40 protein-coding genes (2 of these 40 cut by a window edge) are annotated in these 57,671 nt (G+C 70.7%); 29 read left to right on the plus strand and 11 right to left on the minus strand.

Features of this window, described 5'->3' with window-relative positions; genetic code table 11:
- Nucleotides 1-1,472, plus strand: partial view of a chaperonin GroEL gene (gene groL / locus G4D86_RS43570; protein WP_164000778.1) — the 3' portion only. The gene continues 178 nt to the left of window position 1, outside the view; the window shows 1,472 of its 1,650 coding nt (coding positions 179-1,650); the start codon falls outside the window, past its left edge; the stop codon is at nucleotides 1,470-1,472.
- 147 nt (nucleotides 1,473-1,619) lie between these two features.
- Here groL and sinM read toward each other — a convergent pair whose 3' ends face one another.
- On the minus strand, nucleotides 1,620-2,843 hold the full coding sequence (sinM, locus tag G4D86_RS43575; protein WP_164000779.1) for a signal integration modulator SinM: 1,224 nt from the start codon (nucleotides 2,841-2,843) through the stop codon (nucleotides 1,620-1,622).
- Complete coding sequence (sinK, locus tag G4D86_RS43580; protein WP_164000782.1) at nucleotides 2,840-4,357, minus strand: hybrid histidine protein kinase/response regulator SinK; 1,518 nt, start codon at nucleotides 4,355-4,357, stop codon at nucleotides 2,840-2,842. Before sinK ends, sinM begins: the two co-directional genes overlap by 4 nt.
- Before the next feature lie 122 nt (nucleotides 4,358-4,479).
- On the opposite strand from sinK, the gene G4D86_RS43585 reads away from it, so the two are divergent.
- Complete coding sequence (locus tag G4D86_RS43585) at nucleotides 4,480-4,875, plus strand: demethoxyubiquinone hydroxylase family protein (protein WP_164000784.1); 396 nt, start codon at nucleotides 4,480-4,482, stop codon at nucleotides 4,873-4,875.
- Here the strand turns inward: G4D86_RS43585 and G4D86_RS43590 are convergent.
- Nucleotides 4,872-6,245 carry a GGDEF domain-containing protein gene (locus G4D86_RS43590; protein ID WP_164000786.1) on the minus strand — a complete coding sequence of 458 codons (1,374 nt, stop codon included), beginning with the start codon at nucleotides 6,243-6,245 and terminating at the stop codon, nucleotides 4,872-4,874. The genes G4D86_RS43585 and G4D86_RS43590 overlap by 4 nt on opposite strands.
- 50 nt (nucleotides 6,246-6,295) lie before the next feature.
- Here G4D86_RS43590 and G4D86_RS43595 point away from each other — a divergent pair, with 50 nt between their 5' ends.
- From G4D86_RS43595 to G4D86_RS43615, 5 genes are all read left to right on the plus strand, one after another.
- The gene (locus G4D86_RS43595) at nucleotides 6,296-7,111 is read left to right on the plus strand and encodes a chemotaxis protein CheW (RefSeq protein ID WP_164000788.1); all 816 of its coding nucleotides are present in this window, start codon (nucleotides 6,296-6,298) and stop codon (nucleotides 7,109-7,111) included.
- A 118-nt stretch (nucleotides 7,112-7,229) separates the two neighbouring features.
- Nucleotides 7,230-8,540 carry a response regulator gene (locus tag G4D86_RS43600; protein WP_164000790.1) on the plus strand — a complete coding sequence of 437 codons (1,311 nt, stop codon included), beginning with the start codon at nucleotides 7,230-7,232 and terminating at the stop codon, nucleotides 8,538-8,540.
- A 64-nt stretch (nucleotides 8,541-8,604) separates the two neighbouring features.
- Nucleotides 8,605-12,276 carry a valine--tRNA ligase gene (locus tag G4D86_RS43605; protein WP_164000792.1) on the plus strand — a complete coding sequence of 1,224 codons (3,672 nt, stop codon included), beginning with the start codon at nucleotides 8,605-8,607 and terminating at the stop codon, nucleotides 12,274-12,276.
- A gap of 11 nt (nucleotides 12,277-12,287) precedes the next feature.
- On the plus strand, nucleotides 12,288-13,160 hold the full coding sequence (gene nadC / locus G4D86_RS43610) for a carboxylating nicotinate-nucleotide diphosphorylase (RefSeq protein ID WP_205520327.1): 873 nt from the start codon (nucleotides 12,288-12,290) through the stop codon (nucleotides 13,158-13,160).
- 198 nt (nucleotides 13,161-13,358) lie between these two features.
- On the plus strand, nucleotides 13,359-13,847 hold the full coding sequence (locus tag G4D86_RS43615) for a hypothetical protein (protein WP_164000794.1): 489 nt from the start codon (nucleotides 13,359-13,361) through the stop codon (nucleotides 13,845-13,847).
- A 91-nt stretch (nucleotides 13,848-13,938) separates the two neighbouring features.
- Here G4D86_RS43615 and G4D86_RS43620 read toward each other — a convergent pair whose 3' ends face one another.
- From G4D86_RS43620 to G4D86_RS43630, 3 genes are all read right to left on the minus strand, one after another.
- Nucleotides 13,939-16,857: an SBBP repeat-containing protein gene (locus tag G4D86_RS43620; protein WP_164000796.1), complete on the minus strand. Its 2,919-nt coding sequence runs from the start codon at nucleotides 16,855-16,857 to the stop codon at nucleotides 13,939-13,941.
- Between the two features lie 376 nt (nucleotides 16,858-17,233).
- Complete coding sequence (locus G4D86_RS43625) at nucleotides 17,234-18,994, minus strand: DUF6311 domain-containing protein (protein WP_164000798.1); 1,761 nt, start codon at nucleotides 18,992-18,994, stop codon at nucleotides 17,234-17,236.
- A 353-nt stretch (nucleotides 18,995-19,347) separates the two neighbouring features.
- A complete protein-coding gene (locus G4D86_RS43630; protein WP_164000800.1) occupies nucleotides 19,348-20,964 on the minus strand; it encodes an alkaline phosphatase family protein in 1,617 nt (538 codons plus the stop codon).
- Nucleotides 20,965-21,061: 97 nt separating this feature from the next.
- On the opposite strand from G4D86_RS43630, the gene G4D86_RS43635 reads away from it, so the two are divergent.
- From G4D86_RS43635 to G4D86_RS52370, 4 genes are all read left to right on the plus strand, one after another.
- Nucleotides 21,062-21,490: an acyl-CoA thioesterase gene (locus G4D86_RS43635; RefSeq protein WP_164000802.1), complete on the plus strand. Its 429-nt coding sequence runs from the start codon at nucleotides 21,062-21,064 to the stop codon at nucleotides 21,488-21,490.
- A 30-nt stretch (nucleotides 21,491-21,520) separates the two neighbouring features.
- Nucleotides 21,521-22,486 (plus strand): class II fructose-bisphosphatase, encoded by a 966-nt coding sequence (gene glpX / locus G4D86_RS43640; RefSeq protein WP_164000804.1) that lies wholly within the window; start codon nucleotides 21,521-21,523, stop codon nucleotides 22,484-22,486.
- A gap of 39 nt (nucleotides 22,487-22,525) precedes the next feature.
- Nucleotides 22,526-22,951, plus strand: a complete 426-nt coding sequence (locus G4D86_RS43645) for a type II toxin-antitoxin system RatA family toxin (RefSeq protein ID WP_164000806.1) — start codon at nucleotides 22,526-22,528, stop codon at nucleotides 22,949-22,951.
- Nucleotides 22,952-23,330: 379 nt separating this feature from the next.
- A complete protein-coding gene (locus G4D86_RS52370; protein WP_205520329.1) occupies nucleotides 23,331-23,507 on the plus strand; it encodes a hypothetical protein in 177 nt (58 codons plus the stop codon).
- A 138-nt stretch (nucleotides 23,508-23,645) separates the two neighbouring features.
- On the opposite strand, the gene G4D86_RS43650 is transcribed toward G4D86_RS52370, so the two are convergent.
- Nucleotides 23,646-24,707: an ADP-ribosylglycohydrolase family protein gene (locus G4D86_RS43650; RefSeq protein WP_164000808.1), complete on the minus strand. Its 1,062-nt coding sequence runs from the start codon at nucleotides 24,705-24,707 to the stop codon at nucleotides 23,646-23,648.
- A gap of 79 nt (nucleotides 24,708-24,786) precedes the next feature.
- Here G4D86_RS43650 and eno point away from each other — a divergent pair, with 79 nt between their 5' ends.
- The 8 genes from eno (at nucleotide 24,787) to G4D86_RS43690 (ending at nucleotide 32,313) form a co-directional block, all read left to right on the plus strand.
- Entirely contained in the window at nucleotides 24,787-26,085 is a 1,299-nt protein-coding gene (eno, locus tag G4D86_RS43655; protein WP_164000810.1) for a phosphopyruvate hydratase, read from the plus strand.
- Nucleotides 26,086-26,089: 4 nt separating this feature from the next.
- Nucleotides 26,090-26,878 carry a 5'/3'-nucleotidase SurE gene (gene surE / locus G4D86_RS43660; RefSeq protein ID WP_164000812.1) on the plus strand — a complete coding sequence of 263 codons (789 nt, stop codon included), beginning with the start codon at nucleotides 26,090-26,092 and terminating at the stop codon, nucleotides 26,876-26,878.
- Nucleotides 26,879-26,880: 2 nt separating this feature from the next.
- Nucleotides 26,881-27,828 (plus strand): M23 family metallopeptidase, encoded by a 948-nt coding sequence (locus G4D86_RS43665; RefSeq protein ID WP_164000814.1) that lies wholly within the window; start codon nucleotides 26,881-26,883, stop codon nucleotides 27,826-27,828.
- A 272-nt stretch (nucleotides 27,829-28,100) separates the two neighbouring features.
- Nucleotides 28,101-28,307 carry a hypothetical protein gene (locus G4D86_RS43670; RefSeq protein WP_164000753.1) on the plus strand — a complete coding sequence of 69 codons (207 nt, stop codon included), beginning with the start codon at nucleotides 28,101-28,103 and terminating at the stop codon, nucleotides 28,305-28,307.
- A gap of 11 nt (nucleotides 28,308-28,318) precedes the next feature.
- Nucleotides 28,319-28,696: a hypothetical protein gene (locus tag G4D86_RS43675; RefSeq protein ID WP_164000816.1), complete on the plus strand. Its 378-nt coding sequence runs from the start codon at nucleotides 28,319-28,321 to the stop codon at nucleotides 28,694-28,696.
- Between the two features lie 122 nt (nucleotides 28,697-28,818).
- The gene (locus tag G4D86_RS43680) at nucleotides 28,819-29,910 is read left to right on the plus strand and encodes a hypothetical protein (protein ID WP_164000818.1); all 1,092 of its coding nucleotides are present in this window, start codon (nucleotides 28,819-28,821) and stop codon (nucleotides 29,908-29,910) included.
- Between the two features lie 14 nt (nucleotides 29,911-29,924).
- Nucleotides 29,925-31,064, plus strand: coding sequence for a tetratricopeptide repeat protein (locus G4D86_RS43685; protein ID WP_164000820.1), 1,140 nt, complete (start codon nucleotides 29,925-29,927; stop codon nucleotides 31,062-31,064).
- Nucleotides 31,065-31,143: 79 nt separating this feature from the next.
- Nucleotides 31,144-32,313, plus strand: a complete 1,170-nt coding sequence (locus tag G4D86_RS43690; protein ID WP_164000822.1) for an MBL fold metallo-hydrolase — start codon at nucleotides 31,144-31,146, stop codon at nucleotides 32,311-32,313.
- A 3-nt stretch (nucleotides 32,314-32,316) separates the two neighbouring features.
- On the opposite strand, the gene lexA is transcribed toward G4D86_RS43690, so the two are convergent.
- Nucleotides 32,317-32,982, minus strand: a complete 666-nt coding sequence (gene lexA, locus G4D86_RS43695) for a transcriptional repressor LexA (RefSeq protein WP_164000824.1) — start codon at nucleotides 32,980-32,982, stop codon at nucleotides 32,317-32,319.
- A gap of 197 nt (nucleotides 32,983-33,179) precedes the next feature.
- Here lexA and G4D86_RS43700 point away from each other — a divergent pair, with 197 nt between their 5' ends.
- The 7 genes from G4D86_RS43700 (at nucleotide 33,180) to G4D86_RS43730 (ending at nucleotide 50,029) form a co-directional block, all read left to right on the plus strand.
- A complete protein-coding gene (locus tag G4D86_RS43700; protein ID WP_164000826.1) occupies nucleotides 33,180-36,509 on the plus strand; it encodes a response regulator in 3,330 nt (1,109 codons plus the stop codon).
- Nucleotides 36,506-38,353 (plus strand): sensor histidine kinase, encoded by a 1,848-nt coding sequence (locus G4D86_RS43705; protein ID WP_164000828.1) that lies wholly within the window; start codon nucleotides 36,506-36,508, stop codon nucleotides 38,351-38,353. The genes G4D86_RS43700 and G4D86_RS43705 overlap by 4 nt, the downstream gene beginning before the upstream one ends.
- A 37-nt stretch (nucleotides 38,354-38,390) precedes the next feature.
- A complete protein-coding gene (locus G4D86_RS43710; RefSeq protein WP_240360815.1) occupies nucleotides 38,391-39,350 on the plus strand; it encodes a FecR domain-containing protein in 960 nt (319 codons plus the stop codon).
- A 239-nt stretch (nucleotides 39,351-39,589) separates the two neighbouring features.
- Nucleotides 39,590-41,299, plus strand: a complete 1,710-nt coding sequence (locus tag G4D86_RS43715) for a TolB family protein (protein WP_205520332.1) — start codon at nucleotides 39,590-39,592, stop codon at nucleotides 41,297-41,299.
- 36 nt (nucleotides 41,300-41,335) lie between these two features.
- Complete coding sequence (locus G4D86_RS43720) at nucleotides 41,336-43,237, plus strand: hypothetical protein (protein WP_164000947.1); 1,902 nt, start codon at nucleotides 41,336-41,338, stop codon at nucleotides 43,235-43,237.
- A gap of 68 nt (nucleotides 43,238-43,305) precedes the next feature.
- Complete coding sequence (locus tag G4D86_RS43725; protein ID WP_164000830.1) at nucleotides 43,306-46,914, plus strand: flagellar motor protein; 3,609 nt, start codon at nucleotides 43,306-43,308, stop codon at nucleotides 46,912-46,914.
- Nucleotides 46,915-46,924: 10 nt separating this feature from the next.
- Complete coding sequence (locus tag G4D86_RS43730) at nucleotides 46,925-50,029, plus strand: MYXO-CTERM sorting domain-containing protein (RefSeq protein ID WP_164000832.1); 3,105 nt, start codon at nucleotides 46,925-46,927, stop codon at nucleotides 50,027-50,029.
- Here G4D86_RS43730 and G4D86_RS43735 read toward each other — a convergent pair.
- A complete protein-coding gene (locus G4D86_RS43735; RefSeq protein WP_164000949.1) occupies nucleotides 50,026-51,420 on the minus strand; it encodes a response regulator in 1,395 nt (464 codons plus the stop codon). The two genes, G4D86_RS43730 and G4D86_RS43735, sit on opposite strands and share 4 nt — an antisense overlap.
- A gap of 12 nt (nucleotides 51,421-51,432) precedes the next feature.
- On the opposite strand from G4D86_RS43735, the gene G4D86_RS43740 reads away from it, so the two are divergent.
- The 3 genes from G4D86_RS43740 (at nucleotide 51,433) to G4D86_RS43750 (ending at nucleotide 55,085) form a co-directional block, all read left to right on the plus strand.
- Nucleotides 51,433-51,819, plus strand: a complete 387-nt coding sequence (locus G4D86_RS43740) for a VOC family protein (protein WP_164000834.1) — start codon at nucleotides 51,433-51,435, stop codon at nucleotides 51,817-51,819.
- Nucleotides 51,820-51,886: 67 nt separating this feature from the next.
- Entirely contained in the window at nucleotides 51,887-53,227 is a 1,341-nt protein-coding gene (locus tag G4D86_RS43745; RefSeq protein ID WP_164000836.1) for a cyclic di-GMP-binding domain-containing protein, MshE-related, read from the plus strand.
- A gap of 49 nt (nucleotides 53,228-53,276) precedes the next feature.
- Entirely contained in the window at nucleotides 53,277-55,085 is a 1,809-nt protein-coding gene (locus G4D86_RS43750; RefSeq protein WP_164000838.1) for an ATP-binding protein, read from the plus strand.
- A 42-nt stretch (nucleotides 55,086-55,127) separates the two neighbouring features.
- On the opposite strand, the gene G4D86_RS43755 is transcribed toward G4D86_RS43750, so the two are convergent.
- Together G4D86_RS43755 and G4D86_RS43760 are read right to left on the minus strand one after the other, a co-directional pair.
- Nucleotides 55,128-57,245, minus strand: coding sequence for a serine/threonine-protein kinase (locus G4D86_RS43755; protein ID WP_164000840.1), 2,118 nt, complete (start codon nucleotides 57,243-57,245; stop codon nucleotides 55,128-55,130).
- Nucleotides 57,246-57,314: 69 nt separating this feature from the next.
- On the minus strand, nucleotides 57,315-57,671 hold the final stretch of the coding sequence (locus G4D86_RS43760) for a trypsin-like peptidase domain-containing protein (RefSeq protein ID WP_164000842.1). 990 nt of this gene lie beyond the right edge of the window; only the last 357 of its 1,347 coding nucleotides appear in the window; its start codon lies beyond the right edge, outside the window; the stop codon is at nucleotides 57,315-57,317.

Consider the following 57,671-nt stretch of genomic DNA (forward strand, 5'->3'; position numbering starts at 1 on the left):
TCGATCTCGAGAACAAGTTCGAGAACATGGGCGCGCAGATGGTGAAGGAGGTCGCGTCCAAGACCTCCGACAAGGCCGGTGACGGCACCACCACCGCGACGGTGCTGGCGCGTTCCATCTACGAGGAGGGTCTGAAGCTGGTGGCCGCTGGCCACAGCCCCATGGACCTCAAGCGCGGCATCGACAAGGCCGTCGAGGTGGTCGTGGAGGAGCTGAAGAAGCTCTCCAAGCCCACCGCCGACAAGAAGGCCATCACCCAGGTGGGCACCATCTCCGCCAACGGTGATGAGACCATCGGCGGCATCATCGCGGACGCGATGGAGAAGGTCGGCAAGGAAGGCGTCATCACCGTCGAGGAGGCCAAGGGCCTGGAGACCAACCTCGACGTGGTGGAGGGTATGCAGTTCGACCGCGGCTACGTCTCTCCGTACTTCGTGACGAACCGCGAGCGCATGGAGGTCGTCCTCGACGACCCCTACATCCTCATCAGCGAGAAGAAGATCTCGTCGATGCAGGACATGATTCCCATCCTCGAGCAGGTGGCCCGCTCCGGCAAGCCGCTGCTCATCATCGCCGACGACATCGAGGGCGAGGCGCTGGCCACCCTGGTGGTGAACAAGATCCGCGGCGTGCTGAACGTGGCCGCGGTGAAGGCCCCGGGCTTCGGTGACCGCCGCAAGGAGATGCTGAAGGACATCGCCACCCTGACGGGCGGCATGGTCGTCAGCGAGGAGCTCGGCCACAAGTACGAGAACCTGACGCTGAACGACCTGGGCCGCGCCAAGCGCATCACGGTGGACAAGGACAACACCACCATCGTCGACGGCGCCGGCGCCAAGGGTGAGATTGAAGGCCGCATCAAGCTCATCCGCTCGCAGATCGACACCGTCACCAGCGACTACGACCGCGAGAAGCTCCAGGAGCGGCTGGCCAAGCTGGTGGGCGGCGTGGCCGTCATCAACGTGGGCGCCGCCACGGAGACGGAGATGAAGGAGAAGAAGGCCCGCGTGGAGGACGCGCTGCACGCGACTCGCGCGGCCGTCGAGGAGGGCATCGTCCCTGGCGGCGGCGTGGCCTACCTGCGCACGCTGCCCGCGCTGGAGAAGCTGAAGCTGGGCGGTGAGCAGGACTTCGGCGTGGACATCATCCGCCGCGCGCTCCAGGAGCCGCTGCGCAAGATTGCCAGCAACGCCGGCGTCGAGGGCGCCGTGGTCATCAACAAGGTCCGCGAGGGCAAGGGCGCGTTCGGCTACAACGCCCGCACCGAGGTGTACGAGGACCTGGAGAAGGCCGGCGTCATCGACCCGACGAAGGTCGAGCGCACCGCGCTGCAGAACGCCGCGTCCGTGGCCTCGCTGCTGCTGACCACCGAGGCGATGATCGCCGACCGCCCCGCGAAGAAGAAGGGCAAGAACGGCGGCGGTGGCGGCGGCGGGATGCCGGACTACGGCGGCGACGACATGGAGTACTGAGCCGCCTCCAGCGGCCCGGGGCCAGGCGCCTCGGGCCCGCCGGAACGGTGAAGGATTCTTGATGTGAAGACTCGGCCCCGGATGCCTCCTCGCGAGGCGCCGGGGCCGTGGCTTTTTTGCGCAGGCAGGGGAGGGGAGCGGCGTGCTTCAGGGCACCCGGCCCACCGCGCCCCCGGTGCCGCTCTCCTGCGACGTGTAGAGGAGCGTCTCGCCGTCCACCAGCAGGCCGCCCGGGCCCGTGCCCGTGGGCCCCACCGGGTCCGACGTGCCGGGCGCGCAGGGACGCACGCGGCGCAGGAAGTCCGTGCTGCCGGCGCGCGACTCCTTGAAGTAGACCGCGCCGTTCAGCGCCACCGGGAACATGGGGCCCTGGAGTCCTTCGGCGAGGACCTCGGCCGTGCCTCCTCCGCGTGGCAGCTCGAGGACGCGGCCGGTGCCGCCGCTCCCGTCGGTGATGAGGAAGTGCGTGGGCGTGACTTCGAGCGAGCTGCCCTGTGTTGCCGTCGCGTCCCGACGTTCCGCGGCCGCGCTGCCGTCGAGCGGGACGCGGTAGAGGCCCGCAACGGTGTCTCCACCTCCGGCGACGAGGAACCACACGTCCGTGTCCACCACCCGCGCGCCTCGCACCCGGGCGCCGCTCGGGCCGGCGTAGAGCTCCTGGCGGTTGTTCCCGTCCGGGTCCAAGCGAATCAGCCACCGGTTGCCCGTGGCCACCACCAGCACGTCGCGGCCAGAGAGGGTGGCGCGCAGCACCTCGGTGCCACCGACGGTGACGTTGTTGAGCGTCGCGTCGATGGGCAGCTCGCCCCGCTTCCCCGTCGCTTTGTCCACGCGCCAGAGCCCGTCCAGGTCGAGCACGTAGACGCTCGTTGCATCCACCGCGATGGCGTCTGGTGCGCGGAAGCCCGTGGCGAACGGCGTCGCCGCGCCTCCCGAGCGGGGAAGCTTGAGCACCTGGCCCGCGCCCGGACTCGGCTGCTGGGGATTCAGCGAGTGCGACTCGGAGATGTAGAGGTCCGTCGTGTCCAGCGCGAGCCGGCGGGGTGTGTTCAACCGCGTGAGCAGCTCCGTTCCGGTTTGTGCGGCGGGGGCCTCGCAGGCGCCGCCGTCGGCCGTGCCCGCATCCGTGATTCCACCGTCCATGCCGGTGCCGGCGTCGTCTTCCGTGCCCGCGTCGGAAGGCGCCGTGCCTGCATCGTCTTCCGAGCCCGCATCGGAAGGCTCCGTGCCTCCGTCCTCCGTGACGCCCGCGTCGTCGCCGCCCGTCCCGGAGTCCTCTGTCCCGCCCGCGTCCGGCCGTCCCGGCTGCGGTGACGACCCCGACGAGCAGGCCACCGCGAGCAGCAGGACGGACAGGAGCGTGCGTTTCATGGGACTTCTCTCTTGAAGGCACGGCTCAGCTCGCGGCTGAGGGCCGTGGTGTCGGACAGCAGCTTAGGCAGACACGCGGCGGCACCGGCGCGCAGGGACTCCAGCGCCGTCTCCATCGTGAGGTGCTCGGCCAGCACGACGAAGGGCGCGCCCTGCGCCAGGGCCTTGCCCAGCTCCAGCGCCTTGCGCCCGTACGCCGGCGCGAAGTCCCAGCTCACCACCACGCCCGCTGGCTTCTCCATCGCCATCAACTCGGCCGAGGGGAGGATGCGCGCCTCCAGCCCCACCATGGCCAGCGCCTCGGTGATGAGCCGCGCCGTCGTCGGGTTGTCCTCCAGCACGTCCACCCGCCGCACCTCGGTCGCGGTCCTCAACGCGAGCGGGGCCGACTGCGCCGACAGCGCCGTGCGCAGCAGCGTGCGCACCTCCCGGATGTCGTCGAAGGGCTTGAGCATGTAGTCCACCACGCCCAGCTCCAGCGCCTGCTGCGTCGTCACCAGCGACGGGTAGCCCGTCATCAGGATGACGCGCGAGTTGGAGTAGAGCCGCCGCGCCTGCTGCGCCAGCTCCAGCCCGGACAGGCCCGGCAGGTTCTTGTCCGTGACGATGAGGTCCACCGGCGCCTGGCGCAGCAAATCCAACGCTTCCTCGCCGCTGGCCGCCTCGATGACCTCACACTCCTTGCCCATCAAGTCGCGGAAGACCATGCGGATGATGGTCTCGTCGTCCACCACCAGCAGCCGCTGGCGCCGCGCGGCCGGCGCGTCCGACGTCGGGAAGAGCACCCGGAACACGGTGGCCGGCGGCGGCACGTCGCGGATGACGCTCGGGGCCGCCAGTCCCACCTGCGCGTGGTGCTCCTGGGCGATGCGCCGGCACACCGCCAGCCCCAGCCCCGTGCCCCGCTTGTTGGCGGTGACGTAGGGCTCGAAGATGCGCTCTCGCAGCTCCTCGGGAATGCCCGGGCCCCAGTCCGCCACGTACAGCACCGGCGACGAGCCCTCGCGCGCCAGCACCACCTTCACGCGGCCGCGCCCGGCCATGGCGTCGCGCGCGTTGTTCAGCAGGTTGAGCGTGAGCTGCTCGATGAGCCGCGCGTTGCCCTGCACGGTGATGTCCTCGGGCGCCTCCACCTCCAGGGAGATGCGCGCGGAGTCCGGGTTGATGCTGAAGAGCTTCGCCGCCGCCCAGATGGGGGCCGCCAGGGACAGGTTCTGCTGGGGCGCGGGGCGCTCGCTGGCCAGGCGGATGTAGTCGGAGACGATCTGCTCCATCCGCTCGACCTGCGCCAGCAGGAGCCGCAGCGGGCCGGAGGGGCCACCGTCCTCCGCCAGGAGCTGTGCGTAGGCCTTCACTCCCAGCAGCGGCTGCCGCAGCTCGTGCAGCACCTCCGCGGCGAGCTGGGTCGACTGGGCGCCCGCACGTTGCAGTGCCGCCGCCGCCGCGCGCGCGGCTGGCAGGTCCCCCGCCTCCAGGGCCTGGAGCAGTTGGGAGAGCGGCGCGGGTGTTTCCATTCCCTGAGCATGACGGAGGCAGCGGCTTCTACGCAACGCGGCCGAAGGGATTCCGTTGACCCGGGCCCCTGGGGGCGCGGATGCTCGCCCGCGTTCTCGCGCCCGGCCTCGGGAGGGCCTTCATGCCACAGACCAACCCGTTCCACTCGCTCGTGCCCCGGAAGATGACGGACACCGAGCTGGCTCGCTCCATCCGGCTGAACATCGAGGCGGAGCTGGACGCCATCAACCTCTACGCCGCGCACATCGACGCCACCGACAACGAGGATGCCAAGGCCATCCTCCGTCACGTCATGGACGAGGAGCGCGAGCACGCCGCCCTCTTCTGGCAGCTCATCGCCCGGTTGGATCCCGAGCAGGCCCAGCACGACCGCGAGGCGTCCGAGAAGTACACGCTCATCACCACGGGCGCGCCGCACGAGGCGGTGGAGGCCGTGGGCAAGGAGGGCGGGGAAGCGCGCACCGTCGCGGAGACCAGCCCCGTGAAGCACCTCACCGTGGGCAGCCTGCGCCGCTAGCTCCGGTCCGGAACCGCCTGCCGGCGCTCGGCCGGCGGGGCTTCCAGGTCCATGGCCGCCATGTAGACGACATTCCGGGTGCCCCGCTTGCCCCGGTACATGGCCCGGTCGGACAAATCCAACAGCGTGGCCTTGTCCCGGGCGTGCTCGGGGAAGCTGGCCACGCCGATGCAGGTGGTGACGCCCAGCGACAGCCCCTCGCGCGAGAGGAAGCGATGCGTCTCCATGGTGCGGCGGATGCGCTCCGCCACCTTGAGCGCCCCGCCCGAGTCGGTGTTCCGCAGCAGCACGACGTACTCGTCGCCGCCGTAGCGGGCCACCACGTCCGGGTCTCTCACGCAGCCCTTCACCACACGCGCCGTCTCCACCAGCAGCTTGGAGCCCACCAGGTGGCCGTGCGTGTCGTTGATGGACTTGAAGTGGTCCAGGTCCAGGAACAGCAGGCTGAAGGGGCGCTGCATCTGGAGTGAGTCCTGCACCTCGCGGTCCAGCACCATGTGCAGGTAGCGCGTGTTGAAGAGGCGGGTGAGGTCGTCGACGTACGCCAGGTCCTCCACCGCCGCGAAGCGCCCGAGGTTGCGCAGCGCCAGCGCCCAGTTGCGCACGAGGTAGCCGGCCGTCTCGCCCGTCCACTCCGCGCCCGCGCCGCGGAAGAAGAGCACCGCGTGCCCCAGCACCGCGTCGCCCTCCACGGCGGGGATGGAGAGGGCGCGCGGGAAGGACGCGTCCAGCCCCTCGAGCTCGCGAGGCGCGCGCGCGTCCGCCAGCTGGGAGATGAGCGTGGCGACCAGCGACTCTTCCACTTCGGAGGGCAGGCCGCGCGTGCCCTGGAGCCGCAGCCCGGAGGCGTCCCGCTCCAGCAGCACCACCGCGGTGGCGGCGGCCATGGCCTGCAGTGCGCTCGCAGTGGCGGTGGCCAGCTTCTCCCGGTCCAGCGTGGTGGCGATGCGCTGCCCGGCCTCCAGCATGGCGACGTGCCGGCGCAGGGACGCGTTCTCCTGCATCAAATCGCGGGTGGTGAGGGCGCGGCGGACGGCGTGCTGGAGGGCCTCCGGGGCCACGGGCTTGACGAGGTACTCGGCCGCGCCGCTCTTGATGGCGCGCACTGCGGGGGCCACCTTCTCCAGGCCGGTGATGACCACCACCTCCACGCCGGGGTGGCGCTCGCGCACGTAGCGCAGCACCTCCATCCCGTCGCCACCGGGGAGGATGAGGTCCGTCACCACCGCGTCGAAGCGGTCCGCGGCAAGCACCTCACGTGCGTCCTGCAGGGTGCCCACCGCCGTGACGGCGTGGCCCACGGCCGTGAGGTAGTCGCCGTAGAGGGTGCGGGCGATCTTTTCGTCGTCGACGAGGAGGATGCGCGCCATCTCGCGGAAGGGCTTAGCACCAAGGGGCGGAAGGCTGCTAGGGTAGGGCCGTGTCACCCTTCGAAAGCGGACGCCGGCTCTGCCTGCTCGTCGAGGCAGGAGAGACGCGCTACGCGGTGGAGGCCACGTCCGTCATGGAGGTGGCCATTCCCGGCGCCAACGGCGGGAGCCTCCGTGGCGTGCTGGAGGTGAAGGACCTGTCCGCCCTGCTCGGCGGCCCTCCGGAGGAGGGAGCGGGCATGGTGGTGGTGCTCGACGTCAGTCCGACGCTGGCCGTGCGGGTGCGCTCCGTCGTGGAGGTCGCCGACGTCGCCCGCGCGCCCTTCTTCCTCTTGCCGCCCGGACTGGCGGACTCGCTGGCGCCCCTGAGCCGCGGCGCGGTGCTGCACAAGGAGCGGCTCTACCTGGAGCTCATCGCGGAGGCGCTGCCCCACCGGGTGGGCCCCCACCTGTCGCCCGCCCCCCTGCGCCCCGTGCACTGGGCCGAGGCCGCGCCCGAACGCGCGCTCATCTTCGAGTCCCAGGGGCGCCTGTTCGGCGTCCCGCTGGTCCTGGTGTCGCAGGTGGTGGAGCGGGGAGACGCCTTCAGCGTCCTGCCCGTGCAGAGCGGACCGGTGGCCGGTATCTTTCCGCATGCCCAGGTGCTCTGGCCCATCTGCTCCGTCCCCGCGCTGCTGGGCGCGGCCCCGGCCGCCGAGTCCTTCTTCATCCTCACCGAGCTGGCCGGCCGGAACGTGGGGCTGACGGCCACCCGGGTGCTTGGCGTGCTGCACCGCTTCGAGCCGGACGAGACCGCGGGCACCTTTCGCGCACCCGGTCTCCCCGGTCCCGTGTTGTTCCTGGACCTGCAGCGCATGTTTTCTTGATCGTCCTTTGGCGCGAACCGTAAGCTGCCCCGCTTGATAGAGTGCCGTGACCTGGCTTTTAGCGGCATGAATCCCCAACGAATTCAGAGGGGTAGACGCCCTCCCGAGGCCCGAACCGATGCCCAAGAATCTGCTGGTCGCCGATGACTCGCTCACCATCCGCAAGGTGATCGGGATGATCTTCGCGACCGAGGACTTTCAGGTGACCGCGGTGGACAACGGGCTCGACGCCATCTCCCGAGTCCGCGAGCTGCGCCCTGACGTGGTCCTCGCCGACGTGATGATGCCGGGCAAGAGCGGCTACGAGGTCTGCGAGGCGCTGAAGAGCGACCCGGCCACCCAGGGCATCCCGGTGGTGCTGCTGGCGGGCACCTTCGAGGCGTTCGACGAGAATCGCGCCCGCGCCGCCCGCGCGGATGACCACATCGCCAAGCCGTTCGAGAGCCAGGTGCTGCTCGACAAGGTGAAGGCGCTGGTGGGCCAGAAGTCCAACACCATGCCGGCCTCCATGGCCACGCGGGTGCTGCCGCCGACGCCCCAGCCCGCGGCCCCCGCGCCGACGGCTCCCGCTCCCCAGCCCGTGGCCGCCCGTCCGGCGGGGATTCCGCAGGGCACCCAGTCCGGCTTCCCGCGTCCTCCGGGGCCGGGCATGCAGCCGGGTGCTCCGGGCGCGCCGCGTCCTCCGGGCCCTGGCGCTCCGCCTCCGGGCATGGCCCGTCCTCCCGGGCCGGGCATGCCGCCGGGTGCTCCGGGCGCGCCGCGTCCTCCGGGGCCGGGTATGCCGCCGGGCCCCATGGCCCGTCCTCCCGGGCCGGGCATGCCGCCGGGCGCGCCGCGTCCTCCGGGGCCGGGCATGCCGCCTCCGGGCGCCGCCGCGCGTCCGGGCGTGCCGCCTCCGCCGGGGGCTCCCGCCCCGGGCATGCCGCCGCGTCCGGGCGTGCCTCCCGCGCCGGGTGCACAGCCTCCGGGCATGGCCCGTCCGGGCATTCCCCAGGGCACCCAGTCGGGCTTCCCGCGGCCTCCTCCGGGGGGCGCGCCGCTGCCTCCCGCTCCGGCCGCCGCGCCGCAGCCGGCCGCCCGTGCGAGGGACCCGTTCGGACTGGGCGCTCCCGCCGCGCCGCAGGCCGCCGCCCAGCCGTCCATCAGCATCGAGGACTCGCTGCCGGACACCCACGGCGCGGAGGAGATCTCCCTCGACATGGGGACTCCGCCGGCGCCTGCTCCGGTCGCCGCCCGTCCCGCCGCCGCTCCGGCCGCGGCGCGTCCCGCCACCGCCGATGGGGGCGAGGCGCAGCTGCGCGAGGCGCTGTCGAAGGCCTCCCGCGAGGTCATCGAGAAGATTGCCTGGGAGGTCGTACCGCAGCTCGCGGAGACCATCATCCGTGAGGAGCTCGAGCGGCTCATCAAGGACCGAGAGACGCAGCACTGAGGCGTTCTACGCCGTACCCTCCTGACCCTCCCGCCGGCCCCGTCCCCGGGGCCGGCTGTCTGCAATGACCGACACCACTGAACTGTCCAAGGCCTACGAGCCGACCGAGGTCGAGGCCCGCCGTTACGCCTTCTGGCTGGAGAAGAACTACTTCCACGCCGAGGCGACCTCCGACAAGCCGGCCTTCTCCATCGTCCTGCCGCCGCCCAACGTCACGGGCAGCCTGCACATCGGCCACGCGCTCACCGCCACCATCCAGGACATCCTCACCCGCTGGAAGCGGATGAGCGGCTTCAATGCCCTGTGGCTCCCCGGCACGGACCACGCCGGCATCGCCACGCAGATGGTGGTGGAGAAGGAGCTGAAGAAGACCGAGGGCAAGAGCCGCCACGACCTGGGCCGCGCGAAGTTCCTCGAGCGCGTCTGGGAGTGGAAGGGCAAGTACGGCGCCCGCATCGGCGAGCAGCACCGCTACCTGGGCGCGTCGCTGGACTGGAGCCGCGAGCGCTTCACCATGGACGAGCAGTCCTCGGCCGCGGTGCGCGAGGTCTTCGTCCGCCTGTACGAAGAGGGCCTGATGTACCGGGCCCAGAAGCTCATCAACTGGTGCCCCTCGTGCCGCACCGCCCTCAGTGACCTCGAGGTGGAGCACGAGGAGAAGAACGGCTCCATCTGGCACATCCGCTACCCCGTGAAGGACAGCGACCGCACGCTCACCGTGGCCACCACGCGCCCGGAGACGATGCTGGGCGACACCGCGGTGGCCATCCACCCGGATGACGAGCGCTACACGGGCCTGGCCGGTCAGACGGTGAAGCTGCCGCTGACGGACCGCGAGATTCCCATCATCGCGGACGCGGAGCTGGTGGACCCGAAGTTCGGCACCGGCGTGGTGAAGGTCACGCCCGCGCACGACTTCAACGACTACCAGACGGGCCTGCGGCACAAGCTGCCGATGATGACCATCCTGGACGACGCGGCCCGGATGACGAAGGACACCGGGAAGTACGCCGGCATGGATCGCTTCGAGGCTCGCAAGCAGGTGCTCGCGGACCTCACGGAGCAGGGGCTGCTGGAGAAGGAGGAGCCGCACAAGCTCTCCGTCGGCACGTGCCAGCGCTGCGCCACCGTGGTGGAGCCGCGCCTGTCTCCGCAGTGGTTCGTGAAGATTGAGCCGCTGGCGAAGCCGGCGATTGAAGCGGTGGAGCAGGGCCGCACGAAGTTCGTCCCCGAGGCGTGGACGAACACGTACTTCCACTGGATGCGCAACATCCACGACTGGTGTGTCAGCCGCCAGCTGTGGTGGGGCCACCAGATTCCCGCGTACTACTGCACCTCGTGCAGCCCCCGGCAGGGCGATGACACGGACCTGCCGCTGGACGCGCCCACGGTGAAGGTGGGCGGGGTGGACTTCGCGCGCGCGGAGCCCATCGTCGCTCGCGAGCAGCCGAAGTCCTGCCCGAAGTGCGGCGGCGCGTCCTTCATCCAGGACTCGGACGTGCTGGACACGTGGTTCTCGTCCGCGCTGTGGCCGTTCTCCACGCTGGGCTGGCCGCGCGAGACGCCCGAGCTGAAGACCTTCTACCCGACGTCCGTCATGGAGACGGGCAGCGACATCATCTTCTTCTGGGTCGCCCGGATGATGATGATGGGCCTGCACTTCATGGGGGATGTGCCCTTCCGCACCGTCTACCTGCACGCGATGGTGCGCGACGAGAAGGGCGAGAAGATGTCCAAGGTGAAGGGGAACGTCATCGATCCCCTGGACATCGTCCTCGGCGCGACGGCGGACAAGCTCGCCCCGACGCTGAAGAACAAGTTCCCGCAGGGCATGCCGGCGTTCGGCGCGGACGCGCTGCGCTTCACGCTCGCGACGCTCACCCAGCAGGGCCGGGACATCAAGCTGTCCATGGACCGGCTGGCTGGCTACAAGGCCTTCTGCAACAAGCTGTGGAACGCCAGTCGCTTCGCCCTGATGAACATGGGCGACTTCCAGCTCGACTCGCGCCCGCTGTCGGCGCGCAAGCTGACGCTGGCGGACCGGTGGATCCTCTCCCGCCTGCAGCGCGCCACCGCCGAGACGCACAAGGCGCTGGAGGAGTTCGGCTTCGCCGAGGCCGCGTCCACGCTGTACCAGTTCCTCTGGGCCGAGTTCTGCGACTGGTACATCGAGCTGGCCAAGGGCTCGCTGTACGGCGAGGACGCGGAGGCCAAGGACTCCACCCGCGCGGTGCTGGTGTACAGCCTGGACCGCATCCTGCGGCTCCTGCACCCGTTCATGCCGTTCATCACCGAGGAGATATGGCAGAAGCTGCCGATGTCCCGGCCGACGGACAGCATCATGATTGCCCCGTTCCCGGAGCCCGACACGGCGATGGTGGACGAGGCAGCGGAAGGGGAGATGGCGCCGGTCATCGCCGCCATCGAGGGCCTGCGCACCATCCGCGGCGAGAGCAACCTGCCGCCCGCCACGAAGGTGAAGGCGGTGGTGCAGAGCCCGGACAAGCGCACGCGCGAGCTGCTGGAGCGGTGGCGTGCGTACCTCATGCCGCTGGCCGGCCTCTCCGAGGTGCAGGTGGGTGCGCCGGGCGCGAAGCCGCCGCAGGCCGCCGCCTTCGTGGGCCAGAATCTGGAGATCTACGTCCCGCTGGCGGGCCTCGTCGACCTGGACGCGGAGCGCGAGCGGTTGAAGAAGGAGATTGCCCGCGCCGAGCAGGAAGTGGCCGGCGTGCTGCGCAAGCTGGAGAACCCCAACTTCGTGGCCAAGGCGCCGCCGGACGTGGTGGTGAAGGACCGCGCCCGCGTCGAGGAGCTGAACGAGCGCAAGGCCAAGCTTCAGGACCACCTGCAGCGGATTGCCCCGGAGCCCGCCATGCCCGAGAACACGCCGTCCGAGAGCACCACGTCGTCGTCCCAGGAGGCCGTCTCCCCCTCCGCCCCGGCCCAGGTGAAGGCCGCCCCGACTCAGGAAGAGAAGGGCGGTGTGGACCTGGGCCAGGAGTTGAAGGGTGAGATGGGTGACACGGGCGGCGCGCCCGAGGCCGCGGATTCGCAGGTCGAGGATGCGCTCGCGAAGCTGCGCGAGCGCACCAAGGAGGGCCTGTCCGCGGCAGACCACCAGGACCTCGGCGTCGCGTACATGAGCATGGGGCTCGTGGACGACGCGATGCGCGAGTTCAACCGGGCCAAGGAGGGCAACGGCGCTGCCCCGGCCACCGGCACGGACGAGGAGTCCGCTCCGGCGAAGGCGCAGGGTGACAAGCTGGCGAAGCAGGTGCCGGCGGCGAAGCCCGAGCGCCCGGTCCCCGCGAAGAAGATGCCGTCCGCTCCGGCGAAGACGCAGGGCGACAAGCTGGCGAAGCAGGCCGCGCCCCCGGCGGCTCCGGTGAAGACCGCGACGGCGCCCGCGAAGAGGGCGGCGGCTCCGGCGAAGAAGGCCGCGGCTCCGGTGAAGAAGGCCGCGGCGCCCGCGAAGAAGGCGGCTCCGGCGAAGAAGGCCACGGCGTCCGCGAAGAAGGCGGCGGCGAAGAAGGCCCCCGCGAAGAAGGCGGCCAAGAAGGCCGCGGGCAAGGCTCCGGCGAAGAAGGCCGTGGCGAAGAAGGCCCCCGCGAAGAAGGCGGCGGCAAAGAAGGCGGCGGGCCGGAAGGCTCCCGCGAAGAAGGCCTCCGCGAAGAAGGCGGCGGCGAAGAAGGCCACCCGGGCGAAGCCCACGGCACGGGCGAAGGCCCGGCGGTAACTGGAGGCGACGTGCAGCAGGATTACCTCGACCGTCTCATCGCGCTCGCCCTCGATGAGGACCTGGGGGCGGCGGGAGACGTCACCTCGCAGGCCCTCATTCCTCCCGACGCGGAGGGCAGCGCGGAGCTGGTCGCCAAGGAGCAGCTGGTGCTCGCGGGGATGGAGGCCTTCATCCGCGTGTTCCACAAGGTGGACCCCGAAGTCGAAGTGGAGCTGATCCGCCGCGACGGCGAGGAGATCAAACCCAAGGTGGTCGCCGCGCGCTGCCACGGGCGGATGCGCTCGCTGCTGGTGGCGGAGCGCACCGCGCTCAACCTCGTCCAGCGCGCCGCGGGCATCGCCACCCTGGCGCAGCAGGCGATGACGTCCGTGCGGGGGTCCAAGCTGAAGGTGCTGGACACCCGCAAGACGCCGCCGGGCATGCGCACGCTGGCCAAGGACGCCGTCCGCATGGGCGGCGCCTCCAACCACCGCTTCGGCCTCTTCGATGGCGTCCTCATCAAGGACAACCACATCGCGGCGGTGGGCGGCTCCATCTCCGAGGCCCTCCGCCTCGCGAAGCTGCACGGGCCCCGGCTGGCGAAGATTGAAATCGAGGTCACCAACCTCAAGCAGCTCGCCGAGGCGATTGAACACGGCGCCGACGTGGTGATGCTCGACAACATGGACGACGCGCAGATTCGCGAGGCGGTGAAGCTCACGAATGGCCGCGTCCCGCTCGAGGTCTCCGGCGGCGTCACCCTGGACCGGCTGCCCCGCCTGGCGAAGATGGGCGTGGACTTCGTGTCCATGGGCGCGCTGACGCACTCCGCGCGGGCCATGGACCTGTCGCTGGAAATCACCGGCGCCGCCGTGAAGCGGGTTCGCGCCAAGGCGAAGTAGCCGGACAGGCCGCGAAGTGCGCCCCGAGAGATGCCGCGTCCTGGCGGCATCCGACCGGGCCCGCCTGATACGGTGAGTTGACGCGGCCCGCCAGGGCTTTCCCTGATTTCTCACTATCAGGGAAAGACCGGGGCTGCGTATCTTGATGGGGTGGCCTCGACAGACCTTGGGCCACGTGTCCCCCTCAGGAGAGACAACATGTCGAAGGCGATGGCCGTGCCGTTCCGCGCACTCATGCTCGCGTCCGGTGTGGTGTTGAGCGCATGTGGTGGACCCATGCCGGGCGAGACTCCGGCACCCGAGCAGCCCGCGGCGCCCACGGAGACGGTGACGGCCGAGCAGGATGCGCGGCCCGTCAACGCGATGGACATCACTCCGCCCACGTCCTCGCTGTCGTGCAGCCGCAACCGGTTCTCCGGCGCGGTGAGCTGCACGGGCTCGGGCGCGAATGGCGTCCCGCCGTACCGCTACCAGTGGCGTCATGCCTACGACTACGAGACGGACGGGTACAGCGACCCGGGCACCTGGTTCGACGGCGGGACGACGGAGACGGAGTACTGCCCCTTCGGCTTCCACTCGCCGGGGTACTACTGGAACATCACGCTCTCCTTCCGCGTCATCGACGCGAACGGCTACGTGTCCACCAACACGCCATCGCAGTGGTACAACTGCTCGACCCCGCTCTGACGCGGGCGCAGCCTCGTCATCGGAGTCCACCGACATGAGGCCCGGGGCCGTGACTCCACACCGGAGTCACGGCCCTTCGTGCTTCAGAGGCTCACGGCGAGTAGCGGCCCAGGAAGAGGTCCTTGCCGCCCGCGCTCGTCTGGCCGGGCAGGGTGCCCATGGTGCCGCCCACGAGGTACACGCCGTTGCCAGTCGTCGTCGCCGCGCCCAGCGCGACCTCGTCCGTGGCGGAGCCCAGGTGCTGCGTCCAGCCCCGGGTGCCGTCGCTGGCATACCGGGTGAGGTACGCGTCGAAGCCGCCCGCGTAACCCGGCGCCAGCGTGCCGGTGCTGGAGCCGGCCAGGTACACGGTGCCGCTGGAGTCGGTGGCAATGCCATAGCCGAACTCATCCGCGGCGGTGCCGAGCTGACGGGCCCACTGGCGGTCCCCCGCGCTCGTCCAGCGCGAGACGAAGGCATCCGAGCCACCCTGGTTGTCGAAGGCCAGCGCGCCCGTGGTGGAGCCGCCCACGACAATGGCGCCCGTGCCGTCCACCTCCACGTCCTGCGCGACGTCATTGCCAGCGCTGCCCCACTGGCGCACCCACGCCAGCGTGCCCGCCGCGCTGTACTTCGCGAGGAACACGTCCTGACCGCCGCTGCTCGCGGCCCCCTGCATGGAGCCGCTGGTGACGCCCGTCACGTAGACGTTGCCGCCGGAGTCCGCCGCCACGCCGTAGGCGAGGTCGTCCGAGGACGTGCCCAGCATGCGCACCCAGAGGAGGGCGCCCGCCGCGCTGTACTTCGCCACGAAGGCGTCCTTCAGCCCGGCGTTGGTGGCCTGGAGTGAGCCCGAGGTGTAGCCCGCGACGAAGAAGCTCGTGCCGTCGGTGGCCACCGCCCGCACCGAGTCCTCGGCGGACGTGCCCAGCATGCGCACCCACTCGCGCGTCCCCAGCGTGTTGTACTTCGCGACGAAGCCGTCGGAGGTGCCTCCGAGATACGCCTCATCCGCGAGGCCACTGCCCGCGTTGCCGCCCATGACGACGGCCGCGGAGGTGGCTGCAGCGCCGTAGGCGTGGTCATCACCCGCGGCGCCCAGTTGCCGGCCCCAGTCCCGGCTGCCCGAGGCGCTGTAGTGCCGCAGCACCGCGTCGCGGCCACCCTGGTTGTCGTAGTCGAACGCGCCCAGTGAGTAGCCCACCACGTAGGCGCCGCCGTTCGGGTCCGCCGTCACCGCATAGCCGTACTCGTCAGAGGACGTGCCGGTCTGCTGCTGCCACAGCAGGTCGCCGCCCGTGGGAGGCGGAGTCGTCGTCGTGCAGCGCTCCAGCGCGCCCTTGTCCGGCCCGCTGCCGCAGAAGGTGGCGCCCGTGTTGTTCAGCGCGCTGTCCACCGCGGGAGACGTCGACTGGAGCGTCAGATCTCCAGCGGACTCCTGCGTGAAGGCCGCCGCCGCCGCCGAGCTGGTCGGGTCTCTCAGCGTCAGTCCGCCGATGCCGCACGCACTGCTACGCCAGCCACTCAGGTCCTTTTCTCCCTGGGAGAAGTCGCAGGTGAGGTGCGCAGCGGAGCCGTCCGTATGGGAGTAGAGGTTCCCGTCGGACTCGAAGTCCAGCAGGTAGTGGCCGTCCGTCACCAACCAGCGCGAGCCGGCCGCGGACAGCGAGATGACGTTGTTCCAGAAGTCCATGTTGCGCACCGTCCACCCCGCGCCGGAGACGACGACGCCCATGCGGCCCGCCTGGGAGATGGTGTTGTGGAAGAAGTCGCCGCCATCGAGCTTCTGGACGTACATCGCGGTGCCGGAGGTGCTGTTGTTGCCGCAGCCCTTTTCGCCCCAGTACAGGTGGTGGAAGCGGGTGCGGGCGACGACGATGTTGGCCACCGGGTCCGTGGCGCTGTTGCCCACGCCCAGGCCCATGCAGGCGTCGGAGATTTCGGAGTCCTCCACACGGATGCCCTGGGCGCTGAAGTGGAAGATGGCGGTGCCTCCGCCACGGAGCGTGCCGCTGCTGTCCTTCGCGGCGCGGAAGCCGTGGTAGCGCTCGCGGCGCAGCGTGATGAAGTCGCAATCCTTGATGTCCGCGGCCTCCTCCACGACGCCCTGGTTGGCCGGGCTGGTGAACATGTCGTTGTCCTCTAGCGTGATGTCCGCGGGCCGCGCTCCGGGCGTGTAGCCATAGAGCGGGCCGGCGCACTGGAGCCCATCGCCGGTGTTGTCGTGGATGGTGTTGCCCTTCACCAGCACCGAGTGCGAGTCGGACAGGACGACGATGGCGTGGCCGTCATCGCGCTCGCGGCAGTAGCGGCGCAGGACGTTGGATGCGTCGTACTCCGGCTTGCAGAAGCTGCCGGCGGAGCAGTCCGCGTGCGTGGTGCAGGCAACGCCCCGGGCGCTGCCCGCGGTGTGCTCGAAGGTGTTGCGAAGCTCGTTGTCCTGGATGAGGACGTACTGGGCCTGCACGTTGAGCGCATCCAGCGAGGCGTCACGCACCAGGCTGTTGCGCAGCGTCAGGTGGTCCGAGCGGAAGAGCACCGCGTGCGTCCGCGCATAGCGGCCATCCAGTTCCAGCCCGTCGATAATCCAGTACCGCCTGTTGAGACGGAAGATGGGCACGCTGCCGTTGCTCTTGAGCACCGGCTTCGCCTCGCCGGGCGCGCCGCGCACGGTGATGGGCGCGGCGGCCGTGCCGTCGAGGGCCGAAGCGGAGGCCAGGTCCACCTGCACCGCGTCGTAGATGCCCGCGTGGACGTACACGGTGGAGCCGGCAGGCAGGCCGCGCACCGCTCGCACCACCGAGCGCCAGGGCCTGGCCGCACTGCCGTCACCCGTGGAGTCGCTGCCTGCAAGGCTGACGTGGACCACCTTGTCGGCGGGCGACACGTAGCTGGCATAGGCGTTCTGTGACTGCACGGTGGCCGCACTGCGACGGTCCCCGGCCACGATGTCCTTGCTCACGGCAGCGGAGGCCTGGGTGGCAAGCGTCAGCACCGCGAGCGCGAAACTCCGCGCCACATTCCCACGCATTCGGAACTCCCGTTCGTTTTGTTAACTGGAGGATGAAGCGCGGCCAGGGTGGCACTGACCCACCTGGAAATTCCATGTAGGGACCGGCGAGGCAGGGAAGCGTTCGATTGCCCGGGCGAGGGATGAGCGACCAGCATGAACGCGGAGATGATTCGCGAGCCCGAGGCGGTCGCCGCCGTCACGTGGATGCAGCGCGTGCTTCGTCCTTGTGCGCCTACCGCAGGAGCCCTCCGCGAGTTCGCGCGGGCGCGGCACGGGCCTCTACAGCACCTGCGAGGACCACCGCGCCGACCTGCGCCACCGCAGCCGCGGCTGCTGGGAGGGGCGAGCCGCCCTGCTGAGCGACGCGGTGCTCATCTCCGTTCAGGGCACGGGATCAGGGAGGATTGTCCGCCGTCGGGGCGCGTGGCATGCGGACGGGGTTGCGCCGCAGGGCTTCCCGGAACTGGCCTTCGCGTGCCACCACGCACACCGTGAAGCCCTCCAGCTCGCCGCAGGTGACGCGTTCACCCTGGCGCTGGAACAGCTCCAGCCTCGGCGGGTCGACCACGTAGAGGGTGTCCTCCGCGAGCCGTCCGTGCTCGACGTCTGCTTTCAGGGACGCGCACACCGCCGCGACGTGATTCTCGTTGATGCGCGCGGCATAGCCGCTGTTCGTGCTCATCCCCTTGCGGTACGCGAGGTCTCCCAGTCGCACATAGGCATCCTGCGCGAAGGTGCTCTCGACGCAGGGCTCTGCCGAGCCATGGATGGAGGGCGGGAAGAGGACGACGTGCCGGTAGAAGATGTCCACGCCTTCCCACTCCGGCGCCCGGAGCCTGGGCCAGGGCGCCGTGCGGAACCGGTTTCTCGCCCAGAGTCTCTCCGTGTCCACGACCTGGAGCACCACGGCGCCGAGCATCAACCCGGTGGCGAGGGCTGGATGTCGCCGCCAGCGCCACGTCGCGAGCGCGAGGATGCCCGTGAGCACGAGGTAGTGCAGGGGCCAGATGAAGCGCCCTGACGCACGGAATATGCCGAGCACGGGCATCAACGGCTCCGCGAGCCTGCGCATCGTCAGGACCGTGATGCCTCCCGCAGTCATCGTCGTCGAGAAGGCGAGGAGGGTCAGCAGCATGACCATGACCAGCAGCGGCAGGCGGGCTCTCGCGCCAGCCCGAGCCTGGGGCCACCACGTGGAGGGGCTGCCTGACAGCGCGACGATGGCGAGCGCGAGGGCGCCCGTCCCGAGATAGCCGAAGCCCTCGTACTGCTCCACCCTGGCGGGGGGCAACGGCAGCATGTGCGACCAGTCCATGGGGTTGATGAGCGCCAGCATGTCCGCGCTGAAGATGCCGAAGCCGCTCGCCCCGGAGCTCACGTCCTGGCCCATGTAGCCGAAGGCGAGGAAGAGCACTCCGACCACCGCGCTTGCTCCCACGAACGCGGCGCCCGCTTCGCGCCAGCTCAACAGTTGTTCCGGCCACACCGTGGAGAAGAGCAGCGCCAGCGACAGGGCGAAGACCATCACCTCCAGGTACGGATGTGTCCCCGCGGCGAACACGTTGAGCAGCAGCGCCCACCCCAGCGTGCGCCACGCGGCCCGGGCATCCGAGCGCGGTCGCAGGTACAGATAGAGCAGGGCGGTGAGCAGCCAATGGGCGCTGAGGGTGTCATGCCCGAACCGGAAGACCAGCACGGGTGCCAGCACGAAGAGCGAGGCGCCCAGCAGCTGCTGCGATGCCCGGGGGGTGAACAGCGCCATCAGCTTGACGCCCATGAACCCCTGGAGCGCCAGGCACAGCGCGAGCCACGGTCCGATGAACTGGAAGTCCTGGGGCAGCCAGCGAGCGAAGGGCTTGAGGGCGAGGGATACCCAGGGATTCGAGTCGGAGAAGCCGATCGTCATCATGAGCGGACGCATCAGGTCCGGCGTCCGGCCCAGCGGGAAGCTCCACGGGGCGTCGCGGAAGAAGAGCCAGCCGAGGACATGCTGCGCGAAGTCTCCCCAGCCCAGCCAGTCCAGGTAGGTAGGGTCGAGCGCCGGCCCGCCACCCAGCGCGAGGAACCAGAGCAGTCCCAGCACCGCGCCCGCCCAGGGAAGGAAGCGTGCCTGACGGCGCGTGGCCTCGTCCGCGAGAGGAGAGGGCAGGCTCATGGCGAGCCTCCCTCGACAGTGGGCACGGGGCCGCGGAGGCAGGGCTGGGTCACCACCGACTGAAGCTCCTGGGCCGCCTCCGAAAACCGCTACGGGCGTAGGACGGCGGGGAACCCATACCCCGGGAGGTGGGTCGAGACCATCCCTCGATTCGGACGAGAGGCCAGGCCGACCACCCGCCGCGCCTGCCCGGTCGACTGGCTGGAGTTTCGCCATCTGCCGTTGGCGCGTAGGGGGTGGTCAGGGTCTTGCCGAGGGCGCGAAGCGCGAACCGCCAGGCCTCCGGCGAGCGGTAGACAGCGCCGTAGGTGCCCTGGCCGCGACGCTCCATCACGCGCCACGACCCGACCCTTCTACTTGCCGGTGAGCACTTCGGCGCGCGGCTTGCCCTCCGCCGACGCGGGCATGCCCATCTCCATCAGCGCCGCCAGCGTGGGCGCCACGTCGATGGGGTCCATCTCCTCCAGGTACACGCCCGGCTTGATGCCCTTGCCCGCGAACACCACGGGCACCTGCGAGTCATAGGCGTACGGCGTGCCGTGGCTCGTCCCCTCCGTGTCCGTGTAGAGCAGGGTGAAGGGCTTGAGCATGTACAGCACATCCCCGCCGCGCTCCGGGTAGTAGCCCTTGCGCAGCGGCGCGAGATGGCCCCCCACGTCCGGCGCGGTGAAGAGGTCATCCCGCGCCACCGCCGCCACCACCGCCGGCTGCTTCGCCAGCCACGCTGCCGCCGCGCGCCGCACCACCGCGCCATCCGTCTTGCCGCCCTCCAGCGACTTGCCGGAGAGGTACACGTCCAACTCCTCCAGCGTGGCCGTCACGTCGCCGCCGAACTGCTTGCGCAGCTCCTGCGTCAGCGCCTGGGCCAGCGTCGTCGGGTTGATTCGCTGCGCCGGCAGCCCCTGCGCCGCCCACTGCTCGGGCGCCGCCGCGCCGCCATGGTCCGCCGCCAGCGCGATGACCAGGTTGGCCCGGCCTCCCGCCGCGCGCTCGGCCGCGGTGATGAGGTCTCCCAGTGCCTTGTCGAGCCGCAGCACCGTGTCCTGCATCTCCCACGAGTACGGGCCGAACTCGTGGAACGTCAGGTCCGTGCCGCTGATGCTCACCGCGAGCAAATCTGGCACCTCGTCCTTGCCCAGCCCCTCGCCGGCAATCGCCGCCTTCGCCGCCTCCACCAGCACGTCATGCGAGTCGGGAGACACGCCGAACGCCCGGTAGAACGTCAGCCCCGGCGACGGCAGCCCTCCGTCCAACGGATGCGGGAAGGTGCGGCCCAGGCCATATGCGTTCGCTTCGAAGGGGCGGTCGTCCTCGCCCACGTACTCCGCGCGCGGCCGCGACAGCTCCCACTTCTTCCCGAAGTACGACTCCGGCAGCTTCCGCGCGTTGAGCTCCTTCACCCACGCGGGGAACTCCTTCGTGTACCAGGTGCCCGTGACGAACTTCCCCACGCCGTCGTCGAACCACCACGCCTGGCCCAGGCGCCCTGCCATGGCGATGGCCGCGCGGGACTTGAGCGACACCGCCACCGCCTTGCCGCGCTCCTGCGTCGCCACCCGGAGCCGGTCCGCCAGCGTCTCCACCATGAGATTCGCCGGGCTCGCGTCCTGCCCCGGGGAGAGCGGCACCTCCAGCACCGGGTGCGCCGGGTCCTCGAAGGAGTTCACCGGCTTGCCCGTGGCGCGGTCCACCCAGCGGTTGTCGATGATGCCGTGACGCCAGGGGTTGGCCCCCGTGGAGAGGGTGGTGTGGCCGGGCGCGGTGCGACACTCCGCGTAGCCGTAGCGCGCGTACGGGTAGAAGGCGCCTGCGTTGAGCAATTGCCCCAGGCCCCCCTGGAGACGTGGCCGGTTGCGCAGCAGCACGTCGCTGCCGAGCGCGTCCACGGTGATGAACAGCGTGAGCCGCGGCGGACGGGCCGAGGCGGGCAGGGCGGCCAGGGCCGTCATCAACAGGAGTGCTCGAATCATACGTATTAGAAGCTGCCCTGGTGCGGTGGTGGGAAGCAACCAACATCCCGCGCGACTGCTTGGACGCCGAACACCGCCCTGTTACGGTCGCCGCTTCATGGTCGAGGCCCGGCTTCGCGTCATCTACGGCGACACCGATCAGATGGGTGTCGTCTACTACGCGAACTATTTCCGCTACTTCGAGTTCGCCCGCAGCGAGTACTTCCGTGCGAAGGGCGGCAGCTATTCCGAGCTGGAGCGCTCCGGCACGCAGTTGCCCGTCGCGGAGGCGAGCTGCCAGTACCGCGCCCCCGCCCGTTACGAGGACCTGATTGTCATCCGCGTCACGGTGAGCGAGTTGCGCCGCGCGTCCATCGTGTTCACCTACGAGCTTTTCCGCGACGGCGAGCCACGCACGCTGCTGTGCACTGGCCGTACCCTGCATGCCTGCGTGGGGCGAGACGGCAAGCCGGTGCGGATGCCGGAAGCCATCGTCCGACTGCTGAAACCCTCGGAGCCCGAGCCGGGCTCCTCCACTTCCACCTGAACCCTTCAGGGACACTCAAGGAGCACACACATGGATCGCAACCTGGCAATGGAGGTCGTGCGCGTCACCGAGATGGCGGCCATCGCCTCCGCGCGACTGATGGGCCGCGGCAACAAGAACGAGTCCGACCAGGCCGCCGTGGACGCCATGCGCAAGGCCTTCGACGCGCTGCAGATCGACGGCACCGTCGTCATCGGCGAGGGCGAGCGCGACGAGGCGCCCATGCTCTACATCGGCGAGAAGGTGGGCAAGCGCGGCGAGGGCGCTCCCGAGGTGGACATCGCCCTGGACCCGCTCGAGGGCACCAACCTGTGCGCCTACGGCCGCCCGGGCTCCATCTCCGTGGTCGCCATGGCCGGCAAGGGCGGTCTGCTCAACGCGCCCGACACGTACATGGAGAAGATCGCGGTGGGCCCCCGCGCCCGCGGCTCCATCGACCTGCGCAAGTCCCCCACGGAGAACCTCCGCAACATCGCGGAGAAGATGAAGGTCTACGTCGAGGACCTCACCGTCGTGGTGCTGGACCGCGAGCGGCACGCCGACCTCATCAAGGAGGTCCGCGCCGCGGGCGCCCGCATCCGCCTCATCGAGGACGGTGACGTGGCCGGCGCCATCGCCACCTGCTTCGACAACACCGGCGTGGAGGTGCTGATGGGCATCGGCGGCGCTCCCGAGGGCGTCATTGCCGCGGCCGCCATCCGCGCCACCGGTGGCGACATGCAGGGCCGCCTCGTCCCCCGCAACCAGGAGGAAATCGAGCGCGCGAAGAAGATGGGCATCAGCGACATGTCCAAGATCTACACGGCCGAGGAGCTGGCGAAGGGCGAGGTGATGTTCGCCGCCTCCGGCGTCACCACCGGTGACTTCCTCAAGGGCGTGCGCTTCTTCGGCGGCGGCTGCGAGACGCACTCGGTGGTCATGCGCAGCAAGACGGGCACCGTTCGCTTCATCCAGTCCGTGCACAAGTTCGACAAGAAGCCGGGGTACGCTTTCTAGGCCGTTCCCTCACGCCGCTTCCCGGAGACGGAGTCACCCATGCCTGGCGCCACGCGGACCATCGTCATCAACGCTCCCGTCGAGAAGGTCTTCGACGTCATCACCCAGTACGACCGCTACCCGGAGTTCCTGCCGGAGGTGAAGGAGGTCCGCGCCGCCAACCGGCAGGGCAACACGCTGGAGCTCCACTACAAGGTCGACGTGGTGAAGACGATTCGCTACTCCATCCGCGTCACCGAGGAGCGCCCCCGCCGCATGGCCTGGTCCTTCATCGAGGGTGAGATGATGAAGGACAACAAGGGCAGCTGGGTGCTGGAGCCCGAGGGCGAGGGCAAGACGCGCGCCACCTACAACGTGGAGATGGCCCTGGGCCTGCTGGTGCCCAAGGCCGTCGTCAACGCCCTGGTGGACACCTCGCTCCCCAAGATGCTGGAGGCCTTCAAGCGCCGCGCCGAGGGTGCCTGAGGACCCCTCCCAGGTCCCCAAAGACGTCTGACGCAAGCCGTCATGCCCGCCAGGAGCAGGCGGGCAGGCGGCCCCCGAGGGTGGGTGCCTTGCCGCCCCGAATGCTGCGGGTCTGCCCACGGGTTGGACCGCTTGCGGGCCAATTCGAGGGCATTAGAATGAACATCGTCCCAGGCGGTATTTCGGCCTCCCTGACATTTGCGCCACGGTTGCCCTGGCTTGGATGTCGGGTGGCGGACGAGCAACCGTGCGAGATGGCTGCAACGTACCCGTTGTGGAACCGGGGTTCTTAATTTGCATCTGAGATTGGTGGAAGTGGTATTGGGGCGGGACGGCGGGCGTACATCGGGGTACGTAGGCTGAGGGAGACGGAAGACCCATGCTCGACGCCTTCATCATCGAAGAAATCAAGCGACGTGAGCGCCGCCGGGAGGACCATGAGAGGCCGGTGGTGGAGCTGCCGCTGCCCGCTCCCGACGACCGCCCCCGGCGCCGCACGGAGACCGAGGACGAGAAGCCGCAGCGGGGCGTGGTAGTCATCGACCTGCTGTCCTGATTCCAACGCGCGGCCCGGCGGCCGCGACGTGTGTCACCGAGCCCGCGGTGGGAGTCCTCCCCAGAGGACAGCCCCCCGCGGGCTTCGCACATCCAGGGGCTGGGGAACTGGCGCCCGGCCCTTGCGGGCCCGGCCCCCTCACACCGCGGCGAGCGCCAGCAGGTGCCTCGGGTGGTACACGTCCCAGAGGGGGCCCTTCACGGTGGACAGCGCCTCCAGCACGCCCTTGCGCCAGTCGGCGGGGAGCGCCTCCTCGCCGTGGAAGGCGCCCACCAGCGCACCGGTAATCGCGGCGTGGGCCTCCGTGTCGCCCCCGCGGTGGACGACGTCCAGCAGCGCGGCCTCGGCGCTCGGGGCGTGGAGCAACTCCCAGAAGGCCAGCCGGAAGGCGACGCGCACGGCGTGCAGCGGCCGGTGCAGGTGCAATTCCGGGCCGTAGAGGCACGGGTCCTCCTGGCGGGCCAGCACCAGGTCCTCGCGGAGGAGGGCGGAGGCGTGTGTCACCTCCTGCACGTAGTCGCTGGCGGAGCGCCCGAGCGCGGCGCCGGCCACGAGCAGGCCGGACTCCGCGGCGACGAGGAGGTCCTCGGGCTTGAGCTCCGCGCCGCTGGTGACGGCGCGCGCCAGGGCGGCGTTGAAGGCGGCGCAGGCGAGCTGGCAGCGTGGGTCGAAGTGGGTGAGGGCGGAGTCCTCCAGCGAGGCCTGGGTGCGCGCGGCGGTGTCGCCCGCCAGGTACACGCCGAGGGGCGCGGTGCGTGCCAGGCTGCCCGCGCCCGCGGGCTGGCGGTAGGCGCGCAGCCACACGCGGCGGCCGGCGCCCAGCGGCAGGCCCTGCTGACATTCCTCCAGCACGTCCTTCATCGGCTCGCTGACGTCGAAGGTGTGGGGCTGCCAGGCGCGGTAGCGGCGGAGCGCGTCCGCGGCGTCATAGCGCCTCATGTCCCTGAGGCTGTGCCCGAGACAGGCCGCCAGCTGTACCTCTTCCGTCACCTGGCCCTTGCGCAGCTCGTGCGGCCCCCCACCCATCAGCTTGACGTAGGGGCCCTCGGCGGGTGTGGGGAAGGAGACCGCCATGAGGGGGCGGTGCGCGGTGGGCACGGAGAGGGCGTTGCCCACGGCCAGGCCCAGCAGCGCTCCCCGGCGTCGCTGGGCAAGGAGGGGATCAGGCCCCTTGGGGGCATTGCGGCGGTTGGGCGGCATTCGACGGGTGGACACTGTAGCAGTGACGGATGCGAGCATGCTTGCCCGCTCGGGAGCCCTCTTCTAGAAACGCCCGCCTATGACCGAGATTGCTCAGATTCTTGCGCGTGAAGTGCTCGACTCCCGTGGCAACCCCACCGTGGAGGCCGAGGTCCACCTGACGGGCGGCTCGCGCGGCCGCGCGGCGGTGCCCTCCGGGGCATCCACCGGCGAGCACGAAGCCATTGAACTGCGTGACGGCGACAAGGGCCGCTACCTGGGCAAGGGCGTGCGCAAGGCCGTGAAGAACGTCATGGACGTGCTGGCCCCGGCCCTGGTGGGCATGGACGCGGCGGACCAGTTCGCCGTGGACGAGAAGATGCTGGAGCTGGACGGCACGCCCACCAAGGGCAAGCTGGGCGCCAACGCCATCCTCGCGGTGTCCATGGCCTGCGCCCGCGCCGCGGCGGACGCGCACGGCATGCCGCTGTACCGGTACGTGGGCGGCGCGCAGGCCCGCACCCTGCCGGTGCCGCTGATGAACATCCTCAACGGCGGCGCGCACGCGGACACCCGCGTGGACGTGCAGGAGTTCATGGTGGTGCCCGCGGGCGCCACGACGTTCGCGGAAGGGCTGCGCTGGGGCGCGGAGGTGTTCCACGCGCTGAAGAAGATTCTCAAGGGCCGCAAGCTGGCCACCGGCGTGGGCGACGAGGGCGGCTATGCCCCGGACCTGCCGGCCAACGAGGAGGCCCTCAAGCTCATCATGGAGGCCATCGACGCCGCGGGCTTCAAGGCGGGCGAGCAGCTGTTCCTCGCGCTGGACGTGGCGGCCAGCGAGTTCTTCGACAAGGGCTCGAAGAAGTACAAGCTCAAGGGCGAGGGCAAGGAGTTCGACTCGTCCGGGATGCTCGACTACTACCGCGGCCTGTCCGAGCGCTACCCCATCATCTCCATCGAAGACGGCATGGCGGAGGATGACTGGGACGGCTGGAAGAAGCTCACCGACGCGCTGGGCCACAAGCTGCAGCTGGTGGGCGACGACCTCTTCGTCACCAACGTGGAGCGGCTGGGGCGTGGCATCGAGACCGGCGTGGCCAACTCCATCCTGGTGAAGGTGAACCAGATTGGCTCGCTGACGGAGACGTTCGACGCCGTGCGCATGGCGCACAAGGCGGGCTACACGTCGGTGATGAGCCACCGCTCCGGCGAGACGGAGGACACCACCATCGCCGACCTGGCCGTGGCGCTGGACTGCGGGCAGATCAAGACGGGCTCGGCGTCGCGCTCGGACCGCATCGCCAAGTACAACCAGCTCTTGCGCATCGAGCAGGAGCTGGGTGCGTCCGCCCGCTACGCCGGCCGCTCGGTGTTCCGCTCCCTGGCACAGAAGAAGTGAGCCCGTGAGCGACAAGCAACCGCGCATCCTCGTCTCCAACGACGACGGCTACTTCTCCGAGGGCCTCAAGGCCCTCGTGGACGCCGTGACACCGCTGGGCGAGGTGTGGGTGGTGGCGCCCGACCGCGAGCAGAGCGCCGCCTCGCACGCCATCTCCCTGCACCGGCCGCTGCGCATCAAGGAGGTGCGCGAGCGGTGGTTCGCCATCGACGGCACCCCGGCGGACAGCGCTTATCTGGCGATCAACCACCTCCTGAAGGATGATCGCCCGGCTCTCATGGTTTCCGGCATCAACCACGGCGCGAATCTGGCCGAAGACGTCATGTACTCCGGCACGGTGGCGGCGGCGATGGAAGGGGCCATCCTCGGGGTGCCCGCCATCGCCTTCAGCCTCGTGGCCCGGGGGCAGTTCGACTTCGGTCCGGCGGCCCGCTTCGCCCGCTCGCTGGTGGCGAGCGCGCTCGCGCGTCCGCTGCCGCCGAGAATGCTCCTCAACGTGAACATCCCCGGAGGCGTGGAGCCGGACGGGTATGTCGTCACGCGTCAGGGCCGGCACACCTACGGGTACGAGGTGGTGGAGAAGGTGGACCCTCGTGGCCGCAAGTACTACTGGATTGGCGGCAGCGAGTACCAGCACGAGGACATCCCGGGCAGTGACTGCAATGCGGTGCACCTGGACCGGCGCATCTCCGTGACGCCGCTGCACTTCGAGCTGACGGACCACGGGCGCATGGCGGACCTGGCGGGGTGGCGGCTCGAGGGCTTCGACCGGCACGAACCGGATGGTGCCTAGCGTTGAAGTCCACCGTGTCCAGCCGAGCGGGTGGGGCGCTCCGGGTGTTCCTCGTGGCCGTGCTGTTCGCCGGCTGCGCGGGAACCCGGGCGGCCGCACCCGGTCCGGACACGGCGTGGGCCCCGGCGGATGACGTGAAGGGCGCGGCGCCCGCCGGGTCGTCCTCGGGGACGGTGTCCACGGGGAAGGGTGGCGCGTTTCCGTTCGCCCTGAGGTCCGCGCACGCGGAGCCGGAGCTGGTGTCCGTGCGCCACCGCGTGGCGGCGGGCGAGACGATGTACCGCATCGCGAAGACGTACGGCCTCACGGTGGAGGAATTGGGGTCGGCCAACGGCATCAAGGCGCCGTGGACGCTCGCGGTGGGGCAGGAGTTGACCGTTCCCGGGGTGGAGCGGAGTGCCCCGGCGGAGGCGCACGAGGCGCTGGCCGAGGCGGACTCGGAGCCGGTGCGGACGTCCTCGGAAGGCGGGCCCCGGCGCAGTGTGCCGGTGGTGGCGCGCCGCGAGGAGCCGCCGTCGCGGCCGGCGTCGCGTCCGGGCGTGGGCTCGCGGCCGCGTCTGGCCACGCAGGGCATGTTGGACTGGCCGCTGAAGGGCGTGCTGTACGGGCGCTTCGGGAAGAAGGGCAAGGAGCCGCACGACGGCATCGACCTGGCCGCGCCCGCGGGGAGCCCTGTGAAGACCGCGCAGGAGGGCACGGTGCTCTACGCGGGCGAGCAGCGCGGCTACGGCAACATCGTCATCGTCGAGCACTCGAACCGGCTGATTACGCTGTACGCGCACAACCGTGACTTGCGCGTGCGCACGGGGCAGCGGGTGCTTCCGGGGCAGGTGATTGCCACGGTGGGCGAGTCCGGGAAGACGTCCGGGCCGCACTTGCACTTCGAGGTCCGCCTCGACGGCAAGCCGATGGACCCGCTCGACTACCTCGGCCCCATGCCGTCCTCCTGAGGCCAGGAAATGGAGCTCACGTGAGGAGATGGGCACTGCTGACCATGCTGGCGCTCTGCACGGCTTGTGGCCACGCGCAGCGTCCGGTGCATGCGCGGACCTATGTCATCTCCGAGGATGCACAGGGAGTCGGCGGCTCTGGCGCTCGGGATTGCCATCAAGAGCAGATCCAGTGTTTCGACAAGTGCTGGAACTCGACTCCGCCGTATCCCCATCGGAAGGGAGATGGGTGGCACCACGCCTATTGCACCCGGACCTGCCGGGAGGATTACGTGAAGTGCGTCCAGGAGCAGGAGGAAGCGGAGCGGAACAGGCCTCGTCACACCCTGGAGTTCCCGGATGTAGACAGGGCGCTCTCGTGGTTGGGGGAGCACAAGGCCGAAGTCGCAGTCGGCACTGTCGTCATCGTTGCGGGTGTCGCCTTCATCGTGGCTACAGGAGGCAGCGGTGCGCTGCTCCTGGTGCCGCTTGCGCTGTGACAGGTGGGAAGATGGCCTACGACCCGGACTTCGATGTGGATGCCATCATCCGCATCATCGGCACCATCAATGAGAAGTACCCGGAGGGCTCTCCGGAGGACGAGGCCCTCCACATCGCAGCCGGGGCGCTCGTCTATCTTCGGGAGAACCAGAAGCTGGATGAGTACCGAGCGTACTTCCGGAAGTACTTCGCTCCCGCTACCAGCGCGGCACTCGTCGCTCAGTCGTTCACGTCCCGGGCAGAGGCCGACGCCTGGCTTGCGAGCGGAGTTGCTCCGGACGGCGCGCTCGTGAGCATCGCGGGTGAGGGCTTCACCGTCGTGAGACTGCCCAACCGGTGGGAGTTTCTTCGAACCCCGCTCCCCGAAGAACTGCCCCCACCTGAATAGCGTGGAGTGGGGCGCGTGGGCGTGCGGACGGCAGCCAGCCTGCCCAGCGATTCTCGGGTACCGGCTGTCGCCCGCCACCTCCCTCTCCGTGGGAGGCCCGGGTAGGGGTAGAGTCTCGCGCCGTGCCGCGCTCCCTCCCGCTGCTTGTCTCCCTCGCCTTCCTCCTGACCACGGTCGCTCGTGCGCAGACTCCGTCCGCCGAGAGCAGTGCCGCGCCCGCGCCCGCCAGCGAGGCCCCGGCCCCCGCTCCCGCGCCGAAGCCCGAAGAGGAAGCCCTCGTCGTCGCGGTGCTGACGCTCGAGTCCAACGAGTCCGCCCGTGACTCCGCGCCCGGCGTCACCTCCCTCATCGCCTCGCGCCTCGCCGAGTCCCCGCGCCTGCGCGTCCTCTCCCAGCGCGACATCGAGACCGTGCTCGACGCCGAGCGCCAGCGGCAGCTCCTCGGCATCAAGTCCTGCGACCGTGGCGCGTGCCTCCAGGAGCTGTCCACCATCACCGGCGCCCGCTACATCATCACCGGCCGCCTGGACCGCTTCGGCGACCAGTACCTCCTCACCGCCAGCCTCGTGGACACCATCGGCGGACGCAGCCTCGCCAAGCCCCGCGCCGAGGCCCCCGAGGCCGACACCCTCCTGCGCACCGCCGAGGCCGTCGCCGACGAGCTGCTCGCCGCGCTCGTCACTCCGGAGGCCACAGCCTCGGGCCGCCCCCTTCTGGGCGGCCCCAGGACGGGCGGCGGCGGCTTCGTGCTCGGCCTGCGCATCAACAACAACTTCATCGACAACCTCGCCACCCTCAACCCCGGCGGCGACCTGGAAATCGGCTACTGGTTCCACCCCGAGTGGGTCGGCTTCGCGCAGATTGGCTTCACCTACGTGCGCTCCAACACCGAGGGCGCCAAGGGCGGACTCAACGTCCTCCCCAGCCTCGTGGGCCTCCGCCACTACCACAACGTGGCGAAGCCCCTCCGCCCCTACTGGGGCTTCGGCCTGGGTGTGCAGCTGTCCTTCGGCGACTTCGGAATCTTCCAGTCCACCGGCCCTCTGCCCACCGTCGTCGGCTTCGGGGGCCTCGAGTACCTCATCGCCGGCCACGTGGGCGTCCAGCTCGAGGTCGGCACCAACGTCGCGCAGGCGGTGATGGGCCTCGCCGAGTCCAAGCTCGGTGACGGCCTCAACCTGGACCTCAACGCGGGCATCGCCTACCACTTCTGAGAGTCGGAGCCTCCATGTCCCCGCGCCTGCGCGTCCTGCCCCTGCTCGTCCTGCTCGCCGCCGCCGCGTGTGACGAAGGCCCTCCGCGCGTCAACCCCAAGGACCACGCCGAGGGGCTCTACCTCAAGGGCACCGCCGAGTACCTCCAGGGACAGTTCGAGGCCTCCCTCGCCTCCTTCGAGGCGATGAAGCAAATCCTCCCGAACGATCCGCGCCTGCCCGCCGCACGGGGCGAGGTCTACCTCTCCATGGGGCGCATCAACGAGGCCTCCGCCGAGTTCGAGGCGGCCATCAAGCTCGACCCCAAGCGCTCCACCAACTGGAGCCGCCTGGGCTTCATCCAGGCTCAGCTCGGCAAGGTGCCCGAGGCCCAGAGCTCCCTGCGCAAGGCCATCGCCCTCTACCCGAACGACTACAACGCGCTCGAGTCCCTCGGCGAGCTGCACCTCAAGCAGGGCGAGAAGGACGAGGCCGTGCGCCACTTCACCCTCGCCGCCAACGCCGCGTCCGGTGAGATGAAGTCCCTGCTCATGATGCGCGCGCTGGACGTGCTCATGCAGCAGGGGAAGAACGACGAGGTGCTGGCGCTCGCGAACCGCGCGGTGGGCGAGGGCGTGCGCACGACCGAGGTGCTGTCCACGCTGGGCGATGCGCTCGTCCGCGCCGGCAAGCTCCCCGAGGCCGCCTCGGCCTACAAGGACGCCGCGAGCCGCTCGCGCACGGACCCGACGCTCTGGGAGCTCGTGGGGGAAATCCACATGCGGCTGGACAAGCCCGGTGACGCCATCGCCGCGTACAAGGAGTCGCTCAAAATCAAGAACCGCGCCGTCGTGCATGTGGCGCTCGCGCGCATCCACCTCGCCATGCAGGACCGTGCGGGCGCGCTGGACGAGCTGAACGCGGCCCTGGAGTCCGTCTCCGGCAAGGACACCCGCGAGCTGCGCGAGCTGGCCGACCTGCTCGCGGAGCTGGACCGCAAGCCGGACGCACTGCGCATCCTCGCCAGCCTCAGCGCCGAGCAGGAGCACGTGAAGGACGCCGAGCTGCAGCTCACCACCGCCCGCCTCGCACGTGAGCTGAAGGACGCCGCCGTGCTCCAGGCCGCGTGCGCTCGCGCCACCTCGGCCGATGCCGGTGTGAAGAAGTGTCCGTGAGCCGCACGACACGCGGCGCCTGGCCCGGCTCGACGTTATTCGGACGGCCCGTGAAGTCCGTGCCCCAGGAGAACCACCCGTGAAGCCCTCGAATCTTCGGCGCGGCCTTGCCCGCGCGGCCCGATGGACGGGGGCGCTGGTGGCCCTCGTGCTGCTCGGCACCCTCGCCAGCGCCTGGACGGCCTTCGGTGGCCGTGCCGAGGGCGCGCGCCGTGAGCGGATGGAGCACTCCCCGCAGTGGCAGGACGGCCACTTCGAGAACCCGCAGCCGCTCTTCAACGACTTCGGGCGCTCCATCTCGGCCATGTTCAACGCGAGCCCCGTCGCGAGCCCCACCCAGCTGCCGCTCGCCACCGCCCCCGTCGACCCGCGCCTCTGGGAGACGCCCCCGGCCACGGGCCTGCGCGTCACCTGGTTCGGACACTCCTCGGCGCTCATCGAGGTGGACGGCGCCCGTGTGCTCACGGACCCCATCTGGAGCGACCGGGCCTCGCCGCTGACCTGGGTCGGGCCCAGTCGGTGGTACGCGCCGCCCGTCGCGCTGGAGGCACTGCCGAAAATCGACGCCGTGGTCATCTCCCATGACCACTACGACCACCTGGACCACCGCACCGTCGTGGCCATGAAGGACTGGGACACCACCTTCATCGTCCCGCTCGGCGTCGGCGCGCACCTCGAGTCCTGGGGCGTGCCGGTCGCGCGCATCGTCGAGCTGGACTGGTGGGAGCGCACGCAGGTGGCCGGCCTCGACATCGTCTGCACGCCGTCACGTCACGCCTCGGGGCGGACGGGCATCGACAAGGACGCCACTCTGTGGTCCGGCTTCGCGCTGCTAGGCCCGAAGCACCGCGCGTACTACTCGGGGGACACGGGGCTGTTCCCCGCGATGAAGGACATCGGCGCCCGCCTGGGGCCCTTCGACGTCACGCTCATCGAGGTGGGCCAGTACCACAGCGCCTGGCCGGACTGGCACATCGGCCCCGAGCAGGCGGTGCTCGCCCACCAGCAGCTGCGAGGGCGCGTGCTCCTGCCCGTGCACTGGGGGCTGTTCAGCCTCGCGCCCCACGGCTGGACGGAGCCGATGGAGCGCGTGCTCGCCGCCGCCGGGAAGTCCGGTCAGCGCGTGCTCGTTCCGAAGCCGGGGGAGAGCGTCGAGCCGGAGGCGTCTCCGGCCCTGGCGCCCTGGTGGCCCGCATTGCCGTGGCACACGGCCGACCAGGACCCCATCGTCTCCACGAAGCTGGACTGACGCCTAGACGCGCCCGCCCTGCAGCTTGCGGTACACGCCCACCACCTGGCCCAGAATCATCGTGGACCGGAAGTCCGCGCGGCTCACGTAGATGGGCTGCATGGTGGCGTTGGCCGGCTGGAAGCGGATGCGATCCCCTTCCGGGTAGTAGCGCTTCACCGTGGCCTCGTCCTCGATGAGGGCCACGACGATTTCGCCCGGCTGCGCCGACGGCGTCTTCTTCACGAAGAGGTAGTCGCCGTCGTGGATGCCGTCGTCAATCATCGACTGCCCCTTCACGCGCAGGGCGAAGACCTCGCGGCCATTCACACCCCCGAGCAGGAAGCTGTCGATCTTGACCGAGTCCTCCATGTGCTCCTGCGCGAGCAGGGGCGCGCCGGCGGCGACCTTGCCCAGCAGGGGCACCTCCACCATGCCGGCTTCCTTCTTCTGCCCCAGGCCGAGCGCCAGCCGCGCCCGCTTGGTGGGAACCAGCGAGCGGCTCTGCTGCTCGCCCCGGTTCAGGTAGCCCTTGCGCTCCAGTGCCTTGAGGTGGTCGTTCACTCCGTTGGTCGAGCGGATGTCCATCTGCTCGCCGATTTCGCGAATGGTCGGCGGGAAGCCCCGCGTCTCCGTCTCCTTGACGATGAAGCTGAGAATCTCGCGCTGGCGGTCCGTGAGCTCTTCCATGCGCTCCCTCCCTCGGCTGTCGTCCTTGCAGGGGCACGGACGTCCAGGCAACAGGCTTTCAGTATCCACTCTCCCTGAACATGCGTGTAGAGTCAATTCGTTCAGCGGCCCCCCGCGCACCCTCCGTGCGTGCTGAACGGTCGGGTTTCTCACAACTTGAGGCAGGACGGCGAACTCTGCGTACAATTCCGCCCGCTTTGTCCGAGCCCCGCCACACGCTCCTGTTCGTCGATGACGAGGCCGACGTCCTGGACATCCTCACGCGGATGTTCCAGCGCCGGTATCGCGTCCTGACCGCGTCCAACGGGACGGCGGCGCTCGAAATCCTCCGGCGCGAGACGGTGGACGTGCTCATCACGGACCAGCGCATGCCAGAGATGTCGGGCATCGAGCTGGTCGCAACGGTGCGCGCGGAGGGCTTCGATGTCACCGCGCTGCTGCTCACCGGGTACACGGACCCGGAGGACATCATCGCGGCCATCAACCGCGGCCAGGTGTACCGGTACATCACCAAGCCGTGGGACGTGAACGACCTGATCATCACCGTGAAGAACGCGGTGGAGTTCACGCAGCTGCGGCGCGACAAGGAGCGGCTCATCCGCCAGCTCCACCAGCGCGTGGAGGCCCTCTTCGTCCTCTACGAGGTGAGCCGCGCCTCCGCGAATGACCCGGCCAGCTACGACAACATCATCGACCGCGTGCTCATCGCCGTGGCGCGGGTGCTGCCGTACGACTGCGGCGCGGCGCTCATCGCCCCGGACTCGTCGGGCAGCGTCACGCTGCGGCTGCGCTGCCACGGCACGGTGGGCGAGGAGGCGCTGCTGGGTGTGAAGGAGTCCATGCTCGGCGCGTACCGCAAGAGCAGCGGCCTGCTGTTGCCGGAGGACCGCGTCATCACCCGCGTGGCCGGCACCACCACGAAGGACGCCGGGGCCACCACCGTCTACCCCAGCCAGCTCACCGTGAATCTGGTGGCCGGCGGGCGCCCGGTGGGCATGCTGTCGCTGTTCAGCCAGAAGCCGGACGCCTTCACCGAGGACGACGGCGTGCTGCTGGACGTGCTCGCCAACCAGACGGCGGACGCCATCCAGTCCCTGCGCTCGGCGGAGGAGGAAGCCCGCCACCGCATGGAGCGGATGGTGGAGTCCATGGCGGACGGCGTGGTCCTCACCGACGAGAAGAACGACATCGTGGTGATGAACCCCGCCGCGCGCCGCCTGCTCCAGGCGGAGGACGACACGGAGGCCCACACCACGCGGATGATGGAGGAGCGGCTGGGCTTCCAGCCCTTCCACCTGGTGCGCGGCTGGGAGTACAGCGGCAACCAGGTGCTGCGCGAAGAGGTGAAGCTCGACGACCGCCACGTGCAGGTCACTGTCACGCCGGTGAGCGACGCGCGCGGCACGCTGCGCGGCGTGTGCGTGGTGCTGCGCGACATCACCGAGCAGAAGAGCCTGGAGGAGCGCAAGGACGAGTTCGTCTCCATGGTGAGCCACGAGCTGCGCACGCCGCTCACGTCCATGTCCGGCGCGCTGGACCTGGTGCTCAACTTCATGGCCGGCGACATCAACGAGCGGCAGCGCCGCTACCTGTCGCTGGCGAAGGACTCCACCGAGAAGCTCAACTCCATCGTCGACGACCTGCTGGACTTGTCGAAGTTCGCCAAGGGTCGGCTGCGGATGAACTTCGAGGTGGCGTACCTCGACGAGGTGATTCAGCGGGTGGTGGAGAAGTACCAGCCGGCCTTCGGCGAGAAGCGCATCCTCGTGAAGTCGATTCTCCCGCGGCACCCGCTGCGGGCCATGGCCGACCCGAACCGCCTGAACCAGGTCCTCAACAACCTGCTCAACAACGCGGTGAAGTTCACCCCGGAGGGCGGCGACGTGCGGGTGGAATTGCACGCCACCTCCAGCCTGCCGGGCTACGTGGTGATTTCCTGCTGGAACAGCGGAGACCCCATCGCCGAGGAGAGCCTGGAGCGCATCTTCGACCGCTTCGAGCAGGCGCGCACCAAGGCCAACCGCACCGTGCGCGGCACCGGCCTGGGCCTGGCCATCTGCCGCAACATCGTGGAGGCCCACGGCGGCCGCATCTGGTGCGAGCCCTGTCCGGACGGCGTGCGCTTCATGGCAGTGCTGCCCACCGAGCCGCCGCCCGAGCTGCGGGGCGACGACGGGCCGGACAGCGTGCAGGTGCAGCCGCGCCGCAAGGAGAGCCGGGGCCGGGTGCTGGTCATCGAGGGCGAGCCCGAGGTGGGCTACATCGCCAAGGCCCTGATGATGGGGCGTGGCTACGACGTGCGGCTGGCCTTCAACGCCGAGGAGGGCCTGGCCTCCGCGCGCACCTACCACCCGGACATGCTGCTCGTCTCCGTGCGGCTGCCGGACGTGGACGGGCTGCGGCTGGCGGAGATCCTCCGGCATGACCCGGAGACGCGCCGCGCGCCGCTGCTGGTGACGTCCGCCTTCGACGAGCGGCAGCGCGCCTTCCGCGCCGGAGCGGACGCCTTCCTGGTGCGCCCGCTGGCGTCGGACAAGCTGCTGGCCACGGTGGACTCGCTGGTGCGCGGCCGCTCGGGCCCCGCCCACGGGCGCGTGCTGGTGGTGGACGACGACGCGAAGATTGCCGCCATCTGCCGCGAGGTGCTGGAGAACATCGGCTTCGACGTGGCCACCGCGGGCTCCATCGAAGAGGGACGCCGCTCCCTGCGCGAGCGCCGGCCGGACGTCGTCCTGCTGGACGTGACGCTGCCGGACGGAGACGGCTTCGTCTTCCTGGAGGAGATCAAGGCCGAGCGTGCCAGTGGCCATATCTCCGTCATCTTCATCTCCGCGCGCGCGGAGACGTCCTCCAAGGTGCGCGCCCTCAAGCTGGGTGGCGACGACTACCTCACCAAGCCCTTCGACGCGCTGGAGCTGGGTGCGCGCGTGGAGAGCGTGATGCGGCGCAAGGAGCAGGAGCTGTCCGCGTCGCCCACCACGCAGCTGCCGGGCTCCACCGCGATTGAGCGCGAGGTGCAGCGGCGCCTGGTGGCGCGGCGGCCGTTCGCCTTCTGCTACCTCGACCTGGACAACCTCAAGGCCTACAACGACTACTACGGCTTCGCGAAGGCGGACGGCGTCGTGCGCCAGACGGGCGACCTGATGCGCGAAATCTTCGCTCAGGAGGGCGCGCCCGGAGACTTCCTGGGCCACGTGGCCGGTGACGACTTCGTGTTCATCACCTCCACGGAGTCGGTGGACCGCATCTGCCAGAAGGCCATTGAGACCTTCGACAGAATCATTCCGCTCTACTACGACCGTCAGGACCGGGAACGCGGGCACATCGAGGCGGAGGACCGCTTCGGGGAGAAGCGGCACTTCCCCATCATGAGCGTGTCCGTGGTGGCGGTGATGACGGACGGCTCGCAGGACCACGCGGAGCTGGCGCGGCGCGCGGCGGACATGAAGAAGCGGGCCAAGGCGATTGCCGGCTCCGTCTTCCTGCGCAGCGACAGGGAGCGGGTGGTACGCTCCGTGGCCGGATGAGGCTCTACCAACAGCTCGTCCTCTTCATGCTGGCCGCGACGGTGCTTCCCCTCGCCGCGGTGGGCTTCCTGTTGCTTTCGCGCGCCGAGGCCGAGCTGGCCGCCCGCATCGACGCGGAGCAGCGCTCCCAGGCCAGCGCCACCGCGGAGGCCGTGGGCACCTCGCTGATGGAGGTGGTGGACGCGCTGGCCCGCTCGGCGGAGCTGTTCGACTGGCAGACCGCCACCGACGCGGAGACGGCGGGCGGGCTGCGCCTCTTGTACGGCCAGTCCCCGGCGGTGAGCGCGGTGCTGAAGCTGGACGCGCAGGGCCGGCCGGTGGGCACGCCCGTCTTCCGGGCGCAGGCGTTAGACGGACACCCCGCGTTCCAGGCCGACGGGCTGGAGCGGCTGGTGCACTCGGTGCCGGTGCAGCCGCTGCGCGGCGGCGGCAAGGGCCAGGCGGCGCTGGGCACCGCGTACGTCCATGGTGACGACGGGCGCGCGGCCGTGGCCGTGGTGGTGAAGCTGGCGGAAGGCGAGGGCGCGCCGTACGCGCTGGCGGAGGTGGTCTTCACCCCTCTGGAGACGGTGCTGCAACGCCGCGCGGCCGGAGGCCTGGGGCGCATCGACCTGGTGGACGAGGACCGGCGCGTGCTGGCCAGCTCCGAGCCGGCGCGGCGGATGACGGTGCTGGCGCCGGAGCTGACCGCACACCTCGTCACGCCCACCGCGCCGCTGCCGGACGCCGTGCGCAGCTTCCGCGTGGAGTCTCCCGCGCGCCGGGTGAGCGTGGCGCGCGTGCCGCAGGGCCTGCGCTTCGACGTGGTGGTGGAGGTGGACGAGGCCACCGCGCTGGCGCCGGTGAGCGCGATGCGGCGCACGGTGCTGCTGTCCATCGGCGCGACGTTCATCGTGCTGCTCGGGATAGGTGCGCTCTTCACCCGCCGCCTCAACCGCCGGCTCGCGGACGTGGTGGAGGGCGCCGAGGCCTACGGGCGCGGCGAGCTGGACAAGCGCGTGACGGTGCGCGGCCAGGACGAGCTGAGCGAGCTGGCCACGACGTTCAATCGCATGGGCGCCGAGCTGGAGTCGGCCCGCGCCCGGCTGATGCGGTGGAACGACGACTTGCGCACCCGCGTGGACGAGGCCACCACCGACTTGAAGGCCGCCCAGGCCCAGCTGCTGGAGGCGCAGAAGCTGGCCGCGGTGGGGCAGCTCGGCGCGGGCGTGGCGCATGAAATCAACAATCCGCTGGCCGGCATCCTCGGCAACGTGCAGCTGTTGATGCTGGACCGCGGCGCGTCCGACCCGGACCTGGGCACGCTCCAGAAAATCGAGCAGAGCGCCAAGCGCTGCAAGGAAATCACCCAGAACCTGCTGCGCTTCTCCCAGCAGCGCGAGCGCGCGGAGCTGCGGCCGGTGGACCTGAACGCCGTCGTGCGCGACGCGCTCAGCCTCACGGAGCACCAGACGCGCAGCGAGGGAATCACCCTCGTCACCGAGCTGAAGCAGGGGCTGGGCCGCGTGCGCGCGGACCCCGGACACCTGTCCCAGGTGGTGCTGGCGCTGCTGTCCAACGCGCGCACGGCGATGCTGAAGACGCCCGTCAAGCGGCTCACCCTGCGCACCGGGGAGCGCGACGGCCGGGCCTTCTTCGAGGTGGAGGACACGGGCAAGGGCATCTCCCCGGACATCCGCCCGCGCATCTTCGAGCCCTTCTTCACCACCAAGGACGTGTGGTCCAACGTGGGGTTGGGGCTGAGCGTGGTGTGGCGCGTGGTGACGGAGGCGCAGGGCACCATCGACGTGCGCTCGGAAGCAGGGCAGGGAGCCTGTTTCACGGTGACCGTGCCGAAGGCGTGAGGCCCCGCGGGGGCTGTGATAGCTAGCGAGGCTGCCCATGGCCCAACCCCGCCGCCAGACGTCGTTCCTCGTCGGCCTCGTGCTGATTCTCGCGGCGTTGCCGGTGGGGTGGTTCGTCTTCCTGCGCCAGCCGCCGCCTCCTCCTCCGCAGCCCGCGCCTCCGCCCGTCGCCGTCACGGCCCCGGCCCAGAAGAAGCCGCTGGAGCTGGAGTTTACCGAGGTGTCCGGCACCGTGGAGGTGCAGCACTCGGACGGCACCTGGCGCCCGGCGGCGGTGGGCACGGCCCTGCGCCGCAACGAGAAGGTGCGCACCCAGGACGGCTCGTACGCCATGCTCATCGGCGGCGAGGCCGTGGAAGTGCGCATGGACCCCGGCACCGAAATCTCCGTGGAGGCGCTGACGGAGTCGGTGTCCCGCATCCTCCTCGGCAAGGGCATGGCGACGGCCGTCGTCCGGCCCGGTCAGCGCCACACCTTCGAGGTGAAGGCGGCCAACGCGGACGCGGTGGCCACCCTCGAGCAGAGCGGTGCCTTCACCATGAGCAACAACGGCCAGGGCACCGTGGCGGTGGGCACGCGCGAGGGTGAGGTGACGCTGCTCGGGCAGGGCAAGGTCGTCATCGTCCGCGCGGGCCAGCAGGCCGTCATCCGCCCCGGCCAGGCGCCGTCCGAGCCCGCGACGGTGCCCAGCAGCCTCCTGCTCAAGGTGGACTGGCCGGTGGAGCGCACGCGGCGCGAGCGCGAGCTGCTCGTGCGCGGACAGACGGACCCCGGCAGCCGCGTGGAGGTGGACGGCGTCACGGTGACGCCGGACGCCCAGGGCCACTTCGAGCGCAAGGTGGCGCTGCGCGAAGGTCGCAACACCGTGGATGTCCGCGCCGTCGGAGTGGGGCGTATTGAACAAAGGGACAAGCAGGACGTGGTGGTCGACACCACGCCGCCCCCTTTGCAGACGGATCCGGACATCTGGAATCAAGCAAACAACGATTCCCAGTAGAGGACCGTGCGGGCAGACGGCCGATCGCCTTGACCCCTGGTGGAACGGCTCCCTAGACTCCTCCGCAGTCGTTCCTGTTCAAGGGCAATCCTGGACGAAAGTCCTGGTGCGCAAAGCCGCGGGGCCTGAAGTACGGCCGGCCGTGACCGCCGTGGGAAGCCAGTACCGGATATGCCGGATCCCGTGTGCCTTGTGCAGGCTTGGGTCGTCGTCTCGGTCTCTCCGGGAGGTCGTTTCCGATGCTGCGGACACTGGCCCTGGTTTCCTCGCTGCTCCCCGCGCTGTCTCCCGCCTTGGCTCAGATGGAGGCGCGCCCCATCACCGGTACACCGAAGGTCGTCAACGCAGGGCCGGGGGACCAGACGGACCCTCACGTCAGCGGCCCGCTGGTCGCCTATACGAACGAGGTCCGCGGCACGAGCGAGATTCGCTACCACGACCTGACGACGGAGCAGGACGCGGCCATCCCCAATAACGGCGCCTTCGACTTCGTGTCGGACGTGAGCGGCGGCACGGTGGTGTTCACCCGCGTCGGCTCCTCCAGCTCCATCTACACCTTCGACGTGGTGTCCCCGGGCTCCACGCCGGTGGAATTGGCGCCCCAGCAGGGCAGCAGCCGGCGCGCGGCGGTGATTGGCGGCCGCACGGTGGCGTGGCAGGACTTCGGCTTCACCGGCAACACGCTGCAGCCGGAGATTGCCGCGTTCAATCTGGACACGGGCGTGCTCACCCGGCTCACCCAGGACACGCTGCAGGACCGCACGCCGGCGGTGGCTCCCGACGGGAAGACGGTGGTCTGGGCCAAGTGCGACGCGCAGGGCCAGGCGTGCAACATCTGGGAGGCGCGGTGGAACGGTGACGACTTCACCACGCAGGCGCTCACCGGCGCCGAGGGTGAGGAGTCCCAGCCGGACACCAACGGCGAGGTGGTGGTCTACGCCAGCACGCGCATCGTGGATGGCGTGTCGGACCGGGACATCTACTGGAAGCCGGTGGGCGGCGGCACCGAGCAGCGCCTGGCGCTGCCGGGGCTGGACGCCAACCCGAGCATCAGCGGCTCGCTGGTGGCCTTCGAGCGCAAGGCGCCGGAGAAGAGCGACTTCGACATCGTGCTCTACGACTTGAAGTCGCAGACGCTCTACGTGCTGACGAGCGGGTCGGAGAACGAGAACCTCAACGACCTGAGCATGACCGAGGACGGCACGGTGCGCGTGGTGTGGACGTCGCCGGCCAACGGCGACTTCAACGTGCACGCCTTCACCTTCCAGCTTCCGACGGAGCGCCCGTGCCGGCGCTTCGAGGAGGTGGACCGGCTCCCCATCGACGTCTGCTACTCGCCGGAGGACTGGCCGCTGCTGACCACGCTGGAGCTGACGCGGACCACCGGCGCCCCCAACGGCGCCGAGCTCGAGTTCACCGGCAAGGGCGTGGGCGTGATCTGCGTGGACAACGGCTTCAGCGGCGCGCCGGCCACGTCCGGCTGGGTGTGGCTCAACGGCCACGTGAAGGTGTCGCCCGACCAGTTCCACAAGGACGTGTCCCTCATCGCCAAGGGCATGGTGATGGCCACGGATGGCCACAACACGCTGACCGCGCAGATCTCCGGAAACCCCGGAAGTTCGTTCCGCGTCCGCGTCCATGGAATGCCTCCGGTCTGCGAGGACGAGGACGAGGCCGCTGCGTCCGAGCTCCCCGCGCCCGACGCGCAGGTCATCCCCGGGCAGCACGTCTCGCCCGTGTCGCTCGAGCAGGAGGCGGTGTCATCCATGACCTTTACGCCCGACGGCACGGTGCGTGACGCGGGGCCGATTGCCGGTGGCTGCAGCACGGGTGGCGGCTCGCTGGCGGTGATGGGGCTGATGCTGACGGCGGTGTGGCTGGTGCGGCCCCGGCGCGAGTTCGTGGTGATGCAACGGAAGGAACTTCGGCGCGGAGGCCGCGCCCTGTAGACTTGGAGCCGCCTGAACCGGTTCCTCCACGTAGCACTGCTGCTGCTGTGCGCCCCGGCCTGGGCGGACACGCTCGAGCTCCTCGGGCCCTTGTCCGCCGTGGCGCCGGATGGATTCCCCGTGGCGGTGGTGCGCAGGGACGCGTCGGGCGCGCCGGTGCCGCTGGGCACACCGTCGGTGGTGGCGGAGGGCGCGGAGTTGCGCGACGGCCCCGAGCAGCCGCCGCTGCGCACCTTCGTGGTGGTGCCGCAGCCGGGCGCGCGCGAGGTGGTGGTGCGCGCCCGCGTGGACGGGCTGGAGGCGCAGGGGCGCTACAGGGTGGGCCCGCCGGCCACCGAGGTGCGGCTGGCGCTGGAGCCCGCCGCGCCGGTGAAGGGCCGGGACAAGGAAGCCGTGCTCACCGTGCGCATGCAGCGTCCGGACGGCACCGCGGATGACAGCGGCGCGCCGCCAGTGGTGCGCGCGAGCATCGGCCGCGTGGAGGGACTGGAGCGGACGGGGCCGGGCACCTACCGCGCTCGCTACGTGCTGCCGGACACGCGTTACCCGGAGGTGGCCATCCTGGTGGCGTTCTCCGCGTGGCCCCACCCGCAGTCCATCCAGGGTGCGTACGGCCGCGTGCTGGTGCCGCTCGCCGCGGCGGTGACGCTGCCGGGCACCACGGAGCCGGACGCCCAGATTTCCATCGACATCGCGGGCACGCCCTTCGGCCCGGTGGCGGCGGGGCCGGATGGTCGCTTCCGCCTGCCCATCATCGTCCCGCCGGGGCACCGCATCGGCCAGGGCCGCGTGGTGGACCGGGTGGGCAACGTGCGGCGGATGCCCATCGACCTGATGCTGCCGCCCACCGACGGGCTGGCGTGCGTGCTGCAACCGCAGCGGCTACCGGCGGACGGCGCGTCGAAGGCTCGGCTGGTGTGCGCCACGAGCGACCCGCTCGGCCAGCCGGTGGCGGACGCGCTGGTGACGGCCCAGGCGCGGCACGGAACCTTGAGCGGCCCGGTGCGCGCGGAAGGGGGCCTGCTGGAGTGGCGCTACACCGCGCCCCGCGCGCTGGCCGAGGACGAGCACATCACCGCCGCGTGGCCCCAGCGCGGCGCCGGCTCGCGCGAGCAACTGGCGCTGCAGCTGGTGCAGGGGCCGGTGGCGGAAGTGGGACTGTCCGTGTCCGAGGCGCTGGTGCACCACGGTGCGAGCGCGGACGTGCGGGTGACGGCGCGCGATGGCTTCGGCCGCCCCCGGCCTGGCGCGGTGGTGGAGCCGCGGGCTCCGGTGGGTAGTTTCTCGCCGCCGGTGGAGTCGCCGCCGGGCACCTTCACCAGCACGTGGACGCTGCCTCCTTCGGGCGACGCGGCGGAGGTGGCCGTGAGCGCACGCGCCTGGGGGCCCGCGGGGAGCGAGCCCGCGCGCATCTCCGTGTGGAGGGAAGGCGCCGCGCTATACGCGGGCGTATCGGACCTGGCGGGACTGCCCGTGCCGGCGCAGCCGCTGCGAGTGGACGGCCAGCCGGTGGTGACGGGCGCGGACGGCACGGTGCGCCTGGGGCCGCCGCGGGCCGGGACGCTGCAGGTGTCGCACGGGGTGTGGCCGGGCCTGGCGCGCACCGTCTACGTGCTCGGCGCGGAGGGACTGGTGTATCCGCTGGAGTCGCCGCTCGTGCCGTCCGCCGTGTCGCAGACCGTGCGGCTGGCGCCCGAGGTCCCCGTCAATGTGCGGCTGAAGGTGGAGGGCACCCGTGTGACGTACTGGGTGGAGGACTCGCGCGGGCAGGTGCTGGAGGGCCGTCAGGTGTACGTGGCGCTGTCTGGCGGTGAGCGCGTGGAGGAAGAGGTCCACGACGGGCGCACCTCCTTCACCGTGCGGGCCCCGGGCCCCGTCGGTGTCTCCGTGGCGGATGTGAGCACGGGCGTGACGGCGCTGGCCGAGGTGCGGCCATGAGGCTCGAGGCCATTGCTCACGTCCGCGCTGGTAGGCATCTGCGCAACGGTGCCGGCCGAGGTGCGGTCATGAGGCGCGGAGCGATGCTGCTCGTGGCCGCGCTGCTCCTGCCCTTCGTGTCGGCGGCGCAGGGCCTGTCGTCGGACACGGCGTCGCAGGCGTCCACCATCGCCGGCCGGGTGTGCTGGGACGTCAATGGCGACGGGCGCTGTAGCGCGGACGAGCCGGGCCTGCCGGACGTGCGGCTGGTGCTCACCACCGGCCGCGAGGTGCGCACGGACGCGCACGGGCGCTACCACGTCAACGGCGTGGACTCGCGCATGCCGGATGCGACGGGCGGGCTGCACCTGCGTCCGGGTCGCCAGCGGCTGAAGGTGGACCCGCGCACGCTGCCGGCCGCCAGCCGGGTGAGCCCGGAGGCCGCCACGGTGGAGGTGCCGTGGGGCGCCGCCGCCCTCCAGGACTTCACCGTGCGCAGCGTGGCCATGCAGGCGCCGCCGCTGGCGCTCTCCTACGCGGCCGCGCCGCCCGTGGCCGAGCTGGTGGCGGGCGAGGGCGCCGTCCGCTTCCGCGTGGCTGGCAAGGCGGCGCCGGGAGACCGCGTCACCGTGGCCGGCGTGGCGGCGGAGGTGGACGCGCAGGGCGCGTGGAGCGCGCTCGTCCCGCTCGTGGTGGGGGAGAACACGCTGGCGATTACCGCCACCGCTCCCGACGGCGCGGTGCGCCTCTTCCGTCAGCGCGTGGACGTGGTGCGCCGCGATGACGGTTGGCTGGTGGCGCCGCGTGCCGTGGAGCCGGCGGGCTCGCTCCAGCTTCCGGCCGGACGCGACGAGCAGGTGGCCAGCGGCACCACCCGGCTGCGCGTGGAGGCCCCGGAAGGCACGCGCGTGCGCACGCCGAAGGGCGAGAAGGTCGTGGGCCCGGACGGCAGCGTGGAGGTGTCCGTGACGCTGGAGCCGGGCCGCAACGCGGTGCCGCTCCACCTGGAGGTGCCGGGCGAGCCGCCGCGCGACGAGACGCTGGAGATTGCCGCCGCCGCGCGGCCCTTCGCGGTGGGCCTGCTGGACGTGGAGGCCACCTGGGCCCCCGCGGACGGCGACGTGCAGCTGCGCGGCCGCGGCTCCGCCCACGCCGAATGGCGGCTGGCCGACGTGGAGCTCGTGGGCGAGCTGGACCTGCGCGACACCGACGGCCGCACGCTCAACGGCGCCAGCCTGCCGGACTGGCTGCGCCCGCGCCTGCCCGAGCGCTTCGAGCGCGTGCCGGACATCGACCTCACGCCCGTCGAGTGGGGCGACGACTCGGTGGCGCTCACGCCCAATGCGCCCGAGGGACGCCTGCGGCTGGAGGCCCGGCACGAGGACTACGGCCGCGCCGGCCTGGGCTCGTACCGGGCCCTGCTGCAGGACGGCGAGGTGGGCCGCTACCACCGGCCGCTCTTCGGCCCGTACGCGGAGCTGAAGACGAAGTCGCTGGAGGACTCGACGGCGCGCGCGGGCGTGGACGTGTTTGGCGGGAGCCTCTCGGACCCGAGCCGCCTGCTGACGGCGGTGCCCGCGCACGAAGAGCTGCGCGCCACCGGCGGCAGCCTCTACTACCTGGGCGCGGTGTCGGTGTCGGAAGGCTCCGAGCTGGTGCGCGTGGAGGTGCGCGACGGCGTCACCGGCCTGCCGCTGGCGGAGCGCCACCTGGTGCGCGGGCGCGACTACGACATCGACTACTTCTCCGGCCGCATCCTCCTGTCGCGCCCGCTGTCCTTCATCGCGGGCGAGTCCTGGCTGCGCACGGACTCGCCCACCGAGTCCCCCGAGCCGGTGCTGGTGGTGGACTACGCGGCGCTGCGGTCGGCGGACGCGCACGACTCGGCGGGCGGCGAGCTGTGGGGCGAGTGGCTCGGTGCGCGCCTGGGGCTCGCGGCGGTGCGCGAGGGACGCGAGGGCAAGCCCTACACGCTCTACACCGGCCGGGCGCGGGCGACGCTCGGTGCGTACACGCTGACGGCGGAGGTGGCCTCCAGCCGGGGCACGGCGGTGGAGTCCGGCCGCTTCGGCGTGTCGGACGACGGCGGCCTCAGCTTCATCCGGCCCGCGGTGGGGCTCGGCACGGAGGGCGAGGCGCTGGGCCTGCGGGTGCGCGGGCCGGGGCCGCTGGGCGGTGGCGGCTCGGTGGACGCGGCCTTCCGCCTGCGCGCGAAGGGCTACTCGGACGGAGCGCACACGGAAGCGGCCCTGTTCCGGCAGACGTCGCTGCGCGTGCGCCAGCCCGTGAGCCGTCACCTGCAGCTGACGCTGCTGGCGGATGAGCGGCGCTCGGCCGACCCTCGCGAGCCCTTCGTGGACACGCCCTTCACCGCGCGATCGGTGGGCGCGGCCGTGGGCTGGGAGGAGGTGCTCTGGAGCGCGCGGCTGGAGGTGCGTGACTCGCGGCTGGGCGCGGCGGAGGTGGCGGGCGTGGGGCCGGCCCTCTTCGGAGGCCGCACCTCCGCGGGCGTCGCGGGCTCCATGCGCCTCTTCGGGCGCATGGAGCTGAGCGCGGCGCACCGGCAGATGCTCGCGCTGCACGGCGAGGGGCCGGGACGGGTGGATGACACCTTCACGTCGGCGGGCGTGGACGTGGACGTGGCGAAGGACACCCGCGTGGGCGTGCACGGCGGCTGGGGTCCGGAGCTGGGCCCGCGCGCGTGGGCCAACGTGGAGTCCCGGAGCGGGCAGGAGGTGTACTACGGCGGCTACTCGGTGGACGTGGACGGGCCGGACTTCGGCGCGGGCCGCACGCTGACGGGCGCGCGCACCGAGCTGCCCGACAGCGGCACCGCGCTCTTCGTCGAGGACGTGGGCGCGCATGACGCCACCTCCGTGCGGCTGGCGCGCGCGGTGGGACTCCAGCAGCAGGTGACGGGCGGCTTCAGCGTGGGCGCGCGGTACGAGCGCGGCGTGCGCAGCCTGCTCGACGTGGACACCGCGCTGAAGCGCGACGTGGCCGGCGTCTTCGGCCAGCTCGTGCTGGAGCGCCTGCGCGTGGAGGGCCGGGTGGAGCTGCGCCGCGAGGAGGGCACGCCGGAGCGCGGCTCCCGCACGCCGGTGGACCGCTTGCAGACGGTGGTGGCGCTGGCCACGCAGGCGGAGCTGCGTGAGGACGTGACGGCCTCGGGCCGCGTGGACTTCGCCCGCACCGAGGGTGCGGAGGCCTTGGAGGCGAGGTTCGTCGAGGGCTACGCGGCGGTGGCCTGGCGGCCCGGGCCGTGGCTGGTGGTGGCGCGCTACGGCCTCACCCGCGAGCTGCTGCCCGGCGCACGCGCCGCGTTTGGCGAGCGGGCGCTGCAGCTCTTCTCACTGCTGCCGGCCGTCAAGCTGGGAGACCGCCTCTCCGTGGCGGCGGGCCTGCACGCGGGCCGCTCCAGTCTCGAGGACTCCGTGCGCTGGGTGTGGACCGGCACGGTGCGCCCCGCGGTGCGGGTGGTGGGAGGACTGGAAGTAGGCGCGGAACTCGCACGCAGGACGGCATCCCCGGAAGGTGAGCGATTGACGGCGGTGAGGGCGGAGGTGGCATACCGGGTCGATGAGCGACTGCGATTGGCTGCCGGGTACACACTCCTGGGCTTCAGCGGCTTGGGGCTGACGGCCGAATCGACGGAGAATCAGGATCGGCTCTACCTGCGAGCCGAAGTGGCCTACTAGGAGCCAAGCCGTGCGCGCCGCCATCCTCTTCATCCTCTGTGTGGGCATGGCCACGGCGGCATCCGCCACGACGACTCGTCCCGAGGTCGATGTTCCGGGCGTCCCCAACTTCGTGGATGTCTGGCGGCTTGGCGTCTTCTCGGTGTCCACGACGAACAAGGTGGAACTCAAGGATCACGACGCTGTGATTGGGGAGCTTTTCGCCACGGAGGTGGCTGGCACCTTCCTGTCCCCCTCGGGCTGCTTCGCTGCCGTGAAGGAAGACGGCACGTTGGTCAGCACCGGCAACTGCCTGCGGCCCGGGAACATCATCCCTCCAGGCGACAGCCTTACGCCCCAGGTACAGAGGGTGCGCTTCACACCCTCCGGGACTGGCTATGCCATGGTGAAGCCCGACAACCTCACGGTCCAGTTGCTGACCACGCTCCCGGCGAACACGGGCGAGCCGGCCTGGAACAAGATGTCGCCCTACGAGCTCCCATTCCGCTCGACGAGCGTGATGGGGGTGACAGAGACGGCTGGAGGTGTCCCCCACGCCCTCTTCCACGTCATCTCGGGGACGACGGATTTCCTCTGGTATCAGGGGCGTGACCTGGTGGCCGAGGTCGACATCCCCGCCAACCTGGCGCAGGAGATGCCCACGACGGTGGACCTCATCGCCACGGAAGGGCCCGACCCCGTCGCCATCTACGGGAGCGACGCCGGTCTCTTCCGGGGACAGCTCAAGCCGCCGACAGGGCCCGGGCACATCGCCCCGTTCCTCCCCGTGACGATTCTCGATGGCGGGACACAGATGCGCATCGTCTCGGTGGACGTGAACACCGGCCAGGGAAGTGTGCATGGCGAGGGCTTCGGCCTGGCGGTGGGCATGGGCGACAACGGAGAGTTCGTGCTGTTGGGGGCCGTGCCGGCCGACAGCGCGGCCGATGCCGGCACGCTTTGGCGCGTCAATCCGAAGGTCGACACCTCGGGGCTGCCGCTACCGTTGGAGGTGGGCTGTGTGGACTCCATCTTCTGCGCGATGATCTTCGAGCTCCCGGGAGAGGGGCCGGGCAACCTCTTCCTCTACACCAACGAGCATTCGCCCCTCATCGACGCGGGGACGCAGTCGTTGGACATCTACGAGGCCGGCGGCACCGTGCCGCTGCGAATCACCGCGACGGATGATGACGGCGACGCGGTGCGTGTCTCGGTGGATTCCGCGGCGGCGGCGGGCCTGTTCGACGTGCGCGCCGGGTTGCAGCCGGACACGCTGGACCTGGAAGTCACGCCGCTAGGAGAAGTCTGCAAGACGGAGATGCGGGTGCTGAAGGTCTACGCCTCGGATGGCCTCGGGTCCCACGACACGTCCGTGGACCTGAGCGTCACGCTCAACAACGTGCAAGGCCCCGAGGCGCCCGGCGTGACACCCAGGGATGCCGGGGTCGTCGCGGGCGAAACGCGGAAGCTGGTCTTCACGGCGACGCCGCCCGGAAGTGGGCCGTGCGCCACGGTGGGCTACCGCTGGACGTCGTCGCCGGAGCTCGTTTCGTCCCCGGACGGTACGGCCACCTTCACGCCGCCGCCCTCCCTGTGCAACGCGCAGGGCGTCACCTACACGTACAGCGTGCAGGGCCTGGACGAGGGCGGAAAGGCGTCCGATCCCACCTCCTTCTCGGTGTACGTGGCGCCCTGGGGACCGCCGCTGGCGCCCTTCGGGCAGGGCGCGGTGCGGGCGCTGGTCTCGGGACCGGACTCGGGAACCGACGTGTCGCCCGAGACGCCCCTGCATCCGTGCGACGTCGGCACACCGGGACTGCCCGAAGTGCAGACGGTGTGGCAGCTGAGCGACTCCGACGCGGGAGTGCCCCCGGCCTTCACGGTGCGGGACGCGGACGGCGGCACCGTCTCGCTGGAGTCTCCGGTGGTGAGCCCACGGCTCCGGGTGGAGGCCGCCGCGTGCACGCGCTCGAGCCTGTCGTTCAGCGCCTTCAACCGCATCCAGACCGGTGCCGGTGGCGTGCAGGAGGGCCCCAAGGCCACGGTGCGCGTGGACGCGGTGCCGGCGGTGGAGGACGTCACCGCCGCCCAGCTCCAGCTGACGGCGGTGCCGACGGACGGGGGACAGGTGGAAATCCAGCTGGGCACGTCCGTGCAGTGCACGGACGAGTACGAGCTGAAGGCGCAGCTGTCCCTGCGCGAGCTGGACGGCGGGACGGTGTCCGACGCGGTGGTGGACGTCCCGGGAAGCTGGACGCCCGGGTTTCCCGCCGCATGCTCGGCCCGGGACTACATCGTCCACGGTGAGCTCTTCGACGAGAGCACCGGCACGCGTCGCAACGGAGGCACGGCCGAGACGCAGGTGTCCGTGCCGGCGCTTCCGACGGAGCTGGGCGCCCTGGAGGGCGAGGCGCTGGTGGCCCGCTGCAACGAGAGCGCGACGGCCACGCTGACACAGACGATTCCCGCCAACGCGTGCCAGGCGGTGGACCTCACCTGGAAGCAGGTGGGCGGACCCGCGCTCGCGGAGGCGGAGCTGGGCGGCGCGCAAGTCACGGTGGCCACGCGCGACACGGGCCTGGAGGGGCTGGTGGGCGAGTCCATCGTGCTGAGCGTCACCGCGGACGCGGGCGGCGGCAACAGCACGACGACGCAGCATGTGGTGCCCATCACCGCGGCGCCCTTCGTGGACCTGACGCACGAGACGGAGTCACCCATCGGCTCGGAGACGGGCCTGGTGGGCGTGGTGGTGCAGTTGCGCAACACCTCCGGGTGCCAGGTGGGAAGCCTGCGCCACGTCGAGCACGTGGACAGCCTGGACTGGGTGCCCGGCAGCGTGAAGGTGGACGGCCGGCCCGTGGCGGAGCAGGCGGTGGAAGGCGGCTTCGTGGTGGACGGCGTGACGCTACCGGCCGGCGGCACCAGCGCGCTCACCTACGTGGCGCGTCCCCGGCTGCTGACCTCGCCGCGCCTCGGTGGGGAGGTGTTCCTCAATGGCGTGCTGGTGTCGGGCACGGTTCCGGCGCCGCCGTCTTCCGGGTGCGGGTGCTCCAGCGGGGACGCGGGCTCGGCCCTGCTCGGGTTGCTGGCGCTGGCGCGGCTGCTGCGCCGCCGTCGTGACAGCGCGGCGGGCTAGAGGCCGAAGGTGATGCGGTGGCGGCGGCTCGGTGCCTCGGGCCGTTCTTCCAGCACGCTGAGCAGCTCCAGTCCGCGCAGCGTGGCCAGGGCCTGGCGCTCGGACAAATCCGTGAGGGCCAGCAGGTCCTCCACCGTCTTGCTGCCATCCGCGTATGCGAGCAGCAGCGCCTGCGGCCCCTGCAGCTTCAACTCGTGCAGGCCGTACGGCGGGTCCGCGGTGGGGAAGAGGCGGCGCGAGGGCGGCATGCGCTGGCGCAGGGCCACCAGCGTCTCCGTCTTCTCCACGCCCTCCAGCACCAGGTCGCCAGGGAAGACGGACAGCTTCACCAGGTCCGCGCGCTGGGGCCGCATGGCGCTGAAGCCGTACTGGCCCTCTGTCCACGTGAAGGTGGACCAGAGGATTTCCTTCACCTGCTCCTCCAGCAACTGCCGGCGCCGCGCGGCGTCCATGAGGCCCAGGCGCAGCATGGCCTCGCCGGTGCGCAGGCCGTGTTCCTTCGCGTACGCGGCCACCTCCGCCAGGCGGGACTCGGGCAGCACGCCCCGGCGGACGCAGAAGCGGCCGAAGCGCTCCTGCCCCAGGTTGGAGGCGGCGTAGACGATTCGGCCGGACTCGAAGTAGACGACCTTGAGGACGGAGCCCTGCTTGAGCTTCAGCTCTCCGTGGTGGCGCGCCTCGTAGTACGCGTTGAGCAGCCGCGCGACGGAGGTGTCCTTGAGCTCTCCCGCGAGCGTCCACTCGGGCAGTGCGCCGCGCGGGGCGGCGGACGGGGACGCGGCGGCGCTCCACACCTTCTCGCGCCGCTGGAAGGGCAGCGGGAGGGCGTGCTCCCCGTCATCGTGCACGGGCAGCGCCTCCGTGTCCGCCACGGAGTGCAGGGGCGAGGAGGCCTCGCCGGAACCGGAGTCGGCGTCGGGGACGACCTCCTCCAGGACGATGAGGTCCTCACCGTCGAGCAGTTCGTCGGGGGGCGCGGCCTCCGGCACGGGCGGCGGGGCGCGGGGGACGGGGGCGACGCCGCCGGCCTCCTCCAGCGCGTCCATGACGGCGTTCAGCTCGAAGGGCTTGGCGAAGAAGGCGCGCGCGCCGTGGACCTGGACGGCCTCCTGGGCGAAGCGGTCCCCCTTGTAGACGCCGCTGACGGCGATGGCGGGGATGCCGTGGGCGCGCAGGGCGCTCAGCACCTCGCTGCCGCGGATGTCGGGCAGGAGCAGGTCCACGAGGGCGACGTCCCATTTCGAGCCGGGGCCGAGCGCCTCCAGGGCGGCTTCGCCGGTGTACGCCGCCCGCGCCTCGTGACCGCGGCCCTGGGCCGCGGAGACGATGAGGGAGGCCAACTCGTGGTTGTCTTCGACGATGAGCAGTCGCGCCATGGACGCGCAGACCATAGCATCCGCGCCATGGACGTTCAGGGCTTCCATCATGTTGCAATCCAGGCGAAGGACCTCGAGCGGGTGACGGCCTTCTACCGGGACCTGCTCGGCTTCCCGGAGCTGACCCGGCACCTGCGGCCGGACGGCTCCCTGAGGAGCATCTGGGTGGGCGTGCCTGGAGGTGGCTTCCTGGCCATCGAGGCGGCGGGCTCGGACCCGGAGTCCCTCCCGTTCCGCCACGAGCGGCCGGGCCTGCTGCTGTTGGCCTTCCGGATTCCGAAGGCGGCCCGGGCCGGGGTGGTGGAGACCTTTGCCCGGGCGGGGGTGCCGCTGGAGCACGAGACGCGCTGGTCCGTGTACGTGAGGGACCCGGAGGGCAACCGGGTGGCGCTCAGCCACCACCCGGAGGACTAGCGCCGCCCGCACCCGGCGGCGGGCGTGCTTGCGGAGCGGGACGGGGCACGGCTACAAGCTTCAGGCCATGCGCCTGGGTGAACTGCTCGTGAAGGAAGGCCTCGTCACGCCCGAGGGAATCGAGGAGGCGCTCGAGGCGCAGGTGGTGCACGGCGGGCGGCTCGGGACGAACCTGGTGGAGCTGGGCCTGCTGTCCGAGCAGGACCTGGCGAAGTCGCTCGGTCAGCTGCACAACACTGCCTTCGCCTCCGGGGAGCTGGTACCGGACCCGAAGGCGCTGGCGATGGTGTCGGCGAACCACGCGGACGACAAGGAGTACCTGCCGATGCGGGTGGATGCGACGCGGCTGAGCGTCGCCGTGCTCAACCCGCACGACTTCGAGACGCTCGACAAGATTGCCTTCAAGACGGGCAAGCGCGTGGTGCCGGTGGTCATCCCCGAGTTTCGGATGAACCAGATGCTGCGGCGCTACTGCAAGGCGTTCCGCTCGCTGCGCGCCATCGACGTGAATGCCATCCGCGCGAGGCCCGCGCCGGGCGCGCAGGCGGAGCTGGCGAAGGCGGCCGAGAAGGCGCCCGACTTGATGAGCGAGGAGGAGTTCCAGTCCGTCTACGCGCAGGCGCTGCGCGGTGGGGCGGACTACGAGGGCGACATGGGTGCGGCGGAGGAGGTCATCACCGGCGTGGAGGTGATGGAGCCCTTGTCCGTGCCGGAGATGCCCGTGGCGCCCCAGGCTCCGCAGGTTCCGGTGACGCAGCGGCCCGCGCCTCAGGTGCCGGCGCAGCCTCAGGTGCCGGTGGTGCCCGCGCAGCCGTTCCCGATGACGCCGCCTCCGGTGACGGTGGCGCCGCAGCGCCCGGCCGCGCCCATGGCGGCTGCGACTCCGCCCGCGGTGCAGCGGCCTCCGGAGCCGCCGCCGACGCCGCTCACCTTCGCCGAGGCGCAGGCGGAGCTGGCGCGCAGCTCGGACCGCGAGGACGTGGCGCGCACGGTGCTGCGCTTCGCGCTGGGCAAGTGGAAGCGGAACCTGCTGCTGTCGGTGCAGGGCAGCCTGGTGACGGGCTGGCACGGCATGGGAGCCGGCGTGCGCGAGGCGGCGGTGCACCGCATCGGCGTGGCGCTGAGGGAGCAGAGCACCTTCCGGCTCGTGAGGGACACGCGCTCGCACTACATCGGCCCGGTGAAGCGGGACGCGGCGATGGGCGTGTTCTACAAGCTGCTGGGCGGCGGCTTCCCGACGACGGCGGTCATCCTCCCGCTACTGGTGCGCGGCAAGGTGGTGCACCTCTTGTACGTGGACAACGGGCCGGACCAGCTCACCCCGCCGGACGTGGGCGAGCTGCTCATCCTCTCGCAGAGCGTGGGTCGCTCGTACGAGGCGATGATGCGGCGCCGCAAGAGCGCGTAGCTCTCTCGGGCCATGGGCTTGCGCCAGCGAAGTCGCACCAGGAGCCTCCATGGACGAGAAGAACAGCCGTGAGACTCCGCGCGAGGAAGCGCAGCTCCGCGCGCTGCTCGCCGCGATGGAGGCCGCCAACCGGGGAGACTTCTCGCAGCGCCTCCCGCTGACCGGCGTGAATCCGCTGCTGGACCGGCTGGCGGAGGCCTTCAACACCGGCGTCGCGCTTCAAGCCGAGCGCGCCACCCGGCTGTCCGCCTTCGTCGCGGACGTCACGCGGGTTGCCCGGGAGGTGGGCGTCGAAGGTCGCCTCGGAGGACAGGTGGAGCTGACGAACCTGTCCGACGGCTGGAGGGAGCTTGCCGAGAGCGTGAATGTCCTCGCCGGAAGTCTCACCTTGCAGGTGCGCTGCCTCGCGAAGGTGAGCACCGCGGTGGCGCGAGGCGACCTGTCGGAGAAGGTCACCGTGGAGGTTCGCGGCGAGAGCCTCACGCTCAAGAACACCATCAACACGATGGTGGACCAGCTCCAGGCATTCGCGGACGAAGTCACGCGCGTCGCCAAGGAGGTGGGCCCGGAAGGCAAGGTCGCGGAGCTGCCCGCGGTGCCGGGCGTGTCCGGCGTGTGGAAGGACCTGACCGACAACGTGAGCTTCACGGAGCAGCTCGCGCTCGCGTCCCGGTACAAGAGCGAGTTCCTCGCGAACATGAGCCACGAGCTGCGCACGCCGCTCAACAGCCTACTCATCCTCGCGAAGGTGCTCTCCGAGAACAAGGAACGCCACCTGAGCTCGAAGGAGGTGGAGTACGCGAAGACCATCCACGCCTCGGGCTCGGACCTGCTGGAGCTCATCAACGACATCCTCGACCTGTCGAAGGTGGAGGCCGGCAAGCTGCGCGTGGAGCCGTGCGACGTCCCGCTCTTGGAGTTGAAGTCCTTCGTCGAGCGGAGCTTCACGCACGTGGCCGAGCACAAGGGGCTGGGCTTCCGCGTCAACCTGACGGAGGGGCTGCCCTACGGCCTGCGCACGGACCCGCAGCGCTTGCAGCAGGTGCTCAAGAACCTGCTCTCCAATGCCTTCAAGTTCACCGATACCGGCCGCGTGGAGCTGCATGTCAGGCAGGTGGAGGACAAGCGCCGGAGCTTCGACAGCGAGCTGCTCAACCGCGCCGACCGGGTGCTGGCGTTCAGCGTGGTGGACAGCGGCATCGGCATTCCGAAGGACAAGCAGCACCTCATCTTCGAGGCGTTCCAGCAGGCGGACGGAGGCACGAGTCGCAAGTACGGAGGCACCGGCCTGGGTCTGTCCATCAGCCGCGAGCTGGCGAGGCTGCTCGGTGGTGAGCTCCACGTGGAGAGCGAGCCGGGGAAGGGGAGCACCTTCACGTTGTTCCTGCCCAGGATCTACGTCGGCCCGGACGAGGCACAGAACGAGGCCGCTCCAGTCGAAGCGCGCACGGAGCCGGTTGCTCGCCCGCCGCCGTCAGTCGCGCCTGCGCCGGAGCTCGTGGGGCGCAAGGTGCTCGTCGTGGACGACGACATCCGCAACATCTTCGCCCTGACCAGCATCCTCGAAGGACGCGGGCTGCAAGTGCTGCACGCGGAGAACGGCAGGGAAGGCATCAACGTCCTGCACGCCCACCCGGATGTGAATGCCGTCCTCATGGACGTGATGATGCCGGAGTTGGATGGCTACGAGACGATGCGCGCCATCCGCGAGGACCCGCGCTTCGCCGACCTGCGCATCATCGCCATCACCGCGAGGGCGCTGAAGGACGAGCGCGAGAAGTGCCTCGCCGCCGGGGCGAGCGACTACCTCACGAAGCCCGTGGACACCGAGCAACTCCTCGCCCTGCTGAAGAGCTGACCCCGCGCCGCCTGTCACGGCGCGGGGCCAGATGGAAGCGCACTACTCCTCGGGGGGCGCCTCGAAGTCCACGTCGAAGGCAACGCGCTGACCGGGCTCCACCTTGAACGTCCGCTGCCAGCGCGAGTTGTTCACCACGACGAGGAGCTGGTGCGTGCCCTCGTAGAGGTCCAGCTCCTCGACGGGAGCAGCGCCCACGAGGCGGCCGTCGACGGTGACGATGGCCCCCTTCGGCGCGCGCACGGTGGCGAAGCCCTTGTTCAGGAAGAACTGCTGCCCGCTGCGGCCACCCGCCGGCACGGTGATGATGCGCGTCACCTGGATGCCGAGCACCGGGTTGCTGAGCGTCAGCACGTGCCGGCCCGCGGGCACGGACGCGGAGAGCGGCGTGCGTCCCAGGTACTGGCCAGGGATGGACGCTTCCACGCGCGGCTCGACGGTGAGGTCCAGCATCCCCATCGGGATGCCCGCGTCCACGACGCCCGCCTTGGCCACCGCTCCCGCGTCAGCGACGGCGTCCATCGGCGTCACGGATGCGGCACCTGCGTCGACCTCCGCCTCGATGTTGGAGGGCAGCCGCTTGAGCACGACTGCCGCCGCGCCGAGCGTCAGCACCAGTCCGACGGCCACCAGGCCCACCCAGGCCCGGGACGGCTTTGCCGAAGCAGCAGCGACCGCGGCGGGAACGGGAGGCGCGGACGGGCCGCCCACCGGCAGTCCGCCAGCAGCAAGCGTCGCGCCCGAGGGGGCCGGAGCCACCGTTGCATTCGAGCCCGTCGAGCCGGACGAGGACGCTGCACTCCCCGAGACCTGCGCATGCGACCCACTGGCCGGGCCCTGTGCGGAGGCACTCGCGGACGGCGCAGCCTCTGCGCTCCCCGACAGCTGTGCATGAGAGCCGCTGGCGGGGCCCTGTGCGGACGTCGCGGCAGGGGCCACCTGCGCATGAGAACCACTGGCCGGGCCCTGCGCGGGAACCTGCGCATGTGAGCCACTGGCCGGGCCCTGCGCGGACGTCGCGGCAGGAGCCACCTGCGCCTGCGAGCCCGTCGACGGACCCGATGCCGCGGCCTCCGTGGAAGCACCCGCCTCGGAGCCCGCGCTCAGATTCACCGGTCCCGAAACCGAGAGCTGCCCCGGCAGCGCCGGCCACTTCGCGGGCAGCACTCCGGGAGCCAGCGTCCCGCGAGCAAGGAACTCCGCCACCGCCGGAGGCGACACACCGGCCTTCTGCATCACGTCCGCGATGCCGGCCTCAATCACCCTGCGCCGGGCCGCCCGTGCCTCGTGCTCGGGCGGGAAGTACTTCGACATGAACTCCGCGAACTGCGCATGCGTGGGCAGCGTGCCCACCGCCTCCACCAGCGCCTCGCGGAATGCGAGCGCCGACGGATACCGGTCATACGCACGCTTCGTCGTGGCCTTCCGCACCACCGCATCAATCTTCAGCGGTACGTCCTGTGGCAGCGGCGGCAGCGAGCGGTTCAGCACCGCCTTGTCCGGGTCCGCCGTTTCCTTGAACGGCATCTTCCCCGACAGGCTCTCGTGCAGCACGAGCCCCAGCAGGAACACGTCCGACTGCACGTTGACGGCCTCGCGGCCACCGAGCAATTGCTCCGGAGCGCTGTACTTGCGCCGGTTCTTCACGCGCTTGCCGTCGCGCTCGCGCGGGGCCACGCCGAGCGCGCCGTAGCCCGTCACCTTCGTCACGCCGCCGAAGGAGATCATCAGCGTCTCCGGGCGGATGTCGCCGTGCACCAGCGGCGTGCCGTCGTCATTGCCGGCGACGTGCGCGTAGTGCAGGCCCATGGCTGCGTCCGCGACGACGAGCGCGGCGAACTGCGGCGGCAGGCGGGGGTGGGCCTCCAACAGGCGGCGCAGGGGCTCGCCGTCGGCGAACTCCGTGACGCGCGCCACGCCACCGTCCTGCACGGCCAGGCCATGGACGCGGAGGATGTTGGGGTGCTCGAAGACGAGCGCGCGCGAAGTCTCACGCGTCAGCCTCGCCGTCATCTCCGGGTTCTGGGCAATCTCCTGCGGCGCCCAGATGAGCACCACGGAGCGGGGGGGCGCACCGTCCTCCAGGGCAAGCCCGAGGAAGGCACGCGAGCCTTCCCCGGCCAGCAGGGGACCGAGGGACTGGTAACGGACGGAACTCATACGCCCCATGGTAGTTCGAGACGCGCTGGTCCAGAAATCCCGGACGACCCACCCCGCGTCCGAAACGCCTTAGAGGCTCTGTCCCTGCTGCTCGAAGGGCAGCGTGATGTGGTACCCGTACCGGCCCCGCCGCACGAGCAGCAACACGCTCCGTCCGCGTCGCGCGGCCAGCAGCGCCTCGCGGAACGCATCCGCCGTGGGCACCGGCTGGTTGTTCACCCGCAGGATGATGTCTCCCGGTTCCAGCCCCACCTGGGCCGCCGACGAGTCCTGCCGCACGCCGGACACCGCCAGCACGCCCTTCACCTCCTTCACTCGCAGTCCCAGCCGCTCCCACGCCAGCCCCTCGACCATGCGAGCGGGGAACTCCAGCGGCGTCACCTGGAGGGTGCGCGTGCCGCCGTCCCGGAAGAGGACCATGGGGAA

Source organism: Pyxidicoccus caerfyrddinensis, from assembly GCF_010894405.1.
Lineage (GTDB): Bacteria > Myxococcota > Myxococcia > Myxococcales > Myxococcaceae > Myxococcus > Myxococcus caerfyrddinensis.

Excerpts from the sequence above, each read along its gene's own strand:
- sinM (WP_164000779.1), bottom strand. The coding sequence starts at position 2,843 with ATGAAACGCACGCTCCTGTCCGTCCTGCTGCTCGCGGTGGCCTGCTCG.
- sinK (WP_164000782.1), bottom strand. The coding sequence starts at position 4,357 with ATGGAAACACCCGCGCCGCTCTCCCAACTGCTCCAGGCCCTGGAGGCG.
- G4D86_RS43585 (WP_164000784.1), top strand. The coding sequence starts at position 4,480 with ATGCCACAGACCAACCCGTTCCACTCGCTCGTGCCCCGGAAGATGACG.
- G4D86_RS43590 (WP_164000786.1), bottom strand. The coding sequence starts at position 6,245 with ATGGCGCGCATCCTCCTCGTCGACGACGAAAAGATCGCCCGCACCCTC.
- G4D86_RS43600 (WP_164000790.1), top strand. The coding sequence starts at position 7,230 with ATGCCCAAGAATCTGCTGGTCGCCGATGACTCGCTCACCATCCGCAAG.
- G4D86_RS43605 (WP_164000792.1), top strand. The coding sequence starts at position 8,605 with ATGACCGACACCACTGAACTGTCCAAGGCCTACGAGCCGACCGAGGTC.
- G4D86_RS43615 (WP_164000794.1), top strand. The coding sequence starts at position 13,359 with ATGTCGAAGGCGATGGCCGTGCCGTTCCGCGCACTCATGCTCGCGTCC.
- G4D86_RS43620 (WP_164000796.1), bottom strand. The coding sequence starts at position 16,857 with ATGCGTGGGAATGTGGCGCGGAGTTTCGCGCTCGCGGTGCTGACGCTT.
- G4D86_RS43625 (WP_164000798.1), bottom strand. The coding sequence starts at position 18,994 with ATGAGCCTGCCCTCTCCTCTCGCGGACGAGGCCACGCGCCGTCAGGCA.
- G4D86_RS43630 (WP_164000800.1), bottom strand. The coding sequence starts at position 20,964 with ATGATTCGAGCACTCCTGTTGATGACGGCCCTGGCCGCCCTGCCCGCC.
- G4D86_RS43635 (WP_164000802.1), top strand. The coding sequence starts at position 21,062 with ATGGTCGAGGCCCGGCTTCGCGTCATCTACGGCGACACCGATCAGATG.
- glpX (WP_164000804.1), top strand. The coding sequence starts at position 21,521 with ATGGATCGCAACCTGGCAATGGAGGTCGTGCGCGTCACCGAGATGGCG.
- G4D86_RS43645 (WP_164000806.1), top strand. The coding sequence starts at position 22,526 with ATGCCTGGCGCCACGCGGACCATCGTCATCAACGCTCCCGTCGAGAAG.
- G4D86_RS52370 (WP_205520329.1), top strand. The coding sequence starts at position 23,331 with ATGCTCGACGCCTTCATCATCGAAGAAATCAAGCGACGTGAGCGCCGC.
- G4D86_RS43650 (WP_164000808.1), bottom strand. The coding sequence starts at position 24,707 with ATGCCGCCCAACCGCCGCAATGCCCCCAAGGGGCCTGATCCCCTCCTT.
- eno (WP_164000810.1), top strand. The coding sequence starts at position 24,787 with ATGACCGAGATTGCTCAGATTCTTGCGCGTGAAGTGCTCGACTCCCGT.
- G4D86_RS43675 (WP_164000816.1), top strand. The coding sequence starts at position 28,319 with ATGGCCTACGACCCGGACTTCGATGTGGATGCCATCATCCGCATCATC.
- G4D86_RS43685 (WP_164000820.1), top strand. The coding sequence starts at position 29,925 with ATGTCCCCGCGCCTGCGCGTCCTGCCCCTGCTCGTCCTGCTCGCCGCC.
- lexA (WP_164000824.1), bottom strand. The coding sequence starts at position 32,982 with ATGGAAGAGCTCACGGACCGCCAGCGCGAGATTCTCAGCTTCATCGTC.
- G4D86_RS43705 (WP_164000828.1), top strand. The coding sequence starts at position 36,506 with ATGAGGCTCTACCAACAGCTCGTCCTCTTCATGCTGGCCGCGACGGTG.
- G4D86_RS43710 (WP_240360815.1), top strand. The coding sequence starts at position 38,391 with ATGGCCCAACCCCGCCGCCAGACGTCGTTCCTCGTCGGCCTCGTGCTG.
- G4D86_RS43715 (WP_205520332.1), top strand. The coding sequence starts at position 39,590 with ATGCTGCGGACACTGGCCCTGGTTTCCTCGCTGCTCCCCGCGCTGTCT.
- G4D86_RS43725 (WP_164000830.1), top strand. The coding sequence starts at position 43,306 with ATGAGGCGCGGAGCGATGCTGCTCGTGGCCGCGCTGCTCCTGCCCTTC.
- G4D86_RS43735 (WP_164000949.1), bottom strand. The coding sequence starts at position 51,420 with ATGGTCTGCGCGTCCATGGCGCGACTGCTCATCGTCGAAGACAACCAC.
- G4D86_RS43740 (WP_164000834.1), top strand. The coding sequence starts at position 51,433 with ATGGACGTTCAGGGCTTCCATCATGTTGCAATCCAGGCGAAGGACCTC.
- G4D86_RS43745 (WP_164000836.1), top strand. The coding sequence starts at position 51,887 with ATGCGCCTGGGTGAACTGCTCGTGAAGGAAGGCCTCGTCACGCCCGAG.
- G4D86_RS43750 (WP_164000838.1), top strand. The coding sequence starts at position 53,277 with ATGGACGAGAAGAACAGCCGTGAGACTCCGCGCGAGGAAGCGCAGCTC.
- G4D86_RS43755 (WP_164000840.1), bottom strand. The coding sequence starts at position 57,245 with ATGAGTTCCGTCCGTTACCAGTCCCTCGGTCCCCTGCTGGCCGGGGAA.